At 53.3% G+C, this 57671-nt stretch carries 53 protein-coding genes and 3 pseudogenes (1 of these 56 only partly in view); 27 read left to right on the plus strand and 29 right to left on the minus strand.

What is annotated here, in order from left to right; genetic code table 11:
* Positions 1-67 precede the first annotated feature (67 nt).
* From AC16KF_RS06965 to AC16KF_RS07000, 8 genes are all read left to right on the plus strand, one after another.
* The gene (locus AC16KF_RS06965; protein WP_484036582.1) at positions 68-1174 is read left to right on the plus strand and encodes a M24 family metallopeptidase; all 1107 of its coding nucleotides are present in this window, start codon (positions 68-70) and stop codon (positions 1172-1174) included.
* Positions 1175-1183: 9 nt separating this feature from the next.
* Positions 1184-1570: a group II truncated hemoglobin gene (locus tag AC16KF_RS06970; RefSeq protein WP_484036583.1), complete on the plus strand. Its 387-nt coding sequence runs from the start codon at positions 1184-1186 to the stop codon at positions 1568-1570.
* Between the two features lie 203 nt (positions 1571-1773).
* On the plus strand, positions 1774-5514 hold the full coding sequence (locus AC16KF_RS06975; protein WP_484036584.1) for an OmpL47-type beta-barrel domain-containing protein: 3741 nt from the start codon (positions 1774-1776) through the stop codon (positions 5512-5514).
* A 9-nt stretch (positions 5515-5523) separates the two neighbouring features.
* Entirely contained in the window at positions 5524-6582 is a 1059-nt protein-coding gene (locus tag AC16KF_RS06980) for a TolB family protein (RefSeq protein WP_484036585.1), read from the plus strand.
* Between the two features lie 128 nt (positions 6583-6710).
* Positions 6711-7343: a hypothetical protein gene (locus AC16KF_RS06985; RefSeq protein ID WP_484036586.1), complete on the plus strand. Its 633-nt coding sequence runs from the start codon at positions 6711-6713 to the stop codon at positions 7341-7343.
* A 382-nt stretch (positions 7344-7725) separates the two neighbouring features.
* Positions 7726-8220 carry a hypothetical protein gene (locus tag AC16KF_RS06990; RefSeq protein ID WP_484036587.1) on the plus strand — a complete coding sequence of 165 codons (495 nt, stop codon included), beginning with the start codon at positions 7726-7728 and terminating at the stop codon, positions 8218-8220.
* Between the two features lie 72 nt (positions 8221-8292).
* The gene (locus tag AC16KF_RS06995) at positions 8293-9027 is read left to right on the plus strand and encodes a hypothetical protein (RefSeq protein WP_484036588.1); all 735 of its coding nucleotides are present in this window, start codon (positions 8293-8295) and stop codon (positions 9025-9027) included.
* A 27-nt stretch (positions 9028-9054) separates the two neighbouring features.
* Positions 9055-9447 (plus strand): hypothetical protein, encoded by a 393-nt coding sequence (locus AC16KF_RS07000; RefSeq protein ID WP_484036589.1) that lies wholly within the window; start codon positions 9055-9057, stop codon positions 9445-9447.
* A 37-nt stretch (positions 9448-9484) separates the two neighbouring features.
* On the opposite strand, the gene AC16KF_RS07005 is transcribed toward AC16KF_RS07000, so the two are convergent.
* The 4 genes from AC16KF_RS07005 to AC16KF_RS07020 all read right to left on the minus strand — a co-directional run bounded on the left by AC16KF_RS07005 (position 9485) and on the right by AC16KF_RS07020 (position 13859).
* Positions 9485-10150 (minus strand): DNA alkylation repair protein, encoded by a 666-nt coding sequence (locus AC16KF_RS07005; RefSeq protein WP_484036590.1) that lies wholly within the window; start codon positions 10148-10150, stop codon positions 9485-9487.
* Positions 10151-10252: 102 nt separating this feature from the next.
* Complete coding sequence (locus AC16KF_RS07010) at positions 10253-11893, minus strand: SdrD B-like domain-containing protein (RefSeq protein ID WP_484036591.1); 1641 nt, start codon at positions 11891-11893, stop codon at positions 10253-10255.
* A gap of 14 nt (positions 11894-11907) precedes the next feature.
* A complete protein-coding gene (locus AC16KF_RS07015) occupies positions 11908-12807 on the minus strand; it encodes a hypothetical protein (RefSeq protein WP_484036592.1) in 900 nt (299 codons plus the stop codon).
* Positions 12804-13859, minus strand: coding sequence for a histone deacetylase family protein (locus tag AC16KF_RS07020; RefSeq protein WP_484036593.1), 1056 nt, complete (start codon positions 13857-13859; stop codon positions 12804-12806). The genes AC16KF_RS07015 and AC16KF_RS07020 overlap by 4 nt, the downstream gene beginning before the upstream one ends.
* Positions 13860-13905: 46 nt before the next feature.
* On the opposite strand from AC16KF_RS07020, the gene AC16KF_RS07025 reads away from it, so the two are divergent.
* Positions 13906-14463 carry a nitroreductase family protein gene (locus AC16KF_RS07025; RefSeq protein ID WP_484036594.1) on the plus strand — a complete coding sequence of 186 codons (558 nt, stop codon included), beginning with the start codon at positions 13906-13908 and terminating at the stop codon, positions 14461-14463.
* A 95-nt stretch (positions 14464-14558) separates the two neighbouring features.
* Here AC16KF_RS07025 and AC16KF_RS07030 read toward each other — a convergent pair whose 3' ends face one another.
* The 6 genes from AC16KF_RS07030 to AC16KF_RS07055 all read right to left on the minus strand — a co-directional run bounded on the left by AC16KF_RS07030 (position 14559) and on the right by AC16KF_RS07055 (position 20001).
* The gene (locus AC16KF_RS07030) at positions 14559-16646 is read right to left on the minus strand and encodes a hypothetical protein (protein WP_484036595.1); all 2088 of its coding nucleotides are present in this window, start codon (positions 16644-16646) and stop codon (positions 14559-14561) included.
* 24 nt (positions 16647-16670) lie between these two features.
* Positions 16671-17555, minus strand: coding sequence for a glycerophosphodiester phosphodiesterase family protein (locus AC16KF_RS07035; RefSeq protein ID WP_484036596.1), 885 nt, complete (start codon positions 17553-17555; stop codon positions 16671-16673).
* A 6-nt stretch (positions 17556-17561) separates the two neighbouring features.
* Positions 17562-18071: a hypothetical protein gene (locus AC16KF_RS07040; RefSeq protein WP_484036597.1), complete on the minus strand. Its 510-nt coding sequence runs from the start codon at positions 18069-18071 to the stop codon at positions 17562-17564.
* 60 nt (positions 18072-18131) lie between these two features.
* Positions 18132-19013, minus strand: coding sequence for a GNAT family N-acetyltransferase (locus tag AC16KF_RS07045; protein ID WP_484036598.1), 882 nt, complete (start codon positions 19011-19013; stop codon positions 18132-18134).
* A 24-nt stretch (positions 19014-19037) separates the two neighbouring features.
* A complete protein-coding gene (locus AC16KF_RS07050; protein WP_484036599.1) occupies positions 19038-19730 on the minus strand; it encodes a hypothetical protein in 693 nt (230 codons plus the stop codon).
* A 100-nt stretch (positions 19731-19830) separates the two neighbouring features.
* Entirely contained in the window at positions 19831-20001 is a 171-nt protein-coding gene (locus AC16KF_RS07055; RefSeq protein WP_484036600.1) for a hypothetical protein, read from the minus strand.
* Between the two features lie 265 nt (positions 20002-20266).
* On the opposite strand from AC16KF_RS07055, the gene pdhA reads away from it, so the two are divergent.
* From pdhA to AC16KF_RS07070, 3 genes are all read left to right on the plus strand, one after another.
* Positions 20267-21226, plus strand: coding sequence for a pyruvate dehydrogenase (acetyl-transferring) E1 component subunit alpha (gene pdhA, locus AC16KF_RS07060; protein ID WP_484036601.1), 960 nt, complete (start codon positions 20267-20269; stop codon positions 21224-21226).
* Positions 21227-21334: 108 nt separating this feature from the next.
* Positions 21335-22309 (plus strand): alpha-ketoacid dehydrogenase subunit beta, encoded by a 975-nt coding sequence (locus AC16KF_RS07065; RefSeq protein ID WP_484036602.1) that lies wholly within the window; start codon positions 21335-21337, stop codon positions 22307-22309.
* The gene (locus AC16KF_RS07070; protein WP_484036603.1) at positions 22309-23598 is read left to right on the plus strand and encodes a dihydrolipoamide acetyltransferase family protein; all 1290 of its coding nucleotides are present in this window, start codon (positions 22309-22311) and stop codon (positions 23596-23598) included. The genes AC16KF_RS07065 and AC16KF_RS07070 overlap by 1 nt, the downstream gene beginning before the upstream one ends.
* Before the next feature lie 42 nt (positions 23599-23640).
* Here the strand turns inward: AC16KF_RS07070 and AC16KF_RS07075 are convergent, their stop codons facing one another.
* Genes AC16KF_RS07075 through AC16KF_RS07090 form a run of 4 tightly spaced genes read right to left on the minus strand, consistent with a single transcriptional unit; the run spans position 23641 to position 27859 of the window.
* On the minus strand, positions 23641-23994 hold the full coding sequence (locus tag AC16KF_RS07075) for a hypothetical protein (RefSeq protein WP_484036604.1): 354 nt from the start codon (positions 23992-23994) through the stop codon (positions 23641-23643).
* Between the two features lie 6 nt (positions 23995-24000).
* Entirely contained in the window at positions 24001-24534 is a 534-nt protein-coding gene (locus tag AC16KF_RS07080) for a hypothetical protein (RefSeq protein ID WP_484036605.1), read from the minus strand.
* Positions 24531-25841: an NBR1-Ig-like domain-containing protein gene (locus tag AC16KF_RS07085; RefSeq protein WP_484036606.1), complete on the minus strand. Its 1311-nt coding sequence runs from the start codon at positions 25839-25841 to the stop codon at positions 24531-24533. Before AC16KF_RS07085 ends, AC16KF_RS07080 begins: the two co-directional genes overlap by 4 nt.
* A gap of 14 nt (positions 25842-25855) precedes the next feature.
* Positions 25856-27859, minus strand: a complete 2004-nt coding sequence (locus tag AC16KF_RS07090) for an Ig-like domain-containing protein (RefSeq protein WP_484036607.1) — start codon at positions 27857-27859, stop codon at positions 25856-25858.
* A gap of 201 nt (positions 27860-28060) precedes the next feature.
* Between AC16KF_RS07090 and AC16KF_RS07095 the strand changes: the two genes are divergently transcribed.
* A complete protein-coding gene (locus AC16KF_RS07095) occupies positions 28061-30877 on the plus strand; it encodes a tetratricopeptide repeat protein (protein WP_484036608.1) in 2817 nt (938 codons plus the stop codon).
* A gap of 3 nt (positions 30878-30880) precedes the next feature.
* Here the strand turns inward: AC16KF_RS07095 and AC16KF_RS07100 are convergent, their stop codons facing one another.
* Complete coding sequence (locus AC16KF_RS07100; protein WP_484036609.1) at positions 30881-33940, minus strand: right-handed parallel beta-helix repeat-containing protein; 3060 nt, start codon at positions 33938-33940, stop codon at positions 30881-30883.
* A gap of 168 nt (positions 33941-34108) precedes the next feature.
* Positions 34109-34987 (minus strand): DMT family transporter, encoded by an 879-nt coding sequence (locus AC16KF_RS07105; protein WP_484036610.1) that lies wholly within the window; start codon positions 34985-34987, stop codon positions 34109-34111.
* A 240-nt stretch (positions 34988-35227) separates the two neighbouring features.
* On the opposite strand from AC16KF_RS07105, the gene AC16KF_RS07110 reads away from it, so the two are divergent.
* From AC16KF_RS07110 to AC16KF_RS07125, 4 genes are read left to right on the plus strand one after another with little or no spacing between them, the layout of a single operon-like run.
* Positions 35228-36034: a DUF4388 domain-containing protein gene (locus AC16KF_RS07110; protein WP_484036611.1), complete on the plus strand. Its 807-nt coding sequence runs from the start codon at positions 35228-35230 to the stop codon at positions 36032-36034.
* Positions 36035-36060: 26 nt separating this feature from the next.
* Positions 36061-36591, plus strand: a complete 531-nt coding sequence (locus AC16KF_RS07115) for a GTP-binding protein (protein ID WP_484036612.1) — start codon at positions 36061-36063, stop codon at positions 36589-36591.
* Positions 36592-36597: 6 nt separating this feature from the next.
* Positions 36598-37452, plus strand: coding sequence for an alpha/beta fold hydrolase (locus AC16KF_RS07120; protein WP_484036613.1), 855 nt, complete (start codon positions 36598-36600; stop codon positions 37450-37452).
* Positions 37453-37456: 4 nt separating this feature from the next.
* The gene (locus AC16KF_RS07125) at positions 37457-38077 is read left to right on the plus strand and encodes a 4-vinyl reductase (RefSeq protein WP_484036614.1); all 621 of its coding nucleotides are present in this window, start codon (positions 37457-37459) and stop codon (positions 38075-38077) included.
* Between the two features lie 91 nt (positions 38078-38168).
* On the opposite strand, the gene fdhD is transcribed toward AC16KF_RS07125, so the two are convergent.
* From fdhD to AC16KF_RS07155, 6 genes are all read right to left on the minus strand, one after another.
* On the minus strand, positions 38169-38948 hold the full coding sequence (gene fdhD / locus AC16KF_RS07130; RefSeq protein WP_484036615.1) for a formate dehydrogenase accessory sulfurtransferase FdhD: 780 nt from the start codon (positions 38946-38948) through the stop codon (positions 38169-38171).
* Positions 38949-39156: 208 nt separating this feature from the next.
* Positions 39157-40161: an NBR1-Ig-like domain-containing protein gene (locus AC16KF_RS07135; RefSeq protein ID WP_484036616.1), complete on the minus strand. Its 1005-nt coding sequence runs from the start codon at positions 40159-40161 to the stop codon at positions 39157-39159.
* Positions 40162-40936: 775 nt separating this feature from the next.
* Positions 40937-41785 (minus strand): 3-hydroxybutyryl-CoA dehydrogenase, encoded by an 849-nt coding sequence (locus AC16KF_RS07140; protein ID WP_484036617.1) that lies wholly within the window; start codon positions 41783-41785, stop codon positions 40937-40939.
* A 30-nt stretch (positions 41786-41815) separates the two neighbouring features.
* Complete coding sequence (locus AC16KF_RS07145; RefSeq protein WP_484036618.1) at positions 41816-42202, minus strand: four helix bundle protein; 387 nt, start codon at positions 42200-42202, stop codon at positions 41816-41818.
* Positions 42203-42268: 66 nt separating this feature from the next.
* The gene (locus tag AC16KF_RS07150; protein WP_484036619.1) at positions 42269-42757 is read right to left on the minus strand and encodes a DinB family protein; all 489 of its coding nucleotides are present in this window, start codon (positions 42755-42757) and stop codon (positions 42269-42271) included.
* 240 nt (positions 42758-42997) lie between these two features.
* Entirely contained in the window at positions 42998-44194 is a 1197-nt protein-coding gene (locus AC16KF_RS07155; RefSeq protein ID WP_484036620.1) for a thiolase family protein, read from the minus strand.
* Between the two features lie 176 nt (positions 44195-44370).
* On the opposite strand from AC16KF_RS07155, the gene AC16KF_RS07160 reads away from it, so the two are divergent.
* From AC16KF_RS07160 to AC16KF_RS07170, 3 genes and pseudogenes are all read left to right on the plus strand, one after another.
* Positions 44371-44577 (plus strand): type II toxin-antitoxin system VapB family antitoxin, encoded by a 207-nt coding sequence (locus AC16KF_RS07160; RefSeq protein ID WP_484036621.1) that lies wholly within the window; start codon positions 44371-44373, stop codon positions 44575-44577.
* A 2-nt stretch (positions 44578-44579) separates the two neighbouring features.
* Positions 44580-44975 (plus strand): type II toxin-antitoxin system VapC family toxin, encoded by a 396-nt coding sequence (vapC, locus tag AC16KF_RS07165; protein ID WP_484036622.1) that lies wholly within the window; start codon positions 44580-44582, stop codon positions 44973-44975.
* 6 nt (positions 44976-44981) lie between these two features.
* Positions 44982-45134 (plus strand): annotated as a pseudogene (locus tag AC16KF_RS07170) (globin domain-containing protein); the annotation flags it as partial.
* A gap of 786 nt (positions 45135-45920) precedes the next feature.
* On the opposite strand, the pseudogene AC16KF_RS07175 reads toward AC16KF_RS07170, so the two are convergent.
* A pseudogene (locus AC16KF_RS07175) lies at positions 45921-46667 on the minus strand (6-pyruvoyl-tetrahydropterin synthase-related protein); the annotation flags it as partial.
* 165 nt (positions 46668-46832) lie between these two features.
* Here AC16KF_RS07175 and hemW point away from each other — a divergent pair.
* A complete protein-coding gene (gene hemW, locus AC16KF_RS07180) occupies positions 46833-48134 on the plus strand; it encodes a radical SAM family heme chaperone HemW (RefSeq protein WP_484036623.1) in 1302 nt (433 codons plus the stop codon).
* Positions 48135-48150: 16 nt separating this feature from the next.
* Here hemW and AC16KF_RS07185 read toward each other — a convergent pair whose 3' ends face one another.
* The 3 genes and pseudogenes from AC16KF_RS07185 to AC16KF_RS07195 all read right to left on the minus strand — a co-directional run bounded on the left by AC16KF_RS07185 (position 48151) and on the right by AC16KF_RS07195 (position 50015).
* The gene (locus AC16KF_RS07185; protein WP_484036638.1) at positions 48151-48636 is read right to left on the minus strand and encodes a hypothetical protein; all 486 of its coding nucleotides are present in this window, start codon (positions 48634-48636) and stop codon (positions 48151-48153) included.
* A 156-nt stretch (positions 48637-48792) separates the two neighbouring features.
* Positions 48793-48957 (minus strand): annotated as a pseudogene (locus tag AC16KF_RS07190) (response regulator transcription factor); the annotation flags it as partial.
* A 71-nt stretch (positions 48958-49028) separates the two neighbouring features.
* Positions 49029-50015, minus strand: coding sequence for a hypothetical protein (locus AC16KF_RS07195; RefSeq protein ID WP_484036624.1), 987 nt, complete (start codon positions 50013-50015; stop codon positions 49029-49031).
* Between the two features lie 135 nt (positions 50016-50150).
* Here AC16KF_RS07195 and AC16KF_RS07200 point away from each other — a divergent pair, with 135 nt between their 5' ends.
* From AC16KF_RS07200 to AC16KF_RS07215, 4 genes are all read left to right on the plus strand, one after another.
* Positions 50151-51014, plus strand: a complete 864-nt coding sequence (locus tag AC16KF_RS07200) for an AlkZ-related protein (protein WP_484036625.1) — start codon at positions 50151-50153, stop codon at positions 51012-51014.
* 435 nt (positions 51015-51449) lie between these two features.
* Complete coding sequence (locus tag AC16KF_RS07205) at positions 51450-51974, plus strand: hypothetical protein (protein WP_484036626.1); 525 nt, start codon at positions 51450-51452, stop codon at positions 51972-51974.
* Positions 51961-52743, plus strand: a complete 783-nt coding sequence (locus AC16KF_RS07210) for a hypothetical protein (RefSeq protein ID WP_484036627.1) — start codon at positions 51961-51963, stop codon at positions 52741-52743. Before AC16KF_RS07205 ends, AC16KF_RS07210 begins: the two co-directional genes overlap by 14 nt.
* 108 nt (positions 52744-52851) lie before the next feature.
* The gene (locus AC16KF_RS07215) at positions 52852-53478 is read left to right on the plus strand and encodes a hypothetical protein (protein WP_484036628.1); all 627 of its coding nucleotides are present in this window, start codon (positions 52852-52854) and stop codon (positions 53476-53478) included.
* A gap of 36 nt (positions 53479-53514) precedes the next feature.
* On the opposite strand, the gene AC16KF_RS07220 is transcribed toward AC16KF_RS07215, so the two are convergent.
* Positions 53515-53970: a cyclic nucleotide-binding domain-containing protein gene (locus AC16KF_RS07220; protein ID WP_484036629.1), complete on the minus strand. Its 456-nt coding sequence runs from the start codon at positions 53968-53970 to the stop codon at positions 53515-53517.
* Between the two features lie 115 nt (positions 53971-54085).
* Between AC16KF_RS07220 and AC16KF_RS07225 the strand changes: the two genes are divergently transcribed.
* Both AC16KF_RS07225 and AC16KF_RS07230 read left to right on the plus strand, forming a co-directional pair.
* Positions 54086-54655 carry a TlpA family protein disulfide reductase gene (locus AC16KF_RS07225; RefSeq protein WP_484036630.1) on the plus strand — a complete coding sequence of 190 codons (570 nt, stop codon included), beginning with the start codon at positions 54086-54088 and terminating at the stop codon, positions 54653-54655.
* 46 nt (positions 54656-54701) lie between these two features.
* Positions 54702-55175, plus strand: coding sequence for an OsmC family protein (locus AC16KF_RS07230; protein ID WP_484036631.1), 474 nt, complete (start codon positions 54702-54704; stop codon positions 55173-55175).
* 271 nt (positions 55176-55446) lie between these two features.
* Here AC16KF_RS07230 and AC16KF_RS07235 read toward each other — a convergent pair whose 3' ends face one another.
* Complete coding sequence (locus tag AC16KF_RS07235; protein WP_484036632.1) at positions 55447-57024, minus strand: LysM peptidoglycan-binding domain-containing M23 family metallopeptidase; 1578 nt, start codon at positions 57022-57024, stop codon at positions 55447-55449.
* On the minus strand, positions 57014-57671 hold the 3' end of the coding sequence (locus AC16KF_RS07240) for a M23 family metallopeptidase (protein ID WP_484036633.1). It continues 947 nt past the right edge of the window; 658 of the gene's 1605 nt are visible here — the last part of the coding sequence; the start codon falls outside the window, past its right edge — the gene reads right to left on this strand; its stop codon occupies positions 57014-57016. Before AC16KF_RS07240 ends, AC16KF_RS07235 begins: the two co-directional genes overlap by 11 nt.

Raw genomic sequence — 57671 nt, forward strand, 5'->3', positions numbered from 1 at the left:
ACGCCATCCCTGCGTTTCGACTGCGCTACGCTCCGCTCAACGCGATAACATGCTTAAGGAGACTCACATGACTCAATCACGCTTGGACAAACTCAACGCTTCGCTTTCGACGGGTGGACTTGATTCAGTGATCCTGAATCCGGGTCCAACCCTCAAGTATCTCACCGGGCTGAACTTCCACTTGATGGAGCGTCCCGTCGTTTTGTTTTTTGCAAAAGACCAAATCCCCGCGCTTGTCCTCCCTGAATTGGAATTGCAAAAGGTGGCAAATCTTCCATACAAACTGCAAGTGTTTTCGTATCCCGAAAACCCAGCCGAATGGGATGTGGCGTTCCGCAAGGCGGCGCAGGCTCTCGATCTCGATGGGAAGCGGGTTGGCGTTGAGTCGCGGCAATTGCGTCTGCTGGAATTCAATTATGTGAAGAACGCCGCCCCCGAAGCGGACTTCCCCGACGCGGGCGATGCGCTATCCCAACTCCGCTTACGAAAAGATCGAACGGAAGTGGAAGCCATGCGCCGCGCGGTGCAGATCGCCCAGTCCGCGCTTGAGGCGACGATTCCGTTCATCAAAATTGGCATGAGCGAAAAAGAGGTGGCGGCAGAGTTGATGATGCAATTGTTCAAGCATGGTTCCGATCCTGAAATGCCATTCAGTCCCATCGTTTCAGCGGGACCGAACTCGGCAAATCCGCACGCCTCGCCGACGGAAAGAAAATTACAAGCGGGCGATTTGCTTGTGGTGGATTGGGGCGCGGCGCGCGATGGGTATATCTCCGACCTCACGCGCACGTTTGCAGTGGGTGAGGTGGATGCCGAGTACGAAAAAATCCACAAGATCGCTCAGGAGGCGAACGCGGCTGGTCGCGCCGCCTCGAAGCCGGGCGTCCCATGCGCAAATGTGGACAAAGCCGCGCGCGACGTGATCGAACAATCTGGCTACGGAAAATATTTCACGCATCGCACCGGTCACGGCATTGGCATGGAGGGACACGAAGACCCCTACATGCGCGGCGACAATATGCAATTGCTCGAACCCGGCATGGCGTTCACGGTTGAGCCTGGGATTTATCTGGCTGGACGAAACGGCGTACGCATCGAGGACAATGTTGTCATCACCGACTCGGGCGCGGACGTGTTGTCCGATATGCCGAGGGAGATGCGGGTGGTGGGGTAGTTCTTTCTAATGATCGACTCCGAACACTCCCTCTACGAACTCCTCGGCGGCGAGACGGGCGTCCGCAAACTCGTTGACCGCTTCTACGACTTGATGGATTCCGCGCCTGAAGCCGCGGACATCCGCGCCATTCATCCGAAGAGTTTGAAACAATCGCGCGAAAAACTTTTCATGTTCCTCACTGGCTGGTCGGGCGGACCGCAACTCTATATCGAATCGCGTGGTCATCCTGCTTTACGAATGCGTCACGCGCCATTCTCCATCGGCGAGACGGAAAGTAGTCAATGGGAATGGTGCATGCACAAAGCGTTGGATGAAATGGACATAGAACCCGCCGTGCGCGATTATCTCAAAGGTCACTTTTCAGACGCGACGAAGTTTTTGAGGAACCGCTGATGTCGTTGAGAGTCTTCGAGAAGCACTCTCTTCACCGTTGAGGGAGATTGCTTTTGGCGGCAGGTTTCGAGATAAAAATCTGTCAGACAGCCTTTCGCATTTGTAATCCATTCCAAACAAGCCTGTAAACTCCTACATCACTATTCGCCTGTATGCTCCTGCGGCTTCATTAGAAGTCATCATCATTGATTGGCAGGAAAACCATGCAAGGCAAATCTGATCTTATCCATATCAAACGCAAATCGCTCTTGTATTTTGTTATAACAGTTCTGATTTTAGGAATTGTCACACCTGTCTTGGCAGATTATCTTGGACCAGATCGCACAACTACCACGAGCGAAGTGGACACGTATGATTATGGTGTGTGGGCGCGGGACAATAATAAGGCTCCATATTGCCTTGATAAAAAAGGAAATAAGGCGGACGATTGTATCGTCTGCGAGTGGAAACGCAAGCCGGGTAGCGCTTGCGGCGATGCCACCTATTCGTACAAACTCGGCACCATATCAGAAGTCGTAGAAAAGACAATCAACTTACCTCCTGCGGCCATTAGCAGTTCCCTGCAAAATTGCAACTCGAACAATGGCTGGTGTAACACTTTGCCTACGCTTACCCTGAATGGAAGCGAGCCTTTAGCGGGTTACAACATTCTCGCGGTTGAAGGCTCGTTGAACGGACAAACATTTGCCTGTTCGGGTTCTTCGTGCGATGTGCCTTTGAGCGAAGGCAACAATGATCTCACCTTTTGGGCGTTATCATCGTATGGCGACAGTTCCGAGATGGGAAGTCTCTCCGCCAAAGTGGATGCAATGTCGCCGAATGTGGGTCTGGATGTCATCGGCTCAAACGGGACGAATACCTGGTATGTTTCTTCTACAACGGTTACTGCCATTGGTTCAGACTCCACATCAGGATTATCCAGTGTCTTGTTGTCGGTCAATGGCGGAGCATGGACAGCCTCGACCACCCTTAATGATGGAGTGTATGCCGTTGATGTGCACGCCGTAGACAATGCAGGGAATGTCTCCAACTCATCAACCACCATTTCGGTAGACACGGTCACACCTTCCATCAGCCTGAATGTAAACGGCGCGATGGGAGGCAACGGGTGGTATAGTTCCAACATGCAAGTCACAGCCAGCGCCAGCGATCTCACTTCGGGCATTGCTTCACTCGAAGTTTCCGCCGATAGCGGGCTTTATCAGGCGTACACCTCTCCTGTCTCTTTTACGGACGGCTATCACACGATCCAGTTCAAAGCGACCGATAATGCGGGGAATCAGACTGAAACTCCTATTCAGGAATTTTATGTAGACACTACAGCCCCCGCGATTGACCTTCTTTCTTCATGGGAAGTGAACAAGACTATTGGGTACAACATTCAGGATGATGGCAGCGGACTTGCGGCATTGCGTATCGTGATTGAAGATGAAGACGAGAAATACAAAAAAGTCACGTGGGATGAAGAAGTTTCAGGGGACAAGTTTAAAGGTGAGATCACATGGAATGGAAAGTTCAGGGATGGCACGGTTGCTCCGCCCGGCGAATATCTGGTGTGGATCAAAGCTAAAGACCAAGCAGGCAATGAGCGTTTCGGATTGGGCAGGGTGATTGTTCCCCAACCCGCAGTGTTCTCTTTGCTCCAGCCTACGATTACAAACAATCAGGAACCACTCCTTCCACCACAGGAATTGTTCGATGAGGATGAGTTGCCTATCGCAAACTCATCATTAACAACGCCGCCGCAAACAAGTTTTGGTGGATTAACCACAGACCCCAAAGAAGTTACTCAAAATTCCCTATTGCTGGCTACGGGTACAGCCTCTGCTTCCACCTCATCCAACTCAAACATCCTGTGGGGCGCAACCGCCGCCGCGCTCATTGGCTGGGCAACGGCTACCGCGTTGGAAGAAAAGAAGAAGCGCAAAGCGTTGCATCGAGCCAGTCGAGATGAAGCGGAGCAAGTCAAAGCCCGCGCCAGTCGAGATGAAGAGCCATCGTTGACCCGCCAAGAGAAGGAACTCGCTAAACAACGCAAAGAATTACAAAAGATATGGGACGCCAACGGCGCGGCGATCTATGAGGCGAATCGGGAATATAAAACGAAGCATGGCAAGGAAATGGATGCGGCGGCCAGAAGCAAGGCGATCAAGGATGCGACCAGAGATGGCGTCTTCAACGCCGGAGCGTATGCGTCCAATTTGGAAGCGGAGCAGATGAGGCGGGACGCGCAGAACGAACATATGGCGAACAAGATGACGCGCTTTGAGAAAGAAGAGGAAGCCCATTGGCAAGCGTCACAAAAAGCGGCAGAGGAGAAGCGGAAAGCCGAAGAGTTGCAGGCAGGCTATGCCGCCTATTATGCCGCGATGAGACAGGGTGAGCAGGAAGCACAAACCAACTGGTGGGACAAGGCAGTAGACTTCGCGCAGGAGAATATTGTTGAGCCAATTCAAAAAACATGGAACACTGTCACAACCTTTGTGCAGGACAAAATCGTTGAACCTGTCGTAATTGTTCTTGACGAAAGAGTCTATCAACCTTATATCAAACCAGCGGCGGAAAAGATCAAAGAGGTTGTCAAGGAATCGGCGAAGTGGATTAATGAACATATCTATCAACCATACATCAAGCCTGTAGTTGATACCGTAAAGAACAACGCTAACATGGCGATGGAGACAGTTCAAAATGGCTGGGCGAGTCTCTTTAGCCTGTTTCAAACTCATCCCACAGCGGCTTGGGCAACCGCAGGAACAGTGACCCTTGCCGCAATTGCAGGAACAACCTATTATCTCAATTGTTTGGGACAACCAATCTTCACTCCGCCCGCTGTCTCGCTTTTCAATCTGGCAGGTATTGGCGCCTTGCCGGTGGCAGGTGTTCTCACCACCGGAAAGAAAAAGCGATTTCACGGCATCGTGGTTGGGTTGTTGCTACTCGGCATGCTTCTCTCCGCATGTGGAACGGGAAATGTGCCGTCTGTACCAACGACCACGCCAACACTCTGCCCATCTACCGAGACACCCGTGCCTATCCCACCAACAGTTCCACCGACGGCAACAACTACACCCATACCGTTTACGTTACCACCAGCAGTATATGTTGTACAACCAAATGATGTGTGTATAAATATCGCTGTGCGATATGGAATAACTGTGGATGAGTTTGTTGAAGCCAATAATAGCGACGCTAATCCAAATAATCAAATTTATTATGTCCCCAACACAGATCCCAACAAGGTGATATGTATTATCAATGCCGGTATAGAATACATAATTCCCTCAATCTCTTACAGAACACCTGCAGAATATGTAAACTATTGGCAGGGTTATTGTATTGAGTCGGAGAAAGATGGAATAAAATCAGTATGCCTATCGCCAAATGATTCTCCATCAGTTATGCTGGCTCACACTCTATATGGCGAAGGTGGATCGAGTATTAATGCTCTTACCTCTGCAAACGTAATGCAGGTGGCGATAAACCGCATTAATTCCATTCTTCGGAACAGAGGAATAAGAGTAGAAAGTCTGTCGTTAGAACAATATCAGAGCCTGATTTTATACGTCATTTCTCAGCCTTACGACTATGAAACTGAAGACGGCCAAAGCGGGCAAGAACCAGCGTTTAATGCTTTTAATGCGCCCTACCCTCACCAAAACTCTGATGCGATAGAAACCAATTGGGATCAAACTTTACAGGTAGCCACTATGCTTATGGAATCTCCCGCTTACGATCCGTCAACAGGGCTTTTGGTTTGGCCCAACAATCTGCCAGTATTACCTTTCGAAGGTCATCCAGAGATAGCCTTTAGCGTTACATCATACTGTGCGACACCAACAGGTGTATCGCTTCCTATGGATGAGGGGACTCCAGTATATATAGAGTACGGACAATATAGTACTCAATATTACTTTAACGATGGAACTCATCATGATTGCAAATAAGGTATTACTATGAAAAACAAAAAGTTTTTATTTATCCTACTCTTGTTGGGCTCATTAATAATTGTTTTTGCGATGTTTTATAAACAATCTCCCGCGGACAGTCGCACATCACAAATTCTTATCAATGGATCGTCTAAAGCGTTTATCTATGATATAGATAGGAATAAGATTTCACTGATCCCAAAAGCGCAATTTGCCTATGGCTGGTCACCATCTGGTAAACAACTTCTATACAAGAATGAGGAAGGGCTTTGGGTTAGTAGGTATGATGGTGATAACCCAATAAAGATTCTTGATGCTGTTGAACATCCTCAATTGAATAATGGTTTCCCTGATGCTGTTTGGCTAACAGACAGAATTGTTTTAGTTGAATCTAGAATCAAATATGGGAATAGTTCACTTTATAGCATTGACCTTCAGTCTGGCGTGGTTACAGAAATCTCCCCTTCGGGAGGCGCATTATTAACATCACCTGAGGGTTCTTATTGGCTAACGCAAAATAAAAACGTTTATCTTGTCACTTTAGACGGCACACAAAAACTAATTCAAGAATTATCGAATTATAGCGGGCTCCCTATTTTCCTTAGTGGCTCCTCCTACCGATTCTCGCCTGATGGCACGAAACTTACATACCCCGTACAAGCAAATTATCCAGCAAACGCAGAATTATGGATTGGTAATATTTCAAAAGATGGACTAACGAACACTCGCTTGCTAATTGACCCGAAAGATTGTAATACGCAATTTGGTGGTGACGTGCGTTGGTCGCCTGATGGTAAATTCATTGGTTATTATGGCTACCGGGAGGAAAAATCTTTGTTTTGTGTTAGTAATACGGAGACCGGGAAAACAGATGTTATCTGGCCGGTTCAATACACATCTGGAACTTTTCTATGGTCTCCGATATCAAATGAAGTAGCAATTGACAATATAAACGCGCTTGGCGTCATAAATCTGCTCGACTTATCAACGGGCGAAAGCAAAATTCTCTTGAACAATCAAATGTTAGGTCTGCCAGAAAGAGTGACTCTTTACATGATGGATTGGCGTTTAATTTCTATACCCTAAATTCGACATATTTCTGTATGCAACAACATGGGTCAGTAAACTCCTGAGCGCGCATTAACAACTCCTATGCCGTCATCGCCAACCAACACACCCAGGGTATCCCTAATCAAACACCGGAGCCGTAACCTATGAATAAACAGAAGAAATCGGCAGAAGTAATAAAATATATATTTGTGGGAGTAATTGTGTTGGCAGTCACTGTATCACTGGCAGGAGTCACACCAACGGGAGATAGAAAAATAATCTTCAATTATTTTTCTATGTATATCGCGCTAGGATGTAGCGCTATTTTTTTTATGTCTGGCATCGCATATCGCATCTACGATGAAAACAAATTGATGTCTTGGATATCGAGGTACTTAATTTCAATAACTATAATGCCAGCGGTGATCGGTGTAGCTTGCCTCAATCTTGTATACGCAAGTTTTCCCTCATGGAAGGTTATTGCTCCATTGGGAGCAATGTACGTGCTTGCGGCAATGTTGCCACTTCTCAACGAGAAACTTTCCGAAACCCTTCATACAGAAATCTTCGCGCCTCGATCCTGTCTCGGCAGAGTTATTGCCATGTCTGTGCTATCGCTTGCGCCAATAGCAGGTATTTTTGGAGCCTTTCTATCCGGCGTTGCAGAAAGGCATGGCGGCACAATAGGGTATTCCCTCATGGGGTTGGTTTTTCATTTTTTCTTTGTTTGGGGAACTATTTCAATGGCGTATCAAGCCTGGGAACGCCGCCCTTGGAAATCGTCAAATCAGGAGTAACACTATGGAGCATTTACCAAATCTATGGATACTTTGGTTGGCTGGGATTGTAGGTTCTTGGATAGGGAAGCCTCTTTGGCGATGGTGGCGAAATCGAAAAAAGAATCATTGATTGGAATGGACTTTTGCTAGACCTGAAAACGGGAGGGTTAGTGAATTCTTTCAAGATGAACCGATTCCTTCCCATATTGATTATGCTCTTGAGGATGAGCTCGACTTGGAGCCGTCCAAGGATAGAAGCAGCGCATACAATGCTGTCACGAAAATATTGGGCTTTCTATATCACGATATCCTTGGGGGTAATAATGAAATGCAAGTACAAGCTCACTGGTCAAATGACAGATAAATCGTTTTATCATTCTATTTCAAGGAAAACAAGATCATGAAATACGCACCAATTTTTGCCCTGCTTATCCTGCTGATCTCTACACTGAGTTGCAGAGGTTTGTCTCAAAAAAAACATCGGCAGAGCGACCCGTTCTACGAGGATTCCGGAGAAGGAAAGTTTTTGGTCGTGCCGTTGATCAAGCCATACAGGGTAGTAACGGATGAAGGCACATCCGTAGGTTGGCAAATGGACCTACTTGAGAATCCTCCCGTAACTCGCATTCGAAGCATAGAAAAAATAGCCGTGCATCATGACGCGATCATGATCTTTGCTCCAACCAATCCACAAATATTCCCTACTGATCCGATGTGGCATTGGATAGTTATTGTACCCGATCAGAAGATCGAGGTAGGATTTGCCAGCGAGGAGGATTTCTTGAAATACATTCGGGAATTTGGCATCAATGAACCAAATTGGGTTAATCCTTTGGATGCGTTCAAGCAGTTTGAGAAAACTGGCTGTTTGGAGTGGATACCAGATTGTGAATAAGCAAAGAAACAACTTGATTCTTATCATAGATCATTTGCTGGGATTTTTTGACAGATAAGTAGGAGAACTAAAATGCGAATATATAAGCAAAAGTTGTTGATTCTTAGTTTTGGCTTGTTACTTTGCGGTGGATTATCTTGCGGAATTCTTTTCTGGTCTGAAGAAATTCCAGCTTCCCCTGCAGAATTTGACCAAACTGGGTGCGAGAATCCCTGCTGGAATGGACTGCAAACAGGTGTTTCCACAAGGCAGGAAATACGAAATGTGCTTGATACGTTCCCGGCAGATTCAAGCCAGATTCAAATTGAAGAAGGGGAATACTTATCAGGTTATCAGTTTATCAAGATTAGGTTCATTGATGAATCATATCGTTATCATCCTAATGGTTCTCCCCCAATAATATCGTTTATATTTGAAGAGGATGACGATGATGTGGTTGACCGCATTTACATAAACGACATGTTGATAATGGGTCAGGTTCTTGATGTTTTTGGAGAACCAGATGGAGTGATTTTAGTTTCAAGCCCAACAATTCATCCGGACTATTGGAAAAAATCTATTCACTTCTATTATCCCAATATCGGGATAACTGTAGGTTGCTATCAGGGAACAACACTGTCGAATGTCGACGGTTCGCCTTGCAAGTCTGAATTTTCCATAGTTTCATTGGCGTATTTCAAGCCTGAGGATTATAGAAATATACTAAAAGAAGAATATGGCGATGCAGATTTGGCCTTGAAATATTTGACGCCTTACAATGGTCTTTCGACTAACTATTCAATTTTTGTTGCGACACCTATACCATAATGTTAAAAATAAGCGAAAGGAGACGAGATGAAGCTTGTTGGTTTATTACTTTTGGTGATTTTGGTTATCTTGATGTGGTTCTTTCCATCCGCCATGCCAGTTCTTGGCATGTCTCTACTCCTGCTAAGTTTCGGCGTAGTCATTCTGCCTATTATCAAGAAGCAAAGGGAGTTGTACAAGCGAGGCAATCTCACGAGTGGCGAGTTGGTGCGCAAGATTGCTCTTGAAGTATTCGGTATTCTCCTTGCAATGGCGCTCGCGGGCTTGGCTGGCAGGTATCTTGGACAAATTGTAATCACACAAACCTCCAATGAACTCATCAAACTCATCGCCGGTATCTTGATTGGTCTGTTGGCTGGGATAGGTGTGGGCGTTCTCGTCCAAAGAACTTGGGGACAGATGATAAAAACAAGCCACTGATTGCAGAATTGACGACAAGCGAAGCCACCGGCTACTTTTACCTCAAATGCTTCATCGCCTCGCGCCGACTGATGGGATGCAGGTCGGTTTCCTTCACAAACCTTTTCACTGCCTTTGTATCCTCTCGCGCGTATTGGCGTAATGACCAGCCGATGGCTTTGTTGATGAAGAACTCATCCGAGCCGAGGTTCTCGCGGATGATCTTGCGCAGTAGATCAAAATCCGTTTCTTTCTTGTAGTCGAGTTGAAACAGAATCGCCGTGCGCCTGAGCCAGATATTTTTTGACTTACGCCATTTGGCGAGATATTTTTCCTTCACATCGGGGAAGCGGCGAAAATGCGCGCCGACGATGTGTGCGATGTTGTCCACTGTGTCCCACCATGATTTGTGCGTGATCATATATTCCAGCGTTTTGATAGACGACTCGGGCAGTTTCTTTTCCAGCCTCTCCATCAAACTCATCGCAACATATTGAAATTCGCGCTGAGGCAGGCTCCACAAGTCGAGAGCGATCTCGTCCATCTCCTCAAGCGTTGGCATGCCATGAAGTTTCACATGCTCCCGAAGCAACTCCTTCACCTGCGGAGATTTGATTCCCAAATATTCGAACTGATCGCGCATATACTTCTTCATCGGCGCGGCTTGGGATGGATTCGCGTTTTTCTCGAAAAGGAATTTTAGTTTTGCGGCATAGAAATTCATAAATCTCCAATCTCCAGTCTCCAATCTCCAATCTCCAATCTCCAATCTCCAGTCTCCAGTCTCTAATCTCAATCTTCTAATTCTCTAATCCTCCCTTGCCTTTCACGGCGTCGGCGTATCCAACGGATCGGCGGGTTGAACAAATTGCGCCAGCCACGCGCCGTTGCCTTGATCGCTCACAGATGAAAATGGAGTCATCAAATGAATCCACGTTCTGCCTGGGTGGAGAGGAATGGGGTTGTTGAACGAATCGACAAAATAGATCGGACGAAGCAAACCTGTCGCCTTCTCGTATTCACGATTCAATGTTGACCATTGGATTCTAAAAACTTGTCCATCACGAAATAAGTACGCGACTCCCTTTTGACCCGCGCCGAGCAAAATCTCAAGTTGATTATGACGATAGCGCGAATGTTCGGCGAACAATACGATCACATTTTCAAACGCCATTTGCCTGCCCGTCAGACGATCTGTTGCGGGAAAAAGATTTCCAGTTTGATCGGCTCGGTCTGTCCAACGCAAATACGTTTGCGAGATCGGGTCGTATTGCCAGCCCGATTGCGTGAACGAATTGTAGAAGACATCGATCTCATTCGCAATACGCCCGTCGTTCAGAATTGAATCGGAGAAAACATTTCCCGAATAATTCACAGGTTGCCGCGGGTTCAACGCATTCTTTGCGAGTTCGCGCAACCGCGCGCGCGTGAGCAACGCGCTGTTGGGCGTGGTTTTATCCACGCCATAAACGATCTCGCACGCATCAAGTTGCTCGCCGATGTCCTCCGCTGCGCTCGCATACACGAGACAACTATTCGGAAACATCCCGCCGATCTGGTTGTACGTGAGTCGCCCCGACCGCACAGGTCCGATATATGGCTCAAGCGGAAAAAACCAATTCGGAGGAGTCCCGGTCACAACAGGACTCGCCGTCATCGTTGGGATTTTTTGGAGGACGAGCCCCGCGTCAACATACGGGAGGGTTGATTCACCCGCGGGGACTTTTAGCTCCCCTTCGGCGTCCGCATCCGAATCAGAATCCTCATCGCCGACATTTTGCAGAGTGAATTGATACGCATCGGGTTTGACGACTTGGATGATCGCATCATCGCGCGGATGATCGAAGGCGAAATATCCATTTGAATCGGTTGTCGTTTCGTTTAAAACATTTCGGCTGTTCGCATCCAGCAAGCGGACGCAGACTCCCCCAACTCCCGCTTCCCAACTGTCTTGCACGCCGTCCGCGTTTTCATCGAGCCAGATGCGGTTGCCGATCCAATGCCCTGTTGGAAAGAAGACTTCCTCGCGCACCTTGCATCCGCCAGTGACGTTGGGAATCGCGCGCAAATTGTCGCCGTAGAACACGCCCATGAATCGCGTGGAGCCTTCGCCGATGTAAAACTCGAAGATCCACGGCGCGAACGCGGGTCCCGCTTGCGGACGGGCAGTCACGGGCATGTTACTGATGGAAACTAACACTGCGGGAAGGTCTAACAACGACGGGTCGTGCACCTCAAGCCCCGTGAGCGGATTGACGCCCGTCGGAAAATCCGTCTGGTTTGGACCAAGTTGAACCGGCGGACGATGCGGTTGCGGGGTGGCGGTCAGAGTCGGTGGGGCGGTGAAAGTCGCAGTGGGGGACGAGTCCGTCTGTGTCGCAGTCGGCAATGGAGGTTGCGGCGCGTTGGCATGGCACGCTGTGAACGCGAGAAGAATTAAAGGAGTGAAGATGGCATTTCGATTCATGCTTTGAAAAATATCTACGGCGGGGGCCAGTGGATAATCGCCGCTTCGGAGAATCCATGCTTTTCGACGGTGTATAGTTTTCCTGAAGAGGGGAAGTTGCAACCCGCTTCGTCGGTGACTGTGTAACTAGTTTTGAATTGATCGGGGTATGAATCGGTCCACCAAATATACGCGCCGTTTTGGCAGACGAACAGTTCGAGGAGGTAGCCGCGGTCGTCGTCGTTGGTCATCACGACCTTGTCCCAATGGATCGTAACTTTTTTCCCATCGCGGACCGCAAACACGTTCTGCGGCGGGCCGTACATGTTGCTCCCGATGGATTGCAGATGAAGTTCTTTGTACTCCAGCGTGGTCACATCGCCGACCACATCCACAACGGATGGCGCGACCCAGCAGAAATAATCCAGTTTGTCGAATTTCACGTACAGCCATTTGCTATATAGAAATCGCTGGCGCGCTGTGCCAACATCGCCGGGGTACAAGTCTGCGGCGTGGAGATAGGCTTGCGAGGGACCGTAGCGGCAATGCGCTTGTTTGTTGACCGTAACCACAGGGAATGAAAACGTCGGCGTGGATGTGATCGTGAACGTCGGGGTGATGCTTGGCGTGAAGGTAATTGTCGGGGTGAATGTTTCGGTCGGCGCGAAGGTGAGCGTGGGTTGAGGAGTGTCTGTCGGTGGGACAACGCTTGCGGTGGCTGTCGGTGTCGCTTGCGCAACGGGCGATACTCCGCAGGCTGTAAGTATGATTATCAGGACAAAGACAGCAGGAGACCTTTTTAACACGAAGGACACAAAGGTCACTAAGGTTGGACGAGCGATAATCGAATCGCCTTTCCGTAGAGTTTCACTTTGTGTGCTTGGTGTCACTTCGACTTCGCTCAATACAAGCCTTTGTGATAAAGGTTTTTTCATTTGAACTCTCCAAGAAAGGCTGTGATGTTCCTGCCCAGCGCCTCATTATTGTATCCGCCCTCCATCACGATCACAGAAGGAAGATTCAATAAGGCGATGCGTCTGCCGATCTCGCGGATGCCCTCGGTCGATACTTTGATCGTGCCAAGCGGGTCGTCGGCGTAAATGTCCATGCCGGCAGAAACGACGAGATGCGCAGGTTTGTATTCGCGGATCAACTCCAGCGCGCGATCCAACACGGCGAGATATGATCCATCGTCCGTGCCTTTGGGTAAGGGGAAGTTGTGATGAAAGCCCAAGCCTTGATCCTTGCCGCGTTCGTTGGCAAAACCGAAATAACTCGGGTACTCAAAGTCGGGGTCGGCATGGATGGAAATGGTCAACACATCGTTGCGTTCATAGAAAATATCTTGTGTGCCGTTGCCGCAGTGGTAATCAATGTCGATCACCGCGACGTTTCCTTTGGAAGACAACCAATGCGCGGCAACTGCCGCGTTGTTGATGAAGCAATATCCGCCCGCGTAATCTTTGCCGGCGTGATGACCGGGCGGGCGGCATAGGGCAAAGGATGAAGGCTGAATTCTGAAGGATGAAGAGGAGGGCGAAGCGGTGGATTGAATAATTGATTCGGCCGCGCTGAGCGCGCAATTCGCAGAAGCCAATGCGGCTTGGTATGTCCCTTCGACGATGCACGCGCTCAGATCCATGATGTAGTAGCCGCCGCGCCCGAGCAACGACTTCGGCTTTTGGGGGTGATGCCGAAGAGCGAACGTGGCAGGCAAAAAGAGGGAGGGATCTTTGGGCTTTGTCTCCAGCCATTCCGTCCAGCAAGAGGCGAGGAACGCAATGTAGTCTTTGTCGTGCGCGGCGAGAATCGGGTCGAGTCCAAAATCCGACGGTTCCCGTATCTCCGCCCAATCTGTTTCGCGCAGAGCGTTCAGGATGCGATCCATGCGGTCGGGGTTTTCGAGATACGGCGCGCGCAAGCCGCCGTCAAATAGTTCAAACGATGGGTCATGCTTGCGATGCGTTTCGGAATAAAAAATTTTCATGGGTAAGAACCTTTGCCACAATTGTATCAATAGGCTGGAGGATTTCATGGACGTCATTGAAGCAATTCATCACAGACAGAGTAATGCAAAAGTAAAGCAGGATGAAGTTCCGCGCGCGGTGATCGAAAAATTATTGAGCGCGGCCGCGCAGGCGCCGAATCATTATAAGGTAAGACCCTGGCGATTCGCGGTGTTGACGGGAAGCGGACTCAATAACTTGGGAGAGGTGTTCGCCGCTTCTTTCGCGGACCGTCATCCTGATCTGCCAGCGGAGGCGTTAGAGAAAACCCGCGCATTGCCTCGCCGCGCGCCGCTCATCATCGCCGTCGGTGTGGATAAGCCCGCCGAACCGAAAGTGTTGGAGATCGAAAACATCATGGCAGTGAGCGCGGCGTGCCAAAACATTTTGCTCGCCGCCGAAGCCGAAGGACTCGCCGCCAAGTGGCGCACAGGCGAATGGGCGCTGGATTCGAAAGTGAAAGAGTTTTTAGGCTTTGCCCCTGACCAACATCTGATCGCGTTTTTGTATATCGGCTATCCCGAAGGAATACCGGAATCGAAACCGCGTCCCTCGTTTGAAGATCGAACGGTGTGGGTGAGATAGAGACAAAGGCGAAGGATGAATTATGAAGTATGAAAAGAGCGCTGAGTCTCCTCAGCGCTCTTTGTTTACATCTCTATCTGTTTCCTTGCCTACTTTTACTCCGGCGCGCTGACCGTCAGCGTCTCGATATCCACAATGACCGGTAAGGTCTGCGGCGACCAGATCGAAAGCCCAATCTTGCCGTCTGTGAGACCTAAATAGGTATCTTCAAACTCGCCCACGAGTTCGCCGTTGACCGAAAGGCTGATCGTTTTGCCTTTGCACGTCAGGGTGTAGACATTGGTGGAAGGACCGGAACGGATGGCAGACGATTCGCCTGTGAGCACCTCGTTGTACCCCTGGCTGACAAGCCCCACGCTATCCACCACATAAATGGCGAACCTCTGCGAGTTGGAAATCTGGGCTTCATACCAACCGACATTGCTGTAGCGACAGATCAAACCCACCCCGTTGGAGTTGTTGCCTCGGTTTGTCGCCACCGCTTCCACTTTAACGTCTGAATACGAGAAGGCGTCGTTGATGAGATAGTATTGCCCGACCCGGTCGTCCACTTGCAACAGTTGAAGCGGAAGCACGCCGCGATCCACGACCGGTGGAATCACCATCCGTGAGTCTCCGCTGGTCATAAAGGTAGACCATTTGGTGAGATCGGTATTGAATTCATCCACATAAAACGGATTCAGCGTCGGTGTGGGGCTTTCCGCTGGTTCTGTCGTGGGAGTGTCTTGCGCTTCTGGTGTTGAGGTCGATGGGTTCGAGGGGACAGAGGGGATGGTGGACGGTTGTGTGGCTCCCGCCAGTTCGGTGGCGGTGGCTTGCGGCGGTTCAGTGGATGGGACCGCATTCGATTGTGTCTGTGTCCCAAAACGCGCCGAGACAAAACCCAATAACGCGATCAACACCACGGCGTTTACCGCGATCCCCACAAAGTGACTGGGTTTCATGAACTCGTTTCGGCTTCTGCGGCGGCGATACCAAGCCAGACCAAACCCGGCGATCATGGTCGCCGCCAGAATCGGGTAGCTACGGATGGCGAGTAAGCGGACATCATCCTGGAGTGTGGCAAATTGAAAGATGCCGCTTGCCGCGAACAACATGATGGCGATACAAATAAGGGTGACGGCGAGGGAGCGAATACCGTTGAGTCCGCGCGCGTCTTCGATGGTCTTCACCTCCGCGCGGACGAACCACAGCGCGGCGAGCAAGGTCGGCAACCAGATGATCTGCAAGGCAAGGTTGCCGGAGGCAAAAAAGTACGCGTCGGAGGTAAAGAAATATCTGGCGTAATAACTTGCCCAAATCGCCAAACTCAACGGTGAAAAGTAATAACACTGGGTATAAAAACTTTCCTTGAGCGTATCTTCGCCGATGGCGGTAATAAAGAGCCGCGTGGCAAGGGCAAAGAAAAGCGGGGGTAGCATGAGGGCAATCGCGAGGAAGAGCGTATTCTCTCGTTGCACCGAGGAGGTGAACGATTCGAGCCCCTCCGGGTTGGCGGCTTCTGTATCTTTGGTTCGCTCCTCATTAGAGATCACGATCGGGTCGTCCAGTTTGACTGGAACGATCACCCGCAACGTGGATGGGTGGATCTCGGTAACAATCCCTTGCTGGCTCGCCGCGTCGAACTTATCAGGATCAAACTTGCCAGCCGATACAGCGACCAGATACTCGCCGGGGTCCTGGAACGTAAACAGGAACTTATCTTTGACCGTGTTGTCATCGATCTCCTCGATAAAGTTGACAGGTCCCTGCGGATAATGGATTTCGGTTTTGATGACCTGGTTGCCACTCCCCGTTGAGGCAGAACCCACCCTCGATACCGTCCAGGTGTGAAAATAATCCATTTCCTTGGAGGAAGAGCGGAAATCCGTTCGCACTTCAAACGAAAGGACGCGGTCTGTGGTGGGTTGCGTTTCGGCGGGCGAACTGATCGACGCGCCGAACGTCGGTAGTAGGTTAAACGCCACCGCTGGAATCAGCGCGACCACCAGTAACAGGATGATGGGGGAAATATATTCGTCGAACGGCGTTTGATCTTTCTCCAACTCCTCCTTCACATAGTCCGGCGCCCAGGCGGGGTTGAGCGTGATCTTTACCAACGTCTTGGGGACGAGGATGAACCACATCAGGATCTTGTAAATCAATTTTTCAATATCGAGAAAGAAACTGAAAATACTTTTCATATGTGTCTCCAGTTAGGGCGGTTCTTATTTTCCCAGCGCTTCGACCAGCAGGTCGGGTCTGTCGGTAATGATACCATCCACGCCCCATTCGATGTACAGTTTCATCAGCTCGGGGTCGTCCACTGTCCATGGTTCGACGCGGATGTTCTTGGCGTGCGACTCGCGCACGAATCGTTCGGTCATGATCTGGATGCCCAGCGACTCTTCGGGGTCCCAGGGCGGTTGGATCGTTTGAAAGCGCGGCAAATAAAACCCCCAGAGAAAAACCTTTCCCAGCAAAACATAATTTCTCACCTCGGTGCGCGAAGCGGACGTCGCTACTTCGGGACATGTGGCGCGGAAGTTTTTCATTGCCTCATCGTGGAATGAACCGATCAGCGCTTTATCCTGCATGTTGTATTGGCGGATCAAATCGCACAACGGTTTGTCGATCGGGTTATTTGTCAACTTGATCTCGATCACATAACGCATCTGTGGAAACCGTTGGAAGACCTCTTCCAATGTCGGCGCTTGGATTCCCTGCCCGCGATACGGAAAAGTTTTCCCGTCATCTATTGACCAGCCATACGCTGCGTCGAGCCGTTTCAACTCTTCAAGAGTTTTGTCTTCGATCAGCCCTGCGCCATCGGTGGTGCGATCCACTTCTTCGTCGTGCATCAACACGATGTGACCGTCCTTCGTGATGTGCGCGTCCATCTCAAGGACGTCTGCTCCAATCTGGACGGCTTGTTCAAACGCGAACATGGTGTCGCCGGGCCACACGCCGTCTCCGCCCTGATGCGCGATGACCAGCGTGCGCGGGACGCCATCGTAATATCGCGTGGGCGGCGCCTTCGGGTTGACGATCACCGACGCGACGAGCGCGAGAAAAAGAACCGCGAGAAACGCTTTGAATTTTCTAGACTTCATCTGCGCCTAAAATACCAGAAACCGCGCCATCGCCATGAAAAGCACTGACAGGATCAGTGAAATCGATGCAATGCGCGAATACAATCCCTGACGTCTTTGCAGCATTTGAAGTTGAGTCATTTGCTCAGCCGAAGGTTTGCCCTGCATCTGCCCGCCAAGATTGACTAACGCATTCGTTGTGCGGCCGATCAGGATTCCGAAGACGAATCCAACCGCCCCGAAGAATGAACCGAGTCCGAATCCGGTGCCCACGCTCGACATCATCCACGCGGATTGGAATCCGCTTGAATCGATCCAGTACAGCCACGCCCCGGCCAGAGCCGTCAACCCCGCCGCGATGGACATGCGTGTGGTGAACTTCAAATTCTTCACGAGGTGCGCGACGAATTTCGGTCCGCCTTCGCCGATGGCTCCCAGCGTGGGCGCGATAAAGAACGTCATCATCAACACGCCACCTACCCAAAACACGCCCGCGCCGATGTGAATGATACGCAAGATGAGATGAAGATAGTCCATTTTGTCTCCTTTGTGTTTCACTGGTAGAACACCACAGCGAAAGGATACGATGCTGTGAGTTTATCCGTTCCGCCAGAGGTAACGGTTAATGCGGAGATTCGTCAGGCGAAAACCAATCCGTTCATAGACTTTGATGCCCATTTCAGTAGAAAACAATACGGCATATTTGTGCCCGTCTTTGTCGCGCGTTTCGAGCAATGGTTTGAGCGTGATCGCCGCGCCGATACCTTTCCCCTGCGCGGAGGGTATCGTCGCCACTGCATAGACGCTGGCAACACCCGCGCCGTTGAAAAGCATATTGGTCGCAACGGGGCTTCCGTTCAAATATCCAACGAACATCCTCCAGCGAGTTTTGCCGATGCCGATCTTCAGCGTTGCGTCCACCCATGCCTGCCCTGCCCATTCGGGAATCGCATAGGTTTCCACAAATACGTTCTTGAAATCGTATAGTTGCGTTTCGTTTTCGACCTCGTTGATCGCAAAGCCTGGCGGCGTTTTTGCGAGAATCGTTTCGTTCATCTTGCTCAGTTCGGCAACCATGCAGGGAGAACCTTGTTCTGTGGAAAGAATCCCTTTTGCGAGTTCCTGAGTTTGTTCTGCCATCGAGAGCAAACCGCGCTGGGCAAGTCGTTCTTCTAAATCTTTGGGTGTCGTGCCTCCGCCTGTCCACCAAAAGAAAAAGGGAGCGTTTTGCTCTTTGAACCACGCGATGGTCTCGTCGATGGCCGCGTCTACTTCCTTTTCTGACAATCTTGTTTTCCATACTCCTTTGAACATGGGATTGGACGGAAACGAAAGATGACGCGATAGTGTTTCGTTTTCGATCAATTTTCCGTCGGGCAGGTCGTTTGCCATGGCGCGAAACAAGTCGTACAGATTCTCGAACACTGCCAGACCGAGTTGCTCGTCCGTTGCGTTTTGGAGAATGTTCTCTGTTGTCATGTTGTTTTCCCTTTTGTAAATAAACTATCTGAACGCCTGCGCGATCAAACTGCCTATCAGTCCCAGCCAATACGCGGACGTGTAGTAGATGAACATAGGCTGTTTGCCTCTTCGCCAGAGCAAGAATGCCGCAACGATGGCGAGTAATGCGACGATATACAAATCCAAACCAATGGTTTCAAAACCGAGGTTTGCCATCACGCCCAAGCCTAAGAAGAGCGAGTTCAACAATAGCAGGGCGATGTCGCCGCCTTTGACCTCTCCTTGATGCGGAAAGATATTTTGCACAAACAGGATCGCCGCGTTGACCATGATGAACCCTGCGAAAAACAACCAGTGACTAAATTCGCCATCGTTGAAGATGACGATGCGGCACAGGTCGCTCGTCGTATCCTCTAAACAGAAGCGGAAGTGCAGGTAATTTCCCAATTCATGGAAGCCGTAACTCACAGCAGAGAGGAATACCCCGATGAAGAAAACTAAATTCCATGCCATGTGCGCGCGTCCCTCGCGGGCAGGGGAGTTGTATTCGAGCGTTTTCTTCAGCAAATATCCCGCCACCATGCTGGCCAACGCGACGATGACGTTGTTCAAGTCCACCCAGCGGAGGAATTCGTTCGGCAGAACATACCCGTTGAACCAGTCTGTGAGGCGGTTGAATGAGACAAAGATCGCAAGCAGAGATTGAACGCCGAGCAAAATATGGATGCGCTCCATTGTTTCTCCTTTGCTGTAAACATCCTGCTGTTCGATTGTATCCCAAAATAAAAACTCCCCGCATTATGCGAGGAGTCTGTGATCCGCCTGAGCCAATTAATTATATGCCGTCGACGAGCAAGCCGAGGGCGAGAACGGCAAAGCCGGCAAAGGCGAGCCAGAATGCATAACCAGCCAGGGCGCCAACGACGCCAATGCCGCCGAGCAGACCGAGCAAACCGAGAACAACGCCGATCCAGAAAGTGATCGTTTTAGGGGGTGAAAGTTTCATTCTCTTCTCCTTGAATTGAAAGTGATAAGTGATATGGCGGGTCACTGCTTTGTTTATAACAAAAAACGGAGAAGAATTCAATGGTCGCGCCGGAATTGCGTAAAGGATCTTCGCGCAAGCGCAATATACTCGGAGGGGAAAACATCGTAAGAAACCCTGATATAATGCCGTTCGGAATTACGAGAACCACAACGCCAGAGGCTCTCTGGTGTTGTTTTTGTGTAAGCCCCAAAACGCGAGATCTTAATCCAGTGGAGCACAATCAATGAAGAAAGAACAGCAATTAGATATGTATCACCAAATGGTGCTAATTCGCCGCGTGGAAGAACGCGGCGCGGAACTGTACCAGGCGGGCAAGATCGGCGGTTTCATGCACTTGTATATCGGGCAGGAAGCCGTGTCAACCGGTTTGATCGCGGCGCGCGAACCGCGCGACCGCGTCATCACCGCCTACCGCGATCACGGCGTCGCCATCAATTGCGGGCTTTCCGCCGATGAAGTGATGGCGGAATTACTCGGCAAAGCAACCGGGATGTCGAAGGGCAAGGGCGGCTCGATGCACATGGCAAGCGTGGAAAAAAACATGTGGGGCGGGCATGCCATCGTGGGTGGGCATTTACCCATCGCGGCGGGACTCGCCCTCGGCGACCAATATGCAAAAAACGACAACGTGACCATTTGTATGTTCGGCGATGGCGCGACCAACATCGGCTACTTCCACGAAGCGTTGAATTTAGCGAAGACCTGGGGCTTGCGCGTGTTGTGGGTGTGCGAGAACAATCAATACGGCATGGGCACATCGGTGGAACGCGCCTCGGCTGTTTCCGATATCCGCCAAAAAGCCGAAGGGTACGCCATGAAGAATGCGGAAGTCAACGGCATGGATGTGATGGCTGTCTATGAAGCGGCAAAAGAGGCGATACGGTACGTTCGCAAGGAAGGTCAGCCCTATTTTCTGGAGGTGGATACCTATCGTTTCCGCGGACATTCGATGGGCGACCCCGAACGTTATCGCAAAGCGGAAGAGGTCAAGCAATGGCAGGAAAACGACCCCATCGGTATTTTCAACAAATATCTATTGGACACGAAGGCATCCACCCGCAAGGGTTTGGATGAGATCGAAGCCCGCGTGGAAGAGGAAGTGAACAAGGCGGTTGAATTCGCCGAGACTTCCCCCGAACCCGCGTTGGAAGAATTGTTTACGAACGTTTATGTCGAAAATTAAACACAAAGGTCACAAAGTACTCAAAGGAAAACCCAAGGAAATGCAATTCGCTCGTCAGTTGTCCAACCTTGGTGTTCTTCGCGTCCTTTGTGGTTAAAGGATTTACACATGGCAAAAATTACAATGCGCGAGGCGATCTCGCAAGCCCTCATGGAAGAAATGGACCGCGATCCCGCCGTCTTCATTATGGGCGAGGAAGTGGGCGTGTGGGGCGGCACGTACGCGGTGACCAAAGGTTTTTACGATAAGTACGGCGCGGACAGAGTGAAAGATACGCCCATCGCGGAAAATGCGATTGTCGGCGCGGCGATCGGCGCGGCGATGGTGGGACAGCGTCCGATTGCGGAATTGATGACGATCAACTTCGCTTTTTCGGCGATGGATTACATCGTCAACCAAGCGCCCAAGTTGCATTACATGTTTGGCGGACAGTTCACCGTCCCGTTGGTGATTCGCGCCGTCGGCGGAGGCGGACGTCAACTCGGCGCGACGCACTCGCAAACGCCCGATGCGATCTTCGCGCATTTCCCCGGTCTTAAGGTCGTGTCGCCGGGGACGCCGGAAGATGCCAAAGGATTACTGAAATCAGCCATCAGGTCGAATGACCCGATTCTGTTTATCGAACACGCCACCATGTATCAAGTGCGCGGCGAGGTTCCCGAAGGCGAGTATCTCATCCCGATTGGAAAATCCAAAGTGCAGCGCGCGGGCAAAGACCTCACCATCGTCACGTATTGCAAAGGTCTCGAACTTTCGATGAAAGCCGCGGATGAATTATCCAAAGAAGGAATCGAAGCGGAGATCGTTGACTTGCGCACACTGCGCCCGCTCGATATGGAACCCGTTCTCGAATCGTTCAAGAAAACGAATCGCGCGATTGTCGTCGAAGAAGGATGGAAATCCTACGGCGTGGGCAGTGAGATCGTGAGTCGCATGTACGAAGAAGCATTCGATTATGTTGATGCGCCTATCATCCGCGTTGCACAAAAAGAAGTTCCGCTTCCATATAATCGCGCGCTCGAACAAGCCGCATTGCCGCAAGTGCCAGACATCATCGCCGCGGCAAAGGAGGTCTTGCGATAATGGCTGAAACGATCAACATGCCCAAACTTGGTTTCGACATGGCGGAAGGCACGCTCGTCCGCTGGGTGAAACAGGTTGGCGAAAATATCAACAAGGGTGATGTGCTTGCCGAGATCGAAACCGACAAAGCCACCGTTGAAGTGGAGTCGCCTGCGGGCGGCGTTGTTCTGCAACTCATCGTCAATCAAGGCGATGTTGTGCCGGTGAATGCGCCGATTGCGGTGGTGGGAGCGGCGGGAGAAAAGATTAGTGATCAGTCATCGGTGAGCAGTAGGCAGTCGAAAGTGGAAAGTGGAAAGAAGAAAGAGGAAAGTGTGGCGGATGAAAAGCCGGTTCAATCTACGGGGCAATCTGCTTCAGTTCCCTCGACAGTTTCCACGCCTCAAGCATCGTCCATCGTCCATGGTCAATCGCCAGAGATCAAAGCGTCGCCTCTTGCGAAGAAGATCGCCCGCGATAACAACATCAACCTCGCCCAACTCCAGGGGACGGGTCCCGGCGGGCGCGTGGTTCGCAAAGATGTGGAATCGGTTATCAGTGGCCAGTCATCAGTGAGCAGTAAACAGTCCGCGCCATCGATTTACCAATTACCAATTACTGCCCCAGACGACGAAGTCGTGCAATTAACCAAACTCCGCCAAGCCATCGCTCGCCGCATGACGGAATCGAAAACGTCCGTTCCGCATTTCTATGTGAGCCACGAATACAACATGGGCGCGGTCATGGCGATGCGAAAACAAGTCAACGAATATTTGCCCGATAACGAAAAACTTTCGGTCAATGATTTCATCGTTAAAGCGGTTGCGCTTGCGTTGCGTGAATTCCCGAACATCAACGCGACCTTTGCGGGCGATAAAGTCGTCCGTCACGGCGCGGTGAATGTGGGAGTCGCTGTGGCTGTCACTGGCGGCTTGCTCACCGTCGTCAACAAGAACACGGATCAACTTCCATTGCGGCAAATCTCCGCCGACGTGAAGCAAAAAGTTGCGCGCGCGCGTGATGGCAAGGTCAAGCCCGATGATATCGAAGGCTCGACGTTTTCGATCAGCAACTTGGGCATGTACGATGTGGAAAACTTCATCGCCATCGTCAACCCGCCCGAAGCGGCGATCCTTGCCGTCGGTTCTGCGCGCGAGGTTCCTGTTGTGGAAAGTGGCGAGTTGAAAGTGGGCTGGCGCATGAAAGCGACTGTGTCCGTTGACCACCGCGTCAGTGATGGGGCGGAGGCGGCGCAGTTCATGCAGTCGCTGGCGAAATATCTGGAAACGCCCGCGCTGATGTTGGTGTAAAAATGTAGAACTCCGAGTTTTTCAAAAACTCGGAGTTCTTGCTTATGCTATACCGCGCGCGGTCACAAATTGCGGTTTTATAGGACTGACGCAGTTGAACCTGTTGCGCCATAGTTGCGCTGCGGCGGCGGCAGTACAACTGCCCGCCAACTGCGTAAGTCCTGTTTTATAAAAAGGAAAAGCAGAATTCTCTACCATACATGAGAAGATTTTTACCGCAAAGCACGCTAAGGTCGCCAGGTTAAAAAGGTTTTCTTTGCGTTCTTTGCGGGTGTCGCATGGCGCCATGGCGACACTTAGCGGTGCACATGTACGGTAGAGAGAAGCAGAATAAACAGGCTGAAAAATCTTTTTTTCAAGTTGTCTCTCCGTTGATGCCATCGCGCGAATGGGCATGGCGCCTTATTTCACCATCAACCAGATTCCCGCCGCCAATGCGATCAGGCTGATGGCGATATTGATCAGCCCGCGCGCGCGATATCCAAGGTCGACGGCTCCGCTTCTTTCTTCGGGACGTCTGCCGCTGCCGGCGATCAAGCGGATCAGCCCGAAGAGCAGGGTGAAAAAGCCAAAGGCGACGAGCAGGATGCCCCATCCGCGCGAAGACCCAACCAAGCCTGCGAGATAGCCGCCTGCCGTGCCGGGACTCGCCCATTCGAGAAAGGCGTACAACGTAACGCCCGCCCCAAACAGGAAGATGATCACGCCGAACAATCGCGCGGGCAACCCGGAAAAATATTCGCGCCTGCTGTGCCGCCGGTTGAACAGCCTGATCTCGCCATTGGCGAACGTTTCGATTCCCAGCAGAACGCCGAAGGAGCCGAAGAGTCCCAGCGCAAGCGGAATGAGATGCGGCATGTTGAACTCTTCGGCGGCATACGCCATTCCGCCAGCGACGACGAACACAGGGACAGCCAGTTTGTCGGCGATGTTCATGGAGCGCGGCACTCGTAGATCGGAACCACGCCGGGAATCTCCGCCCAATTACAGCCATTGGAGATACAGGCGCGTTTGTCGGTGTATTGCGAGCAGGAGGGGGTCGAGCCGCCTCCGCAGGCTTGCGCGGTAATGTCGGAAAATACCGGCGTGCGGATGGACGTACCGCCGTCAGTTTGCTGGATGACGATCTGGTATTGCAGTGTTGCCGCGTCGAACGGAACCGCGCCTCCCAACGCGGACGTGGGGTTGATCGTCCGCTCGTAGAGGTCGCCGCCCGTCGGGTTCATCGCAATGCCCTGAAACTCTGTCGAGGAATTGTTTGTTTGAAAGCGATAGAATAACACGACGGCTGTGATGGCGTTAGGCGAGACAGCGCGCGCCACGAAAGTGACCTCTGTGGGTCCGCAGTTTGCGCCGCCGAGGTAGACGAGGTTCGTGGAGATGCGTTCTACTGTGATATTGCCAGCCGGAGGCGTGGGAGTTCCGGCTTGGACTACAATATCCGCATACATACTTGGCATCGAGTCTCCGCCGCCGAATGTGATGGGTATCTTGCCGCCATTCGGGGCGACTAGATTCCATGCGCCCACGTACCAGCCATCCGTCAAGGGCGCGGTTTGAGGGAGCGGGATGATAACCTGCTGACCGGGAGGCACCGGGACAGACACGAGAGAGCCGAAAGGCAAATCCAACGACACGCTCATGGGCGAGCCGCCCTCGGATGGCGACGGTCCGCCGGTAAAAACGAAACGATAGTCTGCGTTCCACACGCAAGTTCCCGTATTCTGAATCGTCCATGTTTTGGTAAATTGCTGTCCAGGCAACATGTGGGACTTCTGCAATGGGGACTCGGATACGACATCCAACTTGTCAATGCAGTCCGCTGAAGTGGGCGCGGGCGTGGAGGTTGAAGTTCCGCCCTCGATGATCAGGCTGGTCTCCGCGTAGGCGGACCAATTCCCGGCGTTATCTTGCGCGCGGAGTTGCAGAAAATATTCGCCGGGTTCGGTCACTCCGCAGTCTTGCGTGAGGGTGACGAGCGATCCGCTCGTATCGGTGCTGGGGAGGGCAAGAGCGTTCGCGCCGTTGATCGTAAGCTCGAATTGCGAAATGCCCGCCGGCGACGCGCCATGCGCGACGATGAGGCACGGGTTAGGCGGAACGTGGATCGTCCCGGGTAGAGGCGCGTCGAACCACGCTTGCGGCGCATTGGACAACCCGTTGTTTTCAGCGGAGGTTGGCGCGCATGCCGAAATCAGCGCAAGGACGAACAGGAAGATGATACATTTTTTTCTTGCGTTCATTATTTTCTCCTGCCCTATGGGGCGAAATAGTAAATATCCAATTGGAAATTGCCCAGCCCGGAGAGGCATGAGCCGGACCCATCATCATACGGATGCGGGGCGGCGGCTGGCGCGAGGATGAAGCCGTGATTGCTGGATGGATCCTTTATCCAATCAACCACCGCCTGCGTCACGCTGGCTTGATTCATGTAATTGGACATGGATGTGAGAGGAGTGTTGTACGTTAGGGACGTCAATGATGGACTGCTTGCAAAATGTATGCCCGCGCTCAGCCCGCTCCAATCTTTTTTCGCTTTGCCTATGGCGCTGATGCACGAGGCGGGTTTCGGCGCGGCTATGCCGGTGGCGCCGTAGTTCATGAATACCGTTGAAAATCGCAGATCGGCGTTTTGAACGACCGCGTTCGGCGGCAGGCTTAAACTGATATCGAATTTGACGCCTGCGGAGTAGTGTCCTTCACGATAACAGTCATCGTCATCCACGATGTACGAACCCACCAGGACCTGCCCGTTTTGGTTGCCGAAACCGTTGTTTTGATTCTTATATTTATAGGTATCTGCCCCGCCATAATCGTCGCAGTCGCCGTCTTGAATCCATTGCCCGCCGGTGGTTAGCCATTGCGCCGCCGGCGTGATCGTTACTTTTTTCGCAGCGGGCGGTTGCCCGGGACAATACGTAGCCATTTCCGAAACGCCCATACCGGGGTAATCTATGTATGCCTCCACGCCGTAGCATTTTGCTCCCCACGGCAGCGGCAGGAAGGCGACCCGCATGGCGGAGGGGTGAACGTCTGCCAGAAATTTTTTCGCTTGAGTCGCCGGGTCAATCTCATACACGCCATACCCGGCAATTTCAGTCGCGCCATATTGACAAAAGCCGGGCCAGCAGGCTTCGGGCTTCCATTCCCATTCCAAAATAATGTTTTGTTTCACCTTGGCGTTCATGATCCCGGGACATAAGAATCCCGCCACGATCGGGTCTCCATGCGCGAGGCAATCTGCCGCGTTGGAAGGTTCTCGAAGCGCGTATGGCGGAGGCACGCTGTTCACGCCTAAAAATTTATCCTCCTTGATCGGCGGGAGTTTTGGCAAGCCTTTCAACACAAATCCTTCGCCGCTGATCGTCACCTCCGCGGAAGGATTGAGAACGTCGAATTTTGATTCTCCCTGCCCGAGGAATTTCAATGCGCCGGCAAGCCAGCCCCAGCACTGCGCTTGAATGACCCCCGTTTGGTTGGGGAAGATCACATCGAATTGCGCGTACGGATTGATGTCGTCTAAAAAACGAAACGGCGGCTTCGGCATTTTTTCCCAGATGCCGTTTCCAGCGGATGTGTAGCAATACGAATCGTCAACGGGTTGTAGGGGAGTGAACGTCCATGAAATGTAGACCGGAATAAATTCCAGTCCGGCGCCTTGCCCGCCTCCCGGCGCGGACCCTCCGCCGGGCGCGCCCTGCCCGACAGGAATCTTCACCGGTTGTCCATCTGGCAGTGGGGCGTTCGGGTCAAGTTGCGGATTCGTCTTTTGTATTTCTTCAGGCGACGCGCCGTACCCCGAACCGATCTCATTTGGGGTTTGATTTTCCCCGGCAAATACCTGTATCACGCCGTTGCCCGCCGAAACATTGACGATAACGGTCTGTGAATTCCCGGTCTCGCCTTTGGCGTTGGTGGCGCGTGCGGTGAATGTGTGAATGCCGGGCGTAAATGCCTGCCACGTCCACGCGGCGGTATCCGGCGGGTTTGCCGACCCGAACGGCTTGCCATCCACGAACAGTTCGATGCCGGCGATGGAGTCGGGCGCGACAGCCTGCGCGCTGATGGAAACATAATCGCCCGCGCTCACTTCCTCTCCGCTGGCGGGAGAAGTGATGAAAACAATAATGGAAGAATCCAACGGTTCCTCGAAGGCGGGCGGGCTCGACCGTACAAGCAACAGCCCGCCCCCTCCAACAACGAGGAAGAGGACGAGCAGGATTCCCAGAAAACATCCCCAGCGGACGGATCGGTTTTTCATTGGCTTCTCCTTATGCGAATCCGCGCGAGTGACGGATGGCTCGGTAGGGACTTCGCTCCATGAAACCTGCCAACCGCTCCCGTCCTTTTTGCGAACCAACTTTCGGTACACGCGCCGCGTTTGCATTACGCTCAGAATAGCAAATCACATGCAAAACCACATGACATAATTTTCCAGTTTTCTTCGGTTTATAATTTCCGCATGAAGAAAAATCAGATAAGATCCGACCGAATAAGCGGGGAGTCTGATGATTTCGGCTCGTTCCTGAAATATCTTCGTTTGCGCGCCGGGTTGGGTCAGCGCGATCTCGGCATCGCGGTTGGTTACGGCGAGGCGCAAATTTCGCGCCTTGAACACAATCATCGCCTGCCCGATCTCGAAATGGTGCGCGCGCGATTCATTCCCGCGCTGGAGTTGGACGATCAGCCTGAATTGGCGAAGCGACTCGTCGAATTAGCGCGCCGGTCTTTGCAGGCAGGCGATGAGGATGAGTCTCAGGTGGAAGAGATGGGGATATTGGAGGCGATCCCCTCAACGATGGGCTCGCAGGTCGCTCGCCAGTCTGTGGCAGATTCGATTCAAGGCGCGCTGGAGCGAAACCGCGTTGTTTTAGTGTATGGGTTTCCCGGCGTCGGAAAAAGCGCGCTCTGCGGCGCGATCATGAGACGCGCGTACGAGTCGAAACAGCCGGTGTTCTGGCATACGGCTCACAGGGCAGACCCTGCGCCGTTTGAAACGCTCCTGCGGCAATTGGCGTTGTTCCTCGTGGCGCAAGGGGTCGAAGACGCCGCGCTGTGGATCCAGCCGGGCGGGCTTCCCATCGAAGCGGCGCTCTCGTCTCTTGCGGAGCATCTGCGTTCTTTACAACCTCTTGTCTGCGTGGATGAATTTCATCATCTCGCCGCTCGCGAGCAAGCGGTTGCGATGACCGAGAAGCTGATCGGCGAAAGCCGCTCGCGCTTCCTGTTCGCTTCGCGCGAGCGCGTTGCGATCGCGGGCGCCGAGGCGATCCTGTTGACCGGGATGAGCGAAAAAGAATCGCGCGAATTGGCGAAGTCGCTCGATGTGTCGCTTGCCGACGATGCGTTCCATTCCCTGTTCGAGATCACGCAGGGCAACCCGATGATGTTGAAGTTGGCGAGCCAAGCCATTCGGCGCGAGCCCGCGCATACGGATCAATTCCTGCGCGCGCTTTCCACACAGCGCGAAGTCGCATCTTTTCTTGTGGAGAATGCCCTGCAAGGACTCCCGCCCTCCGCATTGAACCTCCTTTCGTTGATCTCGATTTTCAGGCAACCCGTCAACCTGCTCGATATTGACATCGTCCAACGCTTGCGCGAGGCGGAGTTGGCGACAGCGTTGGACGAGGCGTTGTCTGTGTTGCAAAAACGACAATTCTTCGATAACCCTGTCGAAGCGCGGCTGCACCCGCTTTTGAAGGAACATCTCGAAGCGATCTTGAACGCGCGCCCGGAATTACACCGCGCGCTTCACGAACTCGCGGCGCGACATCTCCGCGCGGTTGCCCCGCATTCGCTGGAAGCGCTCCATCATCTTACGCAGGCGAACGACGCGCCGGAGGTGTTGCAATACGTTCGGTCTGCGCATCTGCATTGGGATTCGACCGGGCAGGGCGAGTACGCCGCCGATCTGATCGCCTCCATGTTGAATCGAACTCGCAACACTCCCGCGTGGAACGCTCCACTGGAAGCGCAACTCCTTTCCTATCGCGGTCAACTGCTGATGAGCGGACGACGAGCCGCCGAAGCCGAGGCAGATTTTCGTCAGGCGTTGTCGCTTGCCAACGCGGCAGACGCTTTGCCGCCGGAGCGCTTCTCGATCTCTTTGCGACTCGCCCGATTCTTGTTACAGCGCGGGAAAGCGGCGGAGGCGGATCAACTGTGCGACGAAGCCGAACGTATCGCCGCCTCGAATCCGGATCCCAGCCTGCTCGCCGAGGCGTATGCCGTTCGCTGCACCTTGAGGCTGATCCAATCGCGCTTCGACGACGCGGCAGGGCTTGCCCAGCGCGCGCTCGATCTCGCCGAACCGCTGGAACATACTCACATCCAACTCGTGGCGGGCGCGCGGACCATGGCTTACAACACGCTGGGTATCGTCTCGCACATCCGGCGCGACATCCCCGCCGCGCTCGCCCATTGGCGCAATGCGGAAGACGCCGCGCTGTTGGCGGGCAATCTGCGCACGGCGTTTCGCATCAAAGGCAATATCGGCGGTTTGCGCTTCGATCAAGGCGAACTCGACGACGCCCGCCAAACGTATGAGGAAATTCTGGATGCGACGCAAGCGCTGGGCGATATCTTTGCGCTCGGAAAAATCTTGAACGCGCTCGGCGCGATCTATCATTTGCAAGCGCGTCCCGCCGAGGCGTTGGAACTTTTAGACAAGGCGAGAAAATTGAAGCGGTTGATCGGCGATGCGCAAGGCGAGGCGACCACCGACAACCAGCGCGCGCAAGTTCTGCTCGGAACCGGACGCGCCGCAGAGGCGCGGCAAGTTATGGAACGCCTGCTCAAACAAACCGAAGAGACCGGCGAAACGCGCTGGCGCGCGTCTTACCTCGACACCTTGGGGATGATCCTGCTGGGGTTGGGAGAATTCGATGAGGCGCGTCTGCGGCTGGAGGAGGCATCGTCGCTCCCCGGCGCCGCGGCAGACCCGCAACTCAACACATACCTTCGCAATCACCTCGCGCTTGCGTGTTTGGGTCTCGAGGAGGCTGTGGAAGCGGAAGAGGTATTGACCAAAACAGAAGGTATGCTGAATGACGGCATGGTCGCGCTGGAAAGCCGTCTGGTTCATGCGCTGGTCTTGTCGGCGCGCGGCAGGCAGGCGAATGCGCTCGCCGCGCTGAAATCCATTGAAGAAGACGCAACGCGCCAAACGCTGTGCTTTTTTGCCGGCATGGCGCGCCATGCGCGCGAAGCGATCAAAGATGGGAATTCGATCGGTCACTGTGTTTCTGTGTTGGTTTGCGGCGGGGCATTGGAGAACTAATTGCTACGGAACGTAGTACTCAACTTGCAAGATCGGGTGTGATGTGGCGGAGTAGTAATTTCCGCTATAAAACCGAATCCAATCGTTGCCCCGGTCCGCGTTATCAGGAAGTTGGAAGCGCAAGCGGAACTCGGTCGCGCCGGTTAAATTGATATATTGCAACGCGGATGGATCTAATGCCGCCCAATACCAGTCGGTGATCGGGTTATTGAGGATCGTCCCCGCACTGCTCAGGCTGGCTGGCGCTTGAAAATCTCCGCGGTCGAGGCTATTGACCCCCAGCACACCGGAGGAGCCGAAATATCCCTTTCGTATGTCCACGACGATGTTCTGGTGCGTGGTGAACGGGTTGGTTCCCATGTAACTCTGACTGCGGATCATCAGCGTCACTTTGGTCACAACGGCGTTATCGGGCAACGAAGCCGTCGAAAAGTGAAGGATGGAAATATATTGCCGGTCGCGGTTATCGTCGCCGAGGATGAATGTGGACTCGGACGCGTTGCGTGTTCCGCCGCGCTCGCTGGTCTTTTGTGATTCAAGAATCCAACCGTCGTTTGACCCGACCGACCTGAAAACTACAGTGACAGGGATTGGCGCGGGCTTGTTGATCGCGTATATTTCACCATTTAAGAAATTTCCATTGCCGGCGCCCACCCCGCCAAGCGGCTGACCGATCGAGTCGCGGATGCTGTCGTCGTCCAGCGCGTGCAGTTGAATTGTCCCATTGCCTGTGCCGGTGTTCACTTGCACCACATAGCTCGCGCCCGTTTCCGGTGTAACCCCCGCGATTGAAGCGCCGCCGACTCCGGCTGTGGTCAACACAAAATCTACAAACGGCGCAGACCAATCCACGCCGGTCACAGGTTCAGAAAATACCACGCGGAAGCGGACGATGGCTGAATTGGCGGGAGATGCGTCCACGCGCGTGACAGATAGCACTGTCGGGGGTGAATCGACCGGGAACGGCGTCAGGCTTGGCGTGGTTTGAGTCGGCGGGAGTCCAGTTGTGGCTATCTGCGTGACCGGGAATGGCGTGATGGACGGGGTGACTATGGGAGTCGGCGATTGAAAGATCGCGGTCGATGTTGAAGTGAGTGCTGGGAATAGCGTAGGCGTGGATGTGAATACCGCGCCAAATTCGAACGCGCCGCGATCGGGCGCCGAGCCGCTGTATGAATCGTTGATGCCGGGGATGGATGCGCCTCGATCCACATTCGGGCTGGATGCGCTCAGGGTGAAGTTTCCGCCGGTGGGGTCCGCCAGCCCCGGTGGCGAGTCGGTACCGGCGCACTCGAGTCCCGATGCCTTGCAGAAATTGCCGATGCGGTTGTAATTTGCGTTTTCCCATTTGAAATGCGGATTGCTCGAGGCGCGGGTGTTATAGAGGTTGTCGTTGTTCCAATCGTTGTTGGTCGAGCCGCTGGTCTTTTCGGAAAATGTAAACCCGCTCACTTGAAAAATATTGTTGCGCATGACGGTGTTATGAATGGGGCTGATCAGATCCATGCCGTTGGCGTCGGGCGAATTCGTCCATGCGGTATTGTGATAGATCATCACCGCGCCGTCTGAGTTGCGATCCCATTTGAACGCTTTGTTCGTGAAATTCGTGATGGTGTTGCGCGTCACCCACACGGGACCCACTGTGATCGGCGCAAGCGAAATGCCGCTAAAGGCGCGGTCGATGGTGTTGTTGCGGAAGCGCTGATTAATGCACGCGCCTTCGGGTTCCAAACCGTCATCGGCGATATCGTATATGCGGTTATTGTAGATATCCGCATCGAAAGCAATGGCTGGGTCTTCGCCCGCAGGTCCGGAAACGCCGGTGTAGATTCCATTGAAGATATGATGGATCTGATTCCCGCGCGCGATGGCGCCGTTATGCCCGCGTAAGACGATGCCCGTTCCCTCGTGCGCGCTTCCTTTCACGGCGTCCCATTGCCAATTGCCCGCTGTCGGATCGTAGATTTCGTTGTGCTCGATGCGCGTATCGTTGCCGAGGTTTTCGCCGCCCGTCCAATTGATAAATATGCCCAGTTGCATGTTGTGGATCTTGTTGCGGCGGATCACTACATGAGATGAATTCAAAGAACACACGCCGCACCCATCGGTGCGCGTGCCGTAAAAGCGCATTTCGAATCCTTCGATCCAGATCCATTCGCGCCCGTTCACATCAAAAGCATGGTTGAAACGCGGCGCTTGCCAGGCGCGCGCCGCCGGATCGTCCGCGGAACGCGCATAAAGCCGCAAGGTTGCCGCTTCAAAAAACCAACCCTCGGCAATCGGCGCGTTGTTATGTCCTATGCCGTTATTCAACCCGTTCATCGATTCGTATTGATACATGCGCTTGCCGTCCCGCGCGAGATAACCGATGGCGCCGCCTATTTGTGTAAACCAGATATTGGATTTTCCCACTGCTTGAGTCCAGACACTGCCCGAAAGAGTATCTGCCCCTTCGAGGATGGCGCCTCCTCCCTCCGCCTTGACCTGGATCCAGTTCCCCGGCGTTCCCGAAGCGGGGAACTGGACGTTTTCACGATACATCCCGTCTGCTACAAGGATTTGGGTACCGGCGACTGCCGCATTGACCGCTTCTTGAATTGTTCGGTACGGCGCGGCGACTGAGCCGTTTCCACCGGGCGCCGCATCATCGTTAACGCGCAGGACGACAGTCGGCGTGAACGAGATTTCATCGGGTTGCGTGACAACAACGCCGGCAATTTCACTGCCCCCATCCACAACCCTCACATCGTACGATGTGGAGGGGGACAGCCCGAAGACACTGCCCGCCAGCCTGCCATCATCGATTCGTTTAAGAGGATGTCCGCGTTTCCAATCGATCGTCCCGGTTTGTCGATAGAACAATTCGGCGGAGGGTGGCAGGTTCGCGCCGCTTGCCACAACCCCCACAGTTTCGATGTTGGCTAGCAGGCTGATCCCCGTGAATGATATTTGTTTGGAGGATGAAATTTTCGCTTGCGGATGGGAAACTTCACGAGTGAACAGGAGGCACACAAGGAACATCGACGCCATCGCGCGAACCATGTTTGGAAATCCAGGCTTCATGATCTTCCTCCGGAGCCTCTTGTGCCGGATGCATCCCTGCCTGACGATCAAAGCTCCATGCGAGAACAAGTTCCTGCCGCAGTTTCACTGTGTCAAGACAGATTCCGCGAGACTTGCCGGGCAAACCGATCGGTCTCTTGAATCTTCGTTCCAAACGTATTGTACAACTTAATCGGGTTCGGCGCTGGCTCGCGCCGCGATTTCACCCCTCGTCAATAAAAGAACGGCAAGCAGGATCAACCCGCCTCCCGCCAACCCGGTGGGAGAAAGTTGCTCGCCGAACAAGCTTGCCCCTAAAATAACCGTCACAACCGGTTCCAGAGTGGAGAGCATCGCCGCGTTGGTCGGTCCGACACGTTCCAGCCCCGCTAAAAATGCGACGACGGGAATCGCGGTCGCAATGAACACAATGCCAGCCACGGTAAACCAGCCGGAGTTTGTCGTTGGCAGATGCGCCCCCTCGAACGCCATCATCGTTCCGAACACCGCGCCTGCCGACGCAAAGATTACCGTGGACGATTGCACCGGCGAGACGCGCCTCATCACATTTGCGCCGACGATGATATAGACCGAGTAGATCGCCGCGGCGGCGATTGCCATCACCGCGCCAATCGCCTGCCCGCCTTGCGGATCAACGGTCAATGCGGTGCCAGCCAACGCAAGCGCGAGCGCCACGACCTTGATGCGCGTTATCCGCTCGTGGAACACGATCGCCGAAAGGATCAGCACAAAGAATGGATACAGGTACAACAGCAGCGCGACGAGTCCCGCTGAGGCGTATTGGATCGCCGTGAGATACAGGAACGATTGTCCAACATACCCGAACGCGCCCATCCCAATCAATTGGGCGAGTATTTTTCCCCGCGGCAGTGATTCGCGCCGCGCCGCCAGCAAAATCCCCATCAGGATTGCCGCCAGCGAAAAACGGAGGAACAGAACGGTAAATGTATCCATGCCGGCGGCATAGGCGTAGCGACCGAAAATGGCGAGCGTTCCAAAGGCGGCGGCAGAGAGGGCAATGAGAAGGATGCCTGTTAATCGTTGCATGAGACGCGAATTATACACACCGACTGATTACCGTACGGTAATCTAACACACCGACAGCAAACGTGGTTTCCCGAAAAATCATTTGAGACACCCGCGGGAGACGCATCCGCCGGGCTTTCGGACAATTTCCCACCTCTCTTTTTTGACAATTGCGGAAACAGCCATTTTGTTTGACGTGTTCCCTCGCTTGCAAGTATAATCTTTCAATCTCCCACGGTGGGAGATTTTATTGAGGCAACCATGGCTCTGCGCGGCAACTTACGCGATTTCACTATTACTCAACTGCTCAACTTGATCAACCTTGCTCAAAAAACCGGCACCCTCGTGGTGGATGGACCCAGCGAGCAGGCGTACGTGTCGTTCCGCGATGGGAAACTGGCATACGCCAAAGTAGGGCAGGACGATGGGAGCCTTGCGGCGGTCCTTCACAAAGCCAATAAATTGACCGTCAATCAATATCGCGCCATCGTCGAGCGCGCGGGCAAGATCAACGACAAAGAACTGGGATTGTTGCTCATCAACGCGGGGTATTTGTCGCAGGAGGAAATCCTCGCCAACCTGCAATCGTATTTTACCGACGCGCTTCGCCGCCTGTTCACCTGGGTGGAAGGGTTCTTCCGCTTCGAAAGTGAAATGATGGCGCCCGAAGACCGCATCAACGTGCGGCTTGACCTGGAAAACATCATTATCGAAGGTTCGCGCCAATTGCGCGAGTGGGAGCAGTTGCAAGACGAGATCCCCAGCCTCGATATGGCGTTGAAGTTCACCGACCGCCCAATGAAGAACGTGAACCTGAGCGTGGAAGAGTGGCGCGTGGTTTCATTCATCAACCCCAAGAACTCAATGAAGCAGATCGCGCAGACCAACAAGATGAACGATATCGAAATTCGACGGATCGTTTACGGCTTGTTACAGGCTGGGCTGGTGGAGATCGTTCGTCCCGAAGGGATGGTCGTTCAACAAAGCCCGAAGATGTTCCCGACGCAGGATAAAGCGGAACAGAAGTCGCTGGTGAACAAATTGATCGGGCGAATACGCTCGCTTTAAAGGAACAGGCGGAAGGATAAGTTATTATGCAAACAGTCAAAATGGTCGTTACCGGTCCGTTCAGCGCGGGCAAGACGGAATTCATCCAATCGGTCAGCGAGATCGATGTGGTTTCGACAGAGCGTAAAATTTCCAACGCGGCGGAGAAATCCGTCAAAGAAGCGACAACCGTGGCGATGGACTTCGGTCGCATTACCGTGAACGACGATCTCGTGCTGTATCTTTTCGGAACGCCCGGTCAAAAACGCTTCGACTTCATGTGGGAAATCCTTTCCGAAGGCATGCTCGGCTTCATTGTGATGGTCGACAGCACCCGCCCCGAAACCTTCCGCGAAGCGCGCTCGATCCTCGAAACCTTCCGCGCCTACGCGCCCACCCCTTATGTGGTCGCCGCAAACAAGCAGGATATGGAAGACGCCTGGGACCTCGAGGACATGCGCCACGCCCTGCGCCTCGACGGAAAAGTAAAACTTCTGCCGTGCGTTGCCACCGACAAAGGCACTGTCAAGACCGTGCTCGTCGAACTGCTTACCAACGTTCTCGCAGATTTGAAATAATTTTCTGTGTCTTCCATAACCACCGATCAAGGAATCGTTCATTATGAGGTGTTCGGGCGCGGCAAGCCCGTCATCCTCCTGCATGGCTGGCTGGGCTCGTGGGGTCTGTGGCAGGAAACGATGGCATACCTCGGTAAATCCTACCGCACCTACGCGCTCGACTTTTGGGGTTTTGGCGAATCGGGCAAGAAGCGCGAGACCTACGCCATACAAGATTTTGTCAGCCTGGTCAACCAGTTCATGGAGCAGTTGGGCATCTCGCACGCGCCGCTGGTTGGTCACAGTATGGGAGGCACGGTCAGCCTCTCGGTGGCGATCCGCTATCCCGAACGCGTCAGCAAAGTAGTCGTGGTCGGCTCGCCGATCATCGGCTCCTCGCTGGCTATCCCGTTGAAACTGGCTGGATACAAACCCATTGCCTTCATGCTCTTCAACATGATGGGCGTCTTCCGCTTTGGTGTGCGAGTCGCTTCGCCCTTCATCTGTCGCGACGAACGCTTCGCGGAAATGATGGACCGGGACCTCTCGCGGACGACCGTCGAATCATTCCTCCTTTCGATTGCTTCCCTTCGTCGAACGGATCTACGACCCATGCTAGACCAGGTCAAAGTGCCCGCCTTGGGCATCTACGGCGACCGAGATATTATCGTGCACCCCAAGCAATGGCAACCCATGCAACAGGGAATCGCTCATGCGCAGGTCGAACGATTCCCCCTACTGGGCCACTTCCCCATGCTCGAAGAGCCGCGCGTGTTTGCAGAAAAACTTAAAGCCTTCCTCGACCAAGATAGCGCCGCACTCGCGCGAAAGACCTCCCCCCGGGCTGTTCCACAAAAAACATCACCCTCGGTGACCTTGTAACATCATGATCGACACCTTCCATTATCCGAATCGTATGGGGCGGATCATTTTGCTATCCATGGAAGAAGTGATGGGGCGCAACGGCGTCAACGCCGTGTTGAATCTTTCCTCCCATAAAACATTGATCGAAAATTACCCAGCCGATGATTCGAAACTGAATTTCCCCTTTTCCACCGTAAGCGCGCTGGGCGGAACGTTGGAGCAGGTCTACGGTCCGCACGGCGGACGCGGGCTGGCGACCCGCATCGGGCGCGCCTGTTTCAATTACGGAGTCCGCCAATATAGCGGGCAAATGGGACTGACCGAGATGGCGTTCCGACTGTTGCCCCTGCCCGCCAAGTTAAACGCGGGCGCGCGGGCGTTTGCCGAACTGTTCAATAAGTTCACCGACCAGCGCGTGCGGATCGAGGAAAATGGGAACACTTTGCTTTGGCACATCGAACGCTGTCCCTTGTGTTGGGAGAGGCGGTCGCATGAACCGGTCTGTCATCTGGCGGTCGGGTTATTGCAAGAAGCCTTGTATTGGTTGAGCGGAGGGAAGATCTTCCACGTGGAAGAACAAACATGCATCGCCGCGGGAGACCAAACCTGCGCGATCGCGATCGATCCCTCGCCGATGTTATAAATCACAATTGACAAGGCTTCACGAAAGTTCTATCGGCGCGATTTGCCAGGCGCTATGAGCCTCATCGGAACCGGTCGGCATGAACTGCCGGCTAGCGAAGCGACTTGACCCTTTGCCCATTGGAATATACGTTGAACCTGTGCCTTCGCGCATATCCAATCAATGTGATCCCATACAATTCAGCCATTTCGATCGAGAGCGAACTCGGCGAGGTGCGCGAGATTAGGATCGGCGCGCCCAGCCGCGCGGCTTTTTGAAGCATCTCGGAACTAATGCGCCCGGTGCTGATGAGAATTTTTGTTTCGGGGAATTCATTGTTCAGCACGCACTGCCCCGCAATCTTATCGAGCGTGTTGTGCCTGCCGATATCTTCCGCGGAGTAAACGATCTTTTCCCCATTACTGAGCGCAGAAGTGTGAACCCCGCCGGTCTCGCGATAGAGTTCCTGCGCGGCAAAAAGATCTTCCACCAGAGCGCTGATTTGTTCAGGATCGAATTGAGGCTCGTGGGATTTGAATGACACCTCCACACGGGCGAGGGTTTCCACCGCGGTCAGCCCGCCCGCGCAACCCGACGTTCTCTTCCACGATTTGGGCTGTTCCACACTCCGATTGAGCCACACATCCACGTTGTCGCCGTGTTCGCACAAGCGCACATCGGCAACCTCATCCATGCGCTGGATGATGTTTTCGTTGTACAGGAACCCAACCGCCATGGCTTCGAGATCGACCGGGGTGCACATAAACGTCAGCCAGACCTCCCCGTTGACGGTGAGCGACACCGGCGCTTCGACGATGGTCTCAGCGTCGTAGCCTTCCCATTTTTTGAATTCGTATCTTTCGTAGTGGATCGATTTTTGAGGGGAAATCATTCAATCTCCTGCGCCTGTTGCGGCGCGGCATGGATTGTACCCGAAGGCGGCACCCTGTGGTTGTTCGGCGCGGTTAAGGGGGCGGCTATTTCGGTGTGTAAAGACACAGAGACCGCAGAGATTTTGAGGTTTTCTCTCTGCGGTCTCTGTGTTCTCTATGGTGAAGAGGGTTTTCACACACACTTGCTTCGCCTCATCCCTCGGTTCGCTAGGGCGCTCCGAAGACCACTGCGTAATATCCAAAATCACCGAAGAATGAATACCCCACGCCAACCTCTGTATATTTTGTGGTGAGCAGATTTTGTCCATGCCTTGGATCGGTTTGGTCGGTTGCCCACCATGCGACCACCTCTTGCCCGGAGGGTGGCGGGTTGCGCCCATACACATTTTCGGTCACTGCGCCGGAATATCCGGCGGCGGTGGCGCGTGATTGCGGCGTGGAGCCGTCTGACCCGCTGTGGACGAATAGGCTGTTGCATGCCATGTCGTTGCTGTGCGCTTGCGCGGCGGCGGTTAACGCGGGGTTGACGGTTAACGCCGGGAGGCCGTTATCTGCGCGGTAGGCGTTGACCGCATCCACGACCGCGCTCGTGTTCGTTGAACTGACGGTAAACGCGCAAGTTGCCGAAGCAGACCCAGGTCCGCCTGACGCGGTGGTTGCCGTCCCGACGGTGATGATGATCCACAGCGAGGTGCCGTTGTCGATCGGCATGGCTTCGCCGGCAGGGTTGCGCAGTTCGTAGTCGCCTCGGTAGGCGGCGTCTTTCGCCGGCGCGATCATGTTCACAGATATATCCAGTGTTTTGCCCGGTTGCGTGGCGCTGAGCGGCTTGGAATCTGGCGCGCCCATTTGTTCGCCGCTGGTGAACACAAGCGTGTATTTGTCGGTCCAGGCGCAGGTGCCGGTATTTTTCACCCGCCAGGTTTTGACGAACGCTTCGCTTTGATCGAGGTTGGTGTTATCTGGCACGGTCACATCGGATACGAAGGCGGCGCTGTCGGCACAACCTGACGAATTCGACTTGGCTGTAGGCGCGGCGGATGATGTGGCGCTTGCTTTGGATGCGGGCGCGGCAGGCGAGGGAAGATTCGCCTCAGACGTGGGCGCGGGAAGAGTGGTTGGATTCTCGTCAGGTGTGGACGTTCCTCCCGCCGCGCAGGCTGAGAGCGCCAGCGTCAGCAGGGCAACCAGGGAAAACGTTTTGCGGAACATGATATCGTCTCCTTAATGGGTGAACAGTAAACTACCTACCTGACAGATATAAAACAAGACGCAGACATTTGCGCCGAGCGCCAGTGCGGCGCGAACGCTGAAATCGCCGATACAGATGGATTGTTCAGAGTAGCCTCCCCAAAAAATCTGAGTCCGTCTGCGTTTTCACCTGCCCTTGCGGGCGGCGCTGGGGCAGGTGTCCAAAGGTGAATCTGTCGGGTGGCTGGAACAGTAAACAGTGTTTCAATAAAACGCCTTGTTGTCTTGCTAAAAGGTTGTAGGTTGTTTTTAATTGGGGTAGTTGGGTTATGGAACATGACGATTGCTCTGTCTTGCGGGCATTTCTCACAAAGGGGCGAAATAGCCGTCCACGAGTGGGATCACGAATACTTCAACAGGCTCAGTGCAAACTTGTGTGAAGGGAGGACAAGCTCATTTGTTTCTTCGCGGTTGGAATTCGTAAAGGGTTATTCTGAAGAGCGGCGCGTTTTTCTTCGGCAGGTAGAACTTTAAATGCAGTCCAAAAGACTTCTGCGGTGACTTAAGTGGTGGTCATAGAATAAATCGGCTCTCCCGTTTCTGACGGGGTTGCGACTCGCAGGAAGATTCTTTTCCACGAATTTACACGAATTTTTTAAACACTCCGTGTGAATTTGTGAAATCCGTGGCTAAGGTTTTTGGGCTTTCCCGTTAATAACGGTAGAGCCAATAAACCTTCTTGCTGATGGTCAAAAGTATAGCACAACCCAACTGCTAACTGATCACTGATAACTGATCACTCGTACGTATAAAACCCTCTCCCCGATTTCCTTCCCAAATACCCCGCATCCACCATCTTGCGGAGCAACGGCGCGGGGCGGTATTTGTCTTCGCCGAGGTCGCGGTGCAGGACTTCCATGATGAACAGCACCACGTCGAGACCGATCAAATCCGCCAGCGTGAGCGGACCCATCGGGTGGTTCATGCCGAGTTTCATCACCGCGTCAATCGCTTCTTTCGTGCCGACTCCCTCTTGCAGGGCGAAGATCGCTTCGTTGATCATCGGGCACAAAATGCGATTTGAGATGAAGCCTGGCGCGTCGTTCGCTTCCCACGCTTCCTTGCCCATGACCTTGCACAGTTCCAGCGTTGTGGCGAGAGTCTCTTCGCTGGTGGCGAGACCTTTGATGACCTCCACCAGTTTCATCAACGGCACGGGATTCATGAAGTGCATCCCGATCACTCTGTCGGGACGTTCCGTCTGCGCGGCGATTTTGGTGATCGAAATGGACGATGTGTTGCTTGCCAGAATCACACCCTCGCGCGCGTTGGCGTCCATGTCTTTGAAAATTTTGAATTTCAGTTCGGGGTTCTCCGTCGCGGCTTCGATGACAAAGTCCGCGTCTTTCATCGTGTCCATGTTCGACGCGTATTGAATCGCGTCGGCGGAGGCTTTGCCCTCAGCGGAAATTGTTCCCTTTTCGAGCAGTTTCGCCGTGGACTTGGCAATCGCGGCTTTGGCTTTCTCCAGCGCGGCGGGTTGAACGTCCATGCACGTGACTTGATACCCCGATGTCGCCGCGACCTGCGCGATGCCGTTGCCCATTGTCCCTGCGCCGATTACAAATATTCGTCGAATAGTCATGTGGTCTCCTGGTCGTATTGTCTCGTAGCCCTATTGCGATGCGGTTGGTCCGCGTTTGGATTTTCGTAAGTATGCGATGAAAGCGTTGACGGATTTCTTCGTTGTTGTTGCCATATCGTGAACCCGTTGGAAGTCTTCGGCACTTACGTATTTACGATCGAGCGCAAGATAGATTTCGGATTGAACTTCGCTAGCAGAACGTCGGGCATATTTCAAAAAGCGGATGAATTCTATGTCGGACCCATCGTCGAAACCTTCCGCGATGTTGTGCATGATCGAACCAGCGGCTCCCTGAATTTGGTCTCGTAAGCGAAAGTCTTTTGAGAATCTGACCTGCTCGGTCAAGTCATAAACCTGATTTGTCAATTCTCTCGCCTGTTGCCACGCCCGAATGTCCTCAAACTTTTCAATTTTCATTTTTCCTCCATGACTGATGTTAATGACCATCCAACGATTTGACCATGCGACCATCTGACCATGTGACTATCCGACTTTATCTCTCCAAATTTTGTAATTGTTCTTGATCTGCTCAATATGTCCAGGAATATGCGCCGAATAAATATTCAGCCACTTCTCGAACGTGTACGGCTCATCGTATTGTGGATGTTTCCCTGTGTGTTCAAAAACTTCGTCGGGTTGTTTCTTGAGCAATTCATACGTCGTCTTGCGGACGAGTCTCACAACGTCCAACGCGTCTTCCCAACTTTGATCGTGATAATCCAGTTCGATTGCCCACTTGTCCTGATCGTATCCCATGAACGCGCCGCCTGGCTCGACGATCAACTTGCGAGCGCGTAACGCGGCGTTTGATTCTGAATCTGCCAAATGCACCAACACCTCATGCACGCTCCACTCCTTCGGCTCAGGCTTAAACTTCCACATCTCGCGCGGGATGTCTTTGAGAGTCTCCATGAGCATGGAATATCCATCGCCATAAAGTTCGATCTTTTCGTTGCGTTCTTGTTTATCCATTGCATTCATCCCTCGGTGGTCGAGCGCAAGCGGTCGAGACCACCAGTAACCAAAATATTTTATGTTACAAAATTTAGTATGCGTACCTGTGGTTTCGATACATCCCGCGACAAGCATCGCGGGACTACTCAACCACCGTGTTTACTTGTTTGCAACACTTCTGTACACTCGCAATTCTCTAATCCTCTAATTCTCCGTTCCTCAGTCTCCAGTCTCTAATCTCCAATTACTACTTACCACTCACTCCACCTCCACCGCCATTGCGACCGCCTCGCCTCCACCTAAACATAAAGAGGCAATGCCGCGCTTCAACCCACGATCTTTCAAAGCATACAACAACGTCGTCAACACACGCGCGCCGCTTGCGCCGAGTGGATGCCCCAACGCAATCGCGCCGCCGTTGACGTTGACCTTGTCCCAATTCCAGCCTTGATCTGCCAGCGCGTACCCGTCCGCGAGAACTTGCGCGGCGAAGGCTTCGTTGAGTTCGATCAAATCCACGTCGGATAACCTCCAGTCAATTTTTTTCAACAATTTCGGAATCGCATGAGCGGGCGCGGCGAACAAATATTTCGGTTCGACTGCGGCTTGGGCATAGCCCACCACACGCGCCATCGGTTTTAATTTATTTTTTTCCGCGTAAGCGCGCGACGAGATCACAACTGCCGCCGCGCCGTCGTTCATGGGCGATGAATTTCCAGGAGTCACTTTTCCGTTTGCTTTGAAGGCGGGCTTGAGTTTGGACAATGCCTCGAGAGTCGAATCTTTGCGCGGACCCTCGTCCGTATCCACGATCACTTCGCCTTTGCGCGATTCGATTCGGACGGGGACGATCTCAGGCGCGAATCGGCCTGCCGCTTGCGCCTCAACAGCCTTCCCGTGCGAGCGAAGCGCAAAGTTGTCCATCGCCTCGCGCGTCACCTCGTATTCATCCGCAATAAATTCTGCCGCGTTGCCCATGCTCCAATTTTCGAACGGATCCCACAAGCCGTCTTTGAGCAGCACGTCGGTGAGCGGCTGGTCTCCAAATTTTAATTCGCCCGAACGACCCGCGACGAGAAACGGAGCGCGACTCATCGATTCGAATCCGCCCGCGACGAAGAGCGACGCGTCGCCCGCCCGAACAGCCTGACTCGCCATCATCGCGGCTTTCAACCCCGACCCGCAGACTTTGTTGATTGTGCTCGCGCTGACCGTGGCGGGGATGCCGCTCAAAATTCCCGATTGACGCGCGGGAGCCTGTCCCTCGCCCGCCTGCACTACGTTGCCCATGATAACTTCTTCGATCTCTTCGGCGTTGATGCCTGCCCGCTCCACCGCGGCTCTCACGGCGATCGCGCCAAGTTGCGTCGCAGGGACGGAACTCAGCACACCTTGAAATTTTCCAATCGGCGTCCGCGCGGCGGATAAAATAACGGCTTCTGTTTCTTTGGTCATGGGTTTCTCCTGAATGAGGCGATTATAAAGCCAAATGTGTCACTGTCATTGCGAGCGAGCGTTAGCGAGCGAAGCAATCCCCAACACTATGATGGAGACATTTTCCTCGTAGGGGATTGCTTCAGTGTATAATACACACAACATGTGAAAATTATACACATGAGAAAGAGGATGCGATGCGAACCAACATTGTGTTAGATGACAAGCTTATCGGACGCGCCCAAAAAGTAACGGGCATCAAAACCAAACGCGAAGTGGTACATGAAGCATTGCGGTTGCTCATCTTGTTGAGTGAACAAACTGATGTGCGCACTTTGCGCGGCAAGATGGCTTGGGTTGGCAATTTAGATGAACAGCGTCAATCGCGCGTTTCAACGAACTGACCATGCTTCTCGTTGATACCAGCGTTTGGGTGGATTATTTCAATGGAATTGAGAATCCACAGACCGACTATCTCCACGAAAACCTAGATCGGACCCCGATATTGGTTGGTGATTTGATTCTCGCTGAAATCTTGCAAGGCTTTCGGAGCGAGTCTGATTTTGAGAAGGTTCGCCGTGTGCTTGGCAAGTTCATTCAAGCCGATATGGTTGGAACGGAGTTAGCGGTTCAGAGCGCGAGGAACTTTCGGTTCTTGCGCCAAAAAGGGATTACTGTTCGCAAAACCATAGATAGTTTGATTGCCACCTTTTGCATCGAAAACGACCATCAACTGATACATAACGATAGCGATTTCGATGGTTATGAAAAGCATTTAGGTTTGCAAGTCGTTCATCCATAACTACTTATGATTGACTCCGAACATTCTCTCTACGAACTCCTCGGCGGCGAGACGGGCGTGCGCAAACTGGTTGACCGCTTCTACGACTTGATGGATTCCGCTCCCGAAGCCGCGGACATCCGCGCCATTCACCCGAAGAGTTTGAAGCACTCGCGCGAAAATAATTGACGCATCGGAATCGTAAACAACGACAAACTCATTTGAGTCACGCAAAGCTTGTTCAAGGATCGAAGGTTGCGAATCGTATCCGCCCTCTGCGTTGGGTCGCTCGCGGCGGATGTAGAGGTAATCAAAATCCCAAGTTGAAAGACAATCTATATCTTGATTCAAACACGACTGCGCGTGTGTATACTGGCGTAAACTTTCCAGCAGTGGAAGTTCAGGCGTCCACTCGTGACCTTGCGCGGTGACGAGACTCGTCCGTTCGGTGAGGGCGGGGAACCACTCTGAAAGCGGATCGCTCAACGCCGCGTCACCGGTCAGCACGAGGAAGCGCGAGTCGGCTGGCGTGTTGTTGCGAATCCATGCGAACGCTTCTCGCTCCTCGGGCAAGAGTCGGAGTTGATTTCCCATCTGCATCGAGGCGATCATGCCAGAGAGAAATAAATATGCCGAGAGCCCGAGCAGGACGCGGCGCGAGAAATTCGAGTCGAATACACTCTCGTTGGGGGAGGGGAGGGCGAGTCCGTTGAGGGTTGAATCAAGTCCGCGCACGGCGAGCAGGATGAGGGGAGTCAAAGAAGCGAATGGCGCCGCGCGCGGGTCGCTCAAAAAACTGAGTCCGATCCACGCGGGGAGGAAAAAGTCGCGGCGGCGGAAATCCGCCAGAAGACCGATGAAACCAAGAACTGCAACGATGTCGAGGATCGCTTCGCCGCTCAGGTTGAATTGAACGAGGTACAGAAGCGACGAGGCGTAATCTTTTGGGTGCGCCGTGAGCGCGGCTTGAAACGGCGCGACGCCGTGACGATGGAGGACAGTGAGCCACCACGGCGAGGTGAGCGCGAGCGTGAGCGCGGCTGTGGCGAGGAGATGCAAAAAAGTTTTTTTGTCGCGCAAGAAAAAGAGCGCGAGGATCAACACGCTGAACGCGGTCTGAAATGTGATCTCTGGATGCGTGAGCGTGAGCAAAGACGCGCTGATCGAAAGAGGGATGATGTTGCGCGGCTCTTTTGTTTTCAGCAATTTGTACGCGAACGCGAGCGCGAGAAACGAAAAGACCAACGCGGGCGCGCGCGTGACGCCTCCGCCCATGATCGTCCAATCGAAACTTTTGGGAATCATCGAATAGAACAACGCGGCGATGGAGGCGTGAAGCGCGTCTTGTGTGAATTGAAGCGCGAGAAAATAAAACGCGAGGATGGCGAGCGTGGATAGGATCGCGGGGAGATAGGTGAAAATATCTAACAATGAAATTTTTAGAGCGGATTGAATTATTCCCGCCAAATAAAACCCCAGCGGCGGATACACAAACGGGATGCCCGAATTATTATAGGTTGTCGTCTCTGGCAACGCAAAATGATTCGCTTGTAGGTCGCGTGTCATTTGGAAGAAGAGTCCGCCGTCGTTGACGGGACCGTTCGCGCTCATCGGCGCGGCGAGTCGGATCATCAAGCCGAAGAGGAGCGCGGTGAGGAGAATTAGTTTTGCGAATTGGTCGTTGTTTTGCATAGGTGTATTGGGCGTTGTCATAAATAATCCGCAGATTTTGCAGAGTAGACAGATTGAAAAAACAATTTTTACCGCGAAGGCGCGAAGAGCGCTAAGTTTTCAAAGGTTTTCTTCGCGCCCTTCGCGGTTTAAGTGTGATCTGCGGATGGCGTCTATTTTACTTGCACTTGTGGTAAAACATTCCCCGTGTACAGCCTCTATTTTCACATCCCATTTTGCGCGCATCGCTGTGCCTATTGCGACTTCAACACCTATGCGGGACAGGAAGCATTGATCCCCGCCTACGTGGATGCGTTGTGTAAAGAGATTGAATTTGTCGGCTCTCGTCGCGCTGAGCGGACACTGAGCGAGCGACAGCGAGACGAAGTGGCAGACGAAGCGCAGGTGCATACAATTTTCTTCGGCGGCGGGACTCCCTCGCTTCTTTCCCCAAGTCAATTTGATTCAATTTTCCGCAGCATTCGCGCCAACTTCAACTTGACCGACGATGCGGAGATCACCATCGAAGCGAATCCCGGTACTTGCTCGTTTGCGAATTTGCTCGAATTGCGCTCTATCGGAATCAACCGCATCAGTTTCGGCGTGCAATCTGCCAACATGGAAGAACTCCGCATGTTGGAGCGGACTCACAACTTCTTCGATGTGATCCAAGCCGTGACCTCCGCGCGCAAAGCGGGATTCGGTAACTTGAATCTTGATCTCATCTACGGCTTGCCCGAACAGACCCTGCAAACGTGGCAAACCTCCCTCCAGCGGATTCTCGACCTGCATCCCGAACACATCTCCGCCTACGCGTTGACCCTCGAACACGGCACGCCGTTCGGACGCTGGTCCGCAAAAGGATTGATGCCGCTTCCCGACCCCGATCTCGCCGCAGAAATGTACGAATGGGCGAGTGAAACTCTCGAAGAGAATGGTTATGTCAATTATGAAATTTCCAATTGGGGGAAACACGTCGAAAGTCGAAAGTCGAAAGTCGACTCTTCGACCTTCGACTTTCAACCTTTGACTCCTTCTTTTGCTTGTCAACATAACTTACAGTATTGGCGCAGTCTCCCCTACCTCGCCTTCGGCGCCGGTGCGCACGGATACGTGGACGGCTACCGCTACTCCAACGTGTTGCGTATCAAAACCTACATCGAACGGCTGAACACTGATCACCGTTCACTGATCACTGCTTTTCCACTCTCCCCGGTAACGGTGAATCACCACAAACAAACCCTCCAAGACGACATGTCCGAATTCATGATGACCGGTCTACGCCTGACTCAAGAAGGCATCTCCGAATCCGAATTTGCGGATCGCTTCGGAACATCCCTGCGTGAGGTCTATGGAAAAGAAATTGACGAGTTGTTGAAGTTGGGATTAATTGAATGGTGTGAATCCCCCTCTCCCAGCGGGAGAGGGGCTAGGGGTGAGGGAGAAACCCTACGCATTACGAAACGCGCCTGCCTGCTCGCCAATCAGGTGTTTATGAGGTTTGTGTAAAAAAATTGACCCAATCTCACTTGTACCATGTAGCCCCGCAGAAATGTTCGGGCTGATCGGGCGCTCGAGGCGTGGAGGGTTCAGGCTGTCCGGGTCCCGCCATATCGAATACATCCATCCAGAACCCCATAAATCCCGGAAACGCTCCTTCGGGGACGTGCACCCAACCGTCTTTTGTTTGCAGGAAGAAGGATCCAGGCGCGTCACAGCCTTCGTCAGAAAGGCTGGACCCATCCGCGCGAGCGGACGCGTGTACTTCGGCGATCACATACCAAACGTGAGTCCTGCGTCCATTGAATGAATTCGTGCCCGCATACAGGATTTTTACCTGTCGGTCGGCGGAGTATCCTATGTCCATGAGGGCTCGCATTCCCTGTTCGGCAGATTCGTACACGCCTTTGGAGCGCGCAATGTTCAACTGTGTAAATGTGTACACCCATGAGGATACAACACATGCAAGGATAATCCCCAACGTGATAAGAGTCATACGCATGGTTCTCATCTTTAACTCCTTGTCCAGAAGAGTTTTGAGTCGGATTGTAAACAGGCTTTCACCATCTTGATTATCTATACTTATTCCTGGTTTCGCAACTGTGGATACCCGTAGCATTTCATTTTGAGTCACTCCTGTGGCTTCCCCCAGTTTCAAAATCAACTCAACTTTTGAAGTAACCTGGAATTTTTCGTAGATGTTCTTCAGGTGAAATTCAACCGTGCGTTCTGTAATGCCCAGCATGGACGCGACTTGCTTGTTACTCTTCCCCGCCAGGACAAGTGTTAGCACCTCTGTTTGACGTTTGCTCAAAATTTGACTTGAGGTCATGATTATATTTTTACTGTAACCAGTTAATCTTTTACCGACAAGCAGATTCTATTCACTGGTCTATCCCTTGTTCAAGCTGTAGTCACCATCCTCCAAATCGCGGGCGCGACGTGGGTCAAATCCGTCATCCCGCGCGTGAACTCCTCCCGCGCGGACTTGCTCCCGAGCACGATCAACGGCACATCCGCATCCGTGTGCTTGCGCGTGGACACATCCTCCATGTTTCCATGATCCGAAGTCACCAACACCAACAACTCCCCCTCCTCCCACCTCCCACTTTCCACTTTCTTCTTTCCTCTTTCCTCAACCTCCGACCTTTGACCTTCGACCTCCAACCCCTCCACCATCCCCCCAACCACTCCATCAAACACCTCCATCAACCCCACCGCCGTTTCCATCTGTTGCTTATGCCCCGCATAATCGCTTGCCCAATATTCGAAGAACGAAAAATCATAGTCCATTGCCAGCGAGATCAACCTTCGTCCCGCTTCGCGCGGATTCATCACCGGCGCGTCGGGGAAGCCGAGCATCGTCCGCCAGCCTTCGCCGGTGAAATCGGCTGAGAGCGCGCGCCCCGCGACTAGATCTTCATACGTGAACAACTCCAGCCCGGCGTTCGTCACTGCCAGCGGAATGGACGAGTACAACCGCTTGCCCGAATCGATTCCCTGAAAATAGCGCGGCGGATACGCGTTGAGCAATGCGGTTCGCTTCCCTGCGGCGACGCATTTCGAGAACAACGTCTCGCCGTCCAAATACGCCGCCACTTCGGGATTCGGTTTCGGTCCGTAGTGATAACCGAGTTCAGCCGAAATATTTTTCCCGGTCAACAACATCGCCTGCCCCGTCGCAGACTGCGGCAAACCGTCCACGCCCACACCAGCGTCAATTGCGATTAGCGAAGCGTGTTCCCCGTCGAACGGCGCGGAATCTCTCACGAGCGAACGTCCGCCCAACAGCGCGTTCAAGTTCGGCATCTTCGCCCGCGCCAACGGATTCGTTTCGGGATTGTCCTCGCCCAATCCGATCCCATCGAGAAAAATAAATAGGACGCGCATGTCGAGGATTATAATCCACGAAGAATCCAAACCTGACAGGTTTTATCGCGCGCGCTCCTGTCGTGACGTCTGTCCGCCGAAGCACCATGATGGATCGAGTCTCATCGGAAACCTGTCAGGTTTTTACAGGACATCATGCCCACCATTGACTTGAAAAAATTACAAACGCATCGTACGCGGACGTTCAACCTGCCTCCCCAGCGGAGGCTTGCCTCGCCCGCCTCAGCCTTGAAGTTCGTGGACGCGCGTGGCTTCGTCTACTTCTGGCCCATCAAAGGCATTGACCTGCCCTCGCTGTGGACAGCCGTTGCAGGCAATCGTCCCGTCGCTGATGCGCATGATGATCCCGGTCACATCACGTGGGGATGGAAAGACAACGCGCTCGATAAAAAGATTTGGTATTACGGAAAAATTCTCCGCAAAAAAGCGACGATGATCTCGCTCGAGATCGCGCCGTATTTTTACGCGCTCTCTGAAAATTATGGCTCGCCCGACGAAGATTATCTGCTCGCCTACGAAGAGGGGAGGTTGACTCAGTCCGCAAAGCAGGTGTACGAAACGTTGCTGAACGAAGGTTCGCTGAACACGCTCGACCTTCGCAAAGCCGCGAAACTGTCGAACGCAAAAGATTCTGAGTTCAACAAAGCGTTGGAAGTTTTACAAGCCGACTTCAAGATTCTCCCCGTCGGTGTGGCGCAAGCGGGCGCGTGGAAATATTCGCACATCTACGAGATCGTCCCGCGTCATTTCCCATCATTGCCTGAGCAAGCGCGAAAAATCGGCGAAAACGTGGCGCGCGCGAAACTGCTCGAACTCTATTTCGAATCCGTCGGCGCGGCGACCGAACCCGACGCGGCAAAACTCTTCGGCTGGAAAAAAGAATTGCTCGCGCGCGCAATCGCGGGACTTGTTCAGAAAAAGATCATCGTCGAATCTGAACACCCCAAACAAAAGGGGAAATGGTTGGCGTTGCCGAAGTTGGCAGGAGCGCGGACTTAAGTCCGCCCCCGATGACTTGCTCAATGCCTAAGAGTCGGTACATTAATAACTTCCCGTATGTTCGCTCGCAGTTGCACTGCATCCCCAACAGGCAGATACAATCCCGAAGGGATGAAAGGATTCTAGAATTTTGCAACCCGGTTCCCAAATCCCGAAGGGATGACATAATTTTCAACCTCTGACACCCCTTCGGGATTGAAAACGTTGATCTTCCAAGATCTATAATCATTTGACCCGTTTTGACACGGTGAGCGAAAGACGAACCGTCAACACATCGCCTTCGGGGTCTGTGGGTAATTGGCGTATTGCTCGGTTTAATTGTTAAGCGGACTAAAAGTCCGCGCTCCGATGTTCGAGCCGAAAAGGATGAAACTTCCACAACACAACAACGTAAATCAACTCAGAGTGTTTACTAAACAAGAGGAGAATGAAACCATGAAAAACCGTTCCAACCTATTTCTCGGCATCCTGCTCATCGCGGTCGGCGGATGGCTGGTGGCGACGAAACAAGTCCCTTCACTGCAAGCCTTCACCGAAAATATGACCGGCGCCATGTGGACCATCGCGGCGGGCGTTTTGATCCTTGTCATTGGCTTGCTCACCGGCGCGCCCGGCATGGCGGTTCCCGCCTCCATCGTCGCGGGTATCGGCGGAATCCTGTTGTATCAAGAGCGCGTTGACGATTATTCGTCATGGTCGTATATGTGGACTCTCATCCCCGGCTTCGTCGGCGTTGGCTCCATCCTTGCCGGCATACTCGGAGAAAACACGCGGCGCAACGTAAGCAGTGGGCTTCGCACCATCGCGTTCAGCGCGGTGCTGTTCCTCGTCTTCGGCACATTCCTCGGCGACCTGAAATTTCTCGGCGAATATGGCGTGGCGATCCTGCTCATCTTGTTAGGGCTGTTCGTCCTCGCGCGCGGCTTTTGGCGGGGCGGAGGTCATCATGAGACGGGGTAATTTATTCTGGGGATCGTTCATCATTTTGCTCGGCGTTTTGTTTTTTCTGCAAGCGCGGGGCATCATCACGAACGTCTTCAGTTTTATCTTTCCGCTCGCGCTGATCCTCGTCGGCGGCTGGATCATCCTCAACGTGTTCTGGAAGCCAGACATCAGCGACGATGACACGTTTTCGTTTGCACTGCAATCCGCGAAAAGCGTGCGCTACGAATTCTCGCACGGCGCGGGACAGATTCAGATCAGCGGCGGCGCGCCAACTGGCAAAGCCATCGTCGGCTCGTCGGCGGTTGGGATGAACACCGAAAGCCGCATGGACGGAGACAGGCTGAACGTCGAGATTGGAGCGGGACCTTCGATGATCCCCTTCATCGGGCCCTCGTCCGGCGTCTGGCGTTATCAGATCACGCAAGAAGTCCCCGTCACATTGGAGATCAACGCGGGCGCGAGCGGTCTCGATGTTGATCTGAAGGACGTGCTTGCGACGCGCATCGAAATCTCGACGGGAGCCAGCGGCGTGAAGTTGACCATGCCCGCGCGCGGCGTTTCTCTTCTCGACGTGGAGGCTGGCGCGGCTTCGTTCGACATTCGCGTCCCCGACGGCGTCGCGGCGCGCGTCCGCTTTGATGGCGGCATGAACTCGATGAACGTGGACACGAACCGCTTCCCCAAAATCGATTCGGGTTTTTATCAATCCCCCGATTTTGATTCGGCAGTCAACCGCGCCGAGATCAATTTCGAAGGCGGGCTTGGTTCGGTGACGGTTAAATAATTACGGCATGTCACTCTGAGCGATAGCGAAGAGTCTCCGTTGTTGTGACTGAGATGCTTCGCCCCTTCGGGGCTCAGCATGACATGGTGTTTTAAAATGGAGAATCAAATGAAAAAATACGACCCTCGTTTATGGATCGGACTCTTGATGGTGTTCGGCGGCGTGTTGATCTTTCTCGAGAACCTGAACATCATTTCGAACGTCAGCGGAATTTTTTGGGGAGCGATTTGGGGCTTGGTGGGAGTGTTCTTCCTCTACCTACTCATCAAAGATCGCAACAATAATTGGTGGGCGGCGTTCCCCGCGTTCACCTTGATCGGGCTTGCCGCGTCGTCGTTTTTACCTGACTCGCTCGAAGCCTTCGATGGGCTTGTGTTCTTCGCGGGCATCAGCCTTGCTTTCATCTGGGTCTATGCCACCGATACGAGTCGCTGGTGGGCGATCATCCCTGCCGGCGTTCTGCTCACGCTCGGCGCGATCTCCGCGCTCGATGAACTCACCGGCATGGACAACGGCGGCTTCCTCTTCCTCGGGCTTGGCATCACGTTCCTCCTCGTCGCCATCCTCCCCGGCGGAAGCGGTCGCAGTTGGGCGTTCTTCCCCGGCATTGCCCTGCTGATCTTCGGCGCGTTCCTCAGCGCAGACGTGGTCGGCTGGATGGAATATCTCTGGCCCGCCGTCCTCATCCTCCTCGGCGGATATTTCGTGTTGAAGTTTTTCAGGAAACCGGCATAACAATGCGCCGGGGCAGAGTCGCTCTGCCCCGGCGCTTTATTTCATCCCATTTTCAAGAATCAATTTCACTTGCTCGCGCGCATCCTTCCAGCGCGTTGAAATAGCCTCGGCAAGGCTATTCATGATTTCGCGCCCGGCCTCGGGATTCCTCTTTGTCAATTTCCGCAGATCGCTCCCGCGTATTCGCGCCGCCTCTAAAGGTTCAATGGCAATCACAGACGAGGTATATTTCCCGCTTCCGATCACAGCCGACCAGCCGAACAACCCTCCAGATTCTACGTGAGAGATCGTGATGGGCATTCCATCATAGGGTTTAAAGGAGATCTGAACTGTGCCGCTCAGCACGATATACAAATATTCGGCGGGCGTATCCTGCTCAATGACGAAATCCCCGGCGGGGCAAGAAATAGTTTCCAGGAGCGGCTCTAATGCGCTGAAATGTTCCCGACTCAAGGCGTCGAAGATCGGCAGGTGATGAACGTCAAAACCCATCTAAACATGTTAATCAAGGCGGATAAAACCCATCCAGTGGCAAACATCATATTTTGCATGACATTCTTCCTGAATTTGCCCCCGGCTCGAATCGACGGGTATACTTGCCAAAACCATGAACGAGATTCAACCCGCGCGTGACTTCCAAAAAGCCATCCCATTCTTGCTGATTGGGTTGGGAGTTGCCCTCATCACCGCCTCCGCTTTTTATCTCTATCGCAACCTCCCGCCTCGCGCCGACCTTACGGTTGTCCCGGCCGCGGCGAACTATCCCGCTCCCGAATTGACCCTCACCGACCTCGACGGCGTTTCCCATTCCCTTGCAGACTATCGCGGGCAGGTTGTGCTGGTCAACTTGTGGGCAACATGGTGCGAGCCATGCAAAGAAGAAATGCCCGCGCTTCAAGCGTTTTATAAAAAATACGAACAAGACGGCTTCACCATCATCGCGGTCAATGACGGCGACCCGACCGAAGATGTGACTCAATTCGCAAAAGATTTCAAATTGACCTTCCCAATCTGGCTCGACCCAACGTACATCGCAACGGAACAGGCATTCAAAACGCTTGGGCTTCCATCATCGTATGTGATCGATCGCAGTGGAACAGTCCGTTTACAGTGGATGGGGGGCATCGAAAAACGCGCGCTCGAGAAATACGTTGCGCCGATCATCCTAGAGAACTAACGTAGCGCGAGATAGTATCTCGCGCTACAAATTATCGGAGAACACAATGAAAGCATCAGTCAACTGGCAAGATGGAATGAAATTTATCGGCGTGGGTCCTTCAGGCTTCCCGATTCGCATGGACGCCGAATCAACCCTCGGCGGCAGTGACAGTGGAGTCCGCCCGATGGAGTTGATTGCATTAGGGCTGATCGGTTGCCAGGCGATGGATGTTATCTCCGTGTTGCAGAAGAAACGCCAACAGGTGACTGGGTTTGAAGTGAAGTTTGACGGTCCGCGCTCGCCTGATTTTCCGAAAGTGTTTACCCGCGCCAGCATCACATTTGTCGTCACCGGCAAACAGGTAAGCGAGGATGCTGTCTTGCGCTGTATCGAACTTGCCGCCACGAAATACTGTCCCGCCAGCGCGATGCTCGAGCAAGTCATCCCGATGGACTTGATGTATGAAATTTATGAAGATGAAGAGGATGGAAATAAACGATTGACGCATCAGGGCGTGTGGCAGGGTTTGACTGAATAACTGATGTTGCGCAGTTGAAGTCGATTTGATTCTCGTAATGCGACATTCATGTCGCTCTTGCGCAAGAACAGCCTAAACGCGAGATATTGCAGATCAACAATTAAACCGAGCAATCCTTCTGCTTTCTTTTGAACCACGGAGACACTGAGTCACGGAGTTTTTTTTTATTGCTCTTCTCTGTGTCTCAGTGGTTTAGTTTATTGCTCGATTAATTTAGAAAAGAGCAAAATCGCGCGTTACGATCTTTACTGCGTAATCTGAGCGAATCAAATCAACGCGCCTCAGATTCCACGCGCGTTCCAAAGTCGGAACATTCGCAGGCGGTGATTACTTGCGCTCCTCGCGTAAGCGTGCCATCGCGTTCCTCGCCGTCCGCCACCCAGCCTTCGAGGTCGAAGGCGAGCGTCCCGTCTGCGAGAATCCATTCGCCGTTGTATTTGCGCGCCACGTGGATGTGAGTCCCTGTGGACGAGCCGCCTTCGCAGGAGGGATAACCGATCGGGTCGCCGGCTTTTACCTCTGTCCCTACGGTCACGCGCGAATCGGTGGCGGTGTGCAGGTAATACAAAGCCCAGCCGGTGCGTTCATCGCCGTCTTTGTCGAGGTCCAGGATCACGCCATCCACATCCGCGCGGACGATGAGTCCGTCTGCCATGGCTGTTGCGTACAAATCACGCGCCACGGTGTAACAGCCGGAGGTGTCTGATGCGGGCGCGAAATCGAGGGCGGCGTAGGGTTGACCGGCGCCCCAGCCGGTGTGCGGTCCGCTGGTGTATGCCCACACATGACCGGGCAGAAACGGGAAGCGCAACTCCGGTTGGCGAAGACTGCCGGGGATGACGATGGGGGAATCGAGCCAGGGGTTGCCGAAAAAAGCCGAATAGGTGCGAGCCAGCCCGTCCCGTCCGATCGAAGCGTGGTATTCATCCCCGGAGCGCAAGCGTGAAAAATAATATTGAAGCGCCACCGATCCCGCATTCTGCCATGGGTCGGGTCGGGTTAAGGATCGGTCGGTGAGTTCGAACTCGGTCAGGTTGCCGCTGCGCCAGCCGTAATATCCGTTGTTCAGAATATTGGCGGCAATGACGAGTTGCAGATACGGCGAGTCGTAAAACGCGCGGCGAAAACCAAGCAGGTATTTTTCTTTGGGCGGTTCGGGTTGGGTGAGCGCGCCGCTTTGATATTCGAGCAGGGCAAGCAGTAGGCGCGGGCTGAGGCTATAGTTGACGGCGACATACTCTACCAGTTCGGCGCCGGTGCGGTTTCTTCCGCCCGCATACGCGCGATATTCTTTGAGCCAGCCGTTGGTAGACGATACGAACGCGCTGGCGTTGAAACCGATCTGCGCGGGTCCGTTCACGAAGGCGTGATCGGGGATGCTTTGAAATTCGGTGCCCCATAGCGGAAGATAATAGATCGGAATCTTCATCGGCAAGCCGACGGGCATGGTGGTCGCGTCGCGCGGGATGATCGGATTCGCTTTGAAGATTTCATCCACCGAGGTGTTGAAGCGCTTCGCCAACGCGGGCAGGTTGTCTCCGTTTTGGGCGATGTACTCCACCAGTTCGCCGGGTTGATATTGCGGTCTGCCGGAGGTCGGCGCGGGAATGAGCGTCGGCGCAAGCGGGGTGATGATGTTTTGGATGGCGGTATTCGGTTCGCGCGGCGCGCAGGAAGTGATAAAGATTGCGAGAATTAAACCTGCTTTAAACACGAAGGTCACAAAGTACTCTAAGGTTGGACGAATGATGAGCAAGATATTTTCCCGCAGATTTTCTTTGTGACCGTTGTGTTGTTTCGGCAAGCTCAACACGTCGCCTTTGTGTTTAAAAATGTTCTTAATTATCATCGTCTTCACGAACAATGAGCGATTTCGATTGACCGTATACATCTGCTGTGACGACGCGATTGCCGTTGACGAGTTTGCCGAGGTAGGCTTTATCGCCGGCGATCACTGTCCAGCCGCTTAGCACCCAGGGGATGCCGCCGTCCGCAATGATCCATTCGCCGTTGTACTTCCTTGCCACGTGAGTGTGCGTGCCGGTCGAGATGCCGCCTTCACACGAGGGGTGACCGATGTGGTCGTTTTGGTCCACCCATGTGCCCAACGTCACCCGTCCCTTGTTTGCCACGTGCAAGTACATGATGTTCCAGCCGGTTTGTTCGTGCCCGTCGCCGTCGAGGTCGATGACCACGATGCCGTTCCCCGAGCGCACCACCAAGCCGGGCGCCATCGCCAGCACCCACGAGTCGGATACCGCGCACCCGCTCTTGGCGGTAGAGGGGGCGAAGTCGACAGCCGCCAGCGCGCCCTCATCGCCCCATGCGCTGTGCGGTCCGCCGGTGTATGCCCACTCGGTGTTCATTTCAAAAGGCAGGGTCATCTCCGGTTGCGCGAGGCTGGGCGGGTAGATCGGTCCTGCGCCATCTGCGCGCGACCACGGGTCGCCAAACATATTGGCGTAGAATAACGCGAAGCCGCTGTTCGGGTCTATG

The organism is Candidatus Defluviilinea gracilis, from assembly GCF_057138825.1.

Excerpts from the sequence above, each read along its gene's own strand:
- AC16KF_RS07070 (WP_484036603.1), top strand. The coding sequence starts at position 22,309 with ATGGCTGAAACGATCAACATGCCCAAACTTGGTTTCGACATGGCGGAA.
- AC16KF_RS06985 (WP_484036586.1), top strand. The coding sequence starts at position 6,711 with ATGAATAAACAGAAGAAATCGGCAGAAGTAATAAAATATATATTTGTG.
- AC16KF_RS07230 (WP_484036631.1), top strand. The coding sequence starts at position 54,702 with ATGAAAGCATCAGTCAACTGGCAAGATGGAATGAAATTTATCGGCGTG.
- AC16KF_RS07085 (WP_484036606.1), bottom strand. The coding sequence starts at position 25,841 with ATGAACGCAAGAAAAAAATGTATCATCTTCCTGTTCGTCCTTGCGCTG.
- AC16KF_RS07015 (WP_484036592.1), bottom strand. The coding sequence starts at position 12,807 with ATGAAAAAACCTTTATCACAAAGGCTTGTATTGAGCGAAGTCGAAGTG.
- AC16KF_RS07200 (WP_484036625.1), top strand. The coding sequence starts at position 50,151 with ATGCCCACCATTGACTTGAAAAAATTACAAACGCATCGTACGCGGACG.
- AC16KF_RS07095 (WP_484036608.1), top strand. The coding sequence starts at position 28,061 with ATGAAGAAAAATCAGATAAGATCCGACCGAATAAGCGGGGAGTCTGAT.
- AC16KF_RS07185 (WP_484036638.1), bottom strand. The coding sequence starts at position 48,636 with ATGAGAACCATGCGTATGACTCTTATCACGTTGGGGATTATCCTTGCA.
- AC16KF_RS06995 (WP_484036588.1), top strand. The coding sequence starts at position 8,293 with ATGCGAATATATAAGCAAAAGTTGTTGATTCTTAGTTTTGGCTTGTTA.
- AC16KF_RS07125 (WP_484036614.1), top strand. The coding sequence starts at position 37,457 with ATGATCGACACCTTCCATTATCCGAATCGTATGGGGCGGATCATTTTG.
- AC16KF_RS07105 (WP_484036610.1), bottom strand. The coding sequence starts at position 34,987 with ATGCAACGATTAACAGGCATCCTTCTCATTGCCCTCTCTGCCGCCGCC.
- AC16KF_RS07195 (WP_484036624.1), bottom strand. The coding sequence starts at position 50,015 with ATGCGCGTCCTATTTATTTTTCTCGATGGGATCGGATTGGGCGAGGAC.
- AC16KF_RS07080 (WP_484036605.1), bottom strand. The coding sequence starts at position 24,534 with ATGAACATCGCCGACAAACTGGCTGTCCCTGTGTTCGTCGTCGCTGGC.
- AC16KF_RS07055 (WP_484036600.1), bottom strand. The coding sequence starts at position 20,001 with ATGAAACTTTCACCCCCTAAAACGATCACTTTCTGGATCGGCGTTGTT.
- AC16KF_RS06980 (WP_484036585.1), top strand. The coding sequence starts at position 5,524 with ATGAAAAACAAAAAGTTTTTATTTATCCTACTCTTGTTGGGCTCATTA.
- vapC (WP_484036622.1), top strand. The coding sequence starts at position 44,580 with ATGCTTCTCGTTGATACCAGCGTTTGGGTGGATTATTTCAATGGAATT.
- AC16KF_RS07050 (WP_484036599.1), bottom strand. The coding sequence starts at position 19,730 with ATGGAGCGCATCCATATTTTGCTCGGCGTTCAATCTCTGCTTGCGATC.
- AC16KF_RS07020 (WP_484036593.1), bottom strand. The coding sequence starts at position 13,859 with ATGAAAATTTTTTATTCCGAAACGCATCGCAAGCATGACCCATCGTTT.
- AC16KF_RS07090 (WP_484036607.1), bottom strand. The coding sequence starts at position 27,859 with ATGAAAAACCGATCCGTCCGCTGGGGATGTTTTCTGGGAATCCTGCTC.
- AC16KF_RS07150 (WP_484036619.1), bottom strand. The coding sequence starts at position 42,757 with ATGGATAAACAAGAACGCAACGAAAAGATCGAACTTTATGGCGATGGA.
- AC16KF_RS07140 (WP_484036617.1), bottom strand. The coding sequence starts at position 41,785 with ATGACTATTCGACGAATATTTGTAATCGGCGCAGGGACAATGGGCAAC.
- fdhD (WP_484036615.1), bottom strand. The coding sequence starts at position 38,948 with ATGATTTCCCCTCAAAAATCGATCCACTACGAAAGATACGAATTCAAA.
- AC16KF_RS06990 (WP_484036587.1), top strand. The coding sequence starts at position 7,726 with ATGAAATACGCACCAATTTTTGCCCTGCTTATCCTGCTGATCTCTACA.
- AC16KF_RS07220 (WP_484036629.1), bottom strand. The coding sequence starts at position 53,970 with ATGGGTTTTGACGTTCATCACCTGCCGATCTTCGACGCCTTGAGTCGG.
- AC16KF_RS07225 (WP_484036630.1), top strand. The coding sequence starts at position 54,086 with ATGAACGAGATTCAACCCGCGCGTGACTTCCAAAAAGCCATCCCATTC.
- AC16KF_RS07235 (WP_484036632.1), bottom strand. The coding sequence starts at position 57,024 with ATGATAATTAAGAACATTTTTAAACACAAAGGCGACGTGTTGAGCTTG.
- AC16KF_RS07045 (WP_484036598.1), bottom strand. The coding sequence starts at position 19,013 with ATGACAACAGAGAACATTCTCCAAAACGCAACGGACGAGCAACTCGGT.
- AC16KF_RS07205 (WP_484036626.1), top strand. The coding sequence starts at position 51,450 with ATGAAAAACCGTTCCAACCTATTTCTCGGCATCCTGCTCATCGCGGTC.
- AC16KF_RS07025 (WP_484036594.1), top strand. The coding sequence starts at position 13,906 with ATGGACGTCATTGAAGCAATTCATCACAGACAGAGTAATGCAAAAGTA.
- AC16KF_RS07000 (WP_484036589.1), top strand. The coding sequence starts at position 9,055 with ATGAAGCTTGTTGGTTTATTACTTTTGGTGATTTTGGTTATCTTGATG.
- AC16KF_RS07010 (WP_484036591.1), bottom strand. The coding sequence starts at position 11,893 with ATGAATCGAAATGCCATCTTCACTCCTTTAATTCTTCTCGCGTTCACA.
- AC16KF_RS07040 (WP_484036597.1), bottom strand. The coding sequence starts at position 18,071 with ATGGACTATCTTCATCTCATCTTGCGTATCATTCACATCGGCGCGGGC.
- AC16KF_RS07005 (WP_484036590.1), bottom strand. The coding sequence starts at position 10,150 with ATGAATTTCTATGCCGCAAAACTAAAATTCCTTTTCGAGAAAAACGCG.
- AC16KF_RS06970 (WP_484036583.1), top strand. The coding sequence starts at position 1,184 with ATGATCGACTCCGAACACTCCCTCTACGAACTCCTCGGCGGCGAGACG.
- AC16KF_RS07135 (WP_484036616.1), bottom strand. The coding sequence starts at position 40,161 with ATGTTCCGCAAAACGTTTTCCCTGGTTGCCCTGCTGACGCTGGCGCTC.
- AC16KF_RS07160 (WP_484036621.1), top strand. The coding sequence starts at position 44,371 with ATGCGAACCAACATTGTGTTAGATGACAAGCTTATCGGACGCGCCCAA.
- AC16KF_RS07145 (WP_484036618.1), bottom strand. The coding sequence starts at position 42,202 with ATGAAAATTGAAAAGTTTGAGGACATTCGGGCGTGGCAACAGGCGAGA.
- pdhA (WP_484036601.1), top strand. The coding sequence starts at position 20,267 with ATGAAGAAAGAACAGCAATTAGATATGTATCACCAAATGGTGCTAATT.
- AC16KF_RS07065 (WP_484036602.1), top strand. The coding sequence starts at position 21,335 with ATGGCAAAAATTACAATGCGCGAGGCGATCTCGCAAGCCCTCATGGAA.
- AC16KF_RS07075 (WP_484036604.1), bottom strand. The coding sequence starts at position 23,994 with ATGCCCATTCGCGCGATGGCATCAACGGAGAGACAACTTGAAAAAAAG.
- AC16KF_RS07035 (WP_484036596.1), bottom strand. The coding sequence starts at position 17,555 with ATGAAGTCTAGAAAATTCAAAGCGTTTCTCGCGGTTCTTTTTCTCGCG.
- AC16KF_RS06975 (WP_484036584.1), top strand. The coding sequence starts at position 1,774 with ATGCAAGGCAAATCTGATCTTATCCATATCAAACGCAAATCGCTCTTG.
- AC16KF_RS07100 (WP_484036609.1), bottom strand. The coding sequence starts at position 33,940 with ATGAAGCCTGGATTTCCAAACATGGTTCGCGCGATGGCGTCGATGTTC.
- AC16KF_RS07210 (WP_484036627.1), top strand. The coding sequence starts at position 51,961 with ATGAGACGGGGTAATTTATTCTGGGGATCGTTCATCATTTTGCTCGGC.
- AC16KF_RS07110 (WP_484036611.1), top strand. The coding sequence starts at position 35,228 with ATGGCTCTGCGCGGCAACTTACGCGATTTCACTATTACTCAACTGCTC.
- AC16KF_RS07115 (WP_484036612.1), top strand. The coding sequence starts at position 36,061 with ATGCAAACAGTCAAAATGGTCGTTACCGGTCCGTTCAGCGCGGGCAAG.
- AC16KF_RS07030 (WP_484036595.1), bottom strand. The coding sequence starts at position 16,646 with ATGAAAAGTATTTTCAGTTTCTTTCTCGATATTGAAAAATTGATTTAC.
- AC16KF_RS07215 (WP_484036628.1), top strand. The coding sequence starts at position 52,852 with ATGAAAAAATACGACCCTCGTTTATGGATCGGACTCTTGATGGTGTTC.
- AC16KF_RS07155 (WP_484036620.1), bottom strand. The coding sequence starts at position 44,194 with ATGACCAAAGAAACAGAAGCCGTTATTTTATCCGCCGCGCGGACGCCG.
- AC16KF_RS06965 (WP_484036582.1), top strand. The coding sequence starts at position 68 with ATGACTCAATCACGCTTGGACAAACTCAACGCTTCGCTTTCGACGGGT.